The sequence below is a fragment of the Streptomyces smyrnaeus genome (assembly GCF_017676345.1).
Classification (GTDB): Bacteria; Actinomycetota; Actinomycetes; order Streptomycetales; family Streptomycetaceae; genus Streptomyces; species Streptomyces smyrnaeus.
The window spans coordinates 114583-171347 of record NZ_JAFFZM010000017.1; the positions used below are offsets into that span (position 1 = coordinate 114583).

Consider the following 56765-nt stretch of genomic DNA (forward strand, 5'->3'; position numbering starts at 1 on the left):
GCACCCGGGCCTTCTGCGCGGCGGCCACCGGGCCGCCGCTCGCGACGCGTGTGTGGCGGCTGCGGAGGAGGAGCGTAATGGCGGTTCGACCGGGTGCGCCGTGCTGGGTCAGCCTGACGACCCACGACCGGCAGGCCACCGAGGAGTTCTACGGCGGGGCGCTGGGCTGGTCCTTCCAGGAGGGCGCCCTCGCCCCGGAGTTCCGCGTGGCCACGGCGGCGGGCCGGCCGGTGGCCGGGCTGAACGAGGCCGCGGCGGCGCGCGGGCTGCCCGTGCGCTGGACGGTGTTCTTCCTGGTGGAGGACGTGGACAAGGCCTCGGAACTGATGGCCGAGTGCGGCGGCACGGTGGCCGTCGGCCCGCTGGAGACCGGGAGCGGCCGGACGGTCGTGGGCTCCGATCCGTGCGGTGCGGCGTTCGGCCTGTGGCAGGGCGAGGCCCCCGCGGAGTGGAGCGCCGGTGCCGAGGACGCGCCGGTGGAGCTGTCGTTGCACACCTGCGAGCCGGACGCCGTGGCGGCCTTCTACAGCGCCGTGCTGGGCTGGCCGCCGGACGGCGCCCGGTGGCCGTACGCCGATCTGCGCGGCGGCGCGCGGCCTGGGGACGCCGATCCGGAGACCTGCCCGAGGTGGGAGATCGCCTTCCGGACGCCGAACCCCGACGAGACGGTGGCAGCCGCCGTCCGGCGGGGCGGCAGGGCCCTCTCCGCTCCCGGGGGCGCACAGGCCCGCCGGACCACCCTCGCCGACCCGCACGGGGCGCTGTTCACCGTCGTCGCCGCGTAGGGCTGTCCACCGGCTACAGCAGGCCGATGAGGTAGCCCACGAAGAAGACGAGGACGGCGGCGACGACGATCCCGATGAGTACGACCGGTACCGTGCTCCAGCCCTTGGTCGGGTTGTGGGTCTCGCGTGGGCCGGTCTCGGACAGGCCGCCCTCGGCGGGCGGGGTCTCGCCGGGCGGAACCTGGCCGCCCTCCTCCAGGCCGGTGGTCCGCTTCGGTTCAGGGTCAGGGTTGGCGTACGTCATACCTTCCGGGTGGACCTCGACGCACCCTCGTACACCTGGCAAGGCCCCGGATAGACTGTTCGGAGCTTCGATCGATTGTTGATATCTCGAACAGGAGGGGCCATGGGACGGCTCGTGCCCGCTGTGACCCGGGCGCTCGACATTCTGGAGCTGTTCCTGGAAGGGGACGGCACACTCTCGGCACCCGACATCGTGCGCAGGCTGCGCCTGCCCCGCACCACGGTGCACGAACTGGTCGGCACCCTGACCGCCCGCTCCTACCTGGTACCCGTCCCGGGCAAGGCGGGCCACTACCGGCTGGGGGTGCGCGCCTACCAGCTCGGCAGCCGGTACGCCGAACAGCTCGACCTCGCGGCCGAGGGGCAGCAGGTGGCCCGCTCGGTGGCCGAGACCTGCGAGGAGACGGTACATGTGGCGATCCTGGAGGACACCGACGTCATCTACGTCGCGAAGGTGGACTCCACCCAGGCGGTGCGCATGGTCTCGGCCGCCGGCCGGCGGCTGCCCGCCCACTGCACTGCGGTCGGCAAGATGCTGCTCGCCTCGCTGCCCGCCGAGGAACTCGCCGCCCGGATGCCGGACGACGCCGAGTTGCGCGCCATGACGTCCAACAGCATCACCGACCCCGCGACACTGCGCGAGGAACTGGCCCGGATCGCCGAGCGCGGGTTCGCCGTCGAGGAGAGCGAGTCCAACCCCGATGTCAGCTGTGTGGCCGCGCCCGTACGCGATCGCTCGGGCCGGGTGGTGGCGGCGCTGTCCATCTCCGTACCGTTGATCCGGTGGAGCGAGGAGCGCCGCGCCGAGCTGGCGGAGTTGGCGCGGCGCGGTGCGGTACGACTGTCCGAGAGACTGGGCCACAGGGGGCTGCGATGAGGGTGGAGACGGCACTGCGCGCGTCCGCCGAGCTGGGTGAGGGACCGACCTGGGACACCGCGGCCGGACGGCTGCTCTGGGTGGACATCCTCGCCTCCCGGGTCCATACCTTCGACCCGGCGACCGGCGACCGCACCGTGATGGCCACCGAACAGCATGTGGGCGCCGCCAAGCCGCGCGCGGGTGGCGGAGTCGTCGTCAATCTGCGCGACGGTGTCGGGCTGTACGAGGCGGACGGCCGCTTCTCCTGGCTGCGGCGCGATCCGGCGCCCGGCCGCCGCGGCAACGACGCGGCAGTCGCTCCCGACGGCGCGCTGTGGGCGGGCACGATGTACTACGACGAGACGCCCGGCGGCGGCTCGCTGGTGCGGCTCGCCCCGGACGGCACCGCCACTACCGCCCTCGACGAGGTCACCGTCTCCAACGGCACCGGCTGGAGCCCGGACGGGACGCTGATGTACTACGTCGACACTCCTACGCGGCGTATCGATGTCTTCGACGTCCGCGACGGCGGCGCCGTCGTCGCCGACCGGCGCCCGCTGGTCTCGGTCGAGGAGGGCGCCGGATTCCCGGACGGGCTGACCGTGGACGCGGACGGCTGCGTGTGGGTGGCCCTGTGGGACGGCGCCGCGGTGCGGCGCTACACCCCGGAGGGGGTGCTGGACCGGGTGGTCCCCGTTCCCGTCCGGCGGCCCACGGCGTGTGCGTTCGGCGGCGCGGGGCTCGGTGATCTGTACATCACCACGGCCCGCGTGGGCCTTGCGGCCCCCACCCCCCAGGACGGCTCCCTCCTGGTCCTGCCAGCAGCGGGCACGGGGCTGGCACAACCCCCCTTCGCGGGCTGACACCGACGCCCCGACGGGGGCCCGCGCCCCGAAGGGGCGCGGGGAACTGCGCGCCCAGCCACAAACGACCGGCAGACCGCAACGCACAACCAGGGGCAGCCCCTCCCCGGCGAAAGCCGAATATGAAGGGGCTGCCCCTCATGCGGGACAACTGCCGGTCAACGACCGGCCTTGCGCTTGTTCCAGACGTCGAAGCCGACGGCGGCGAGCAGCACCAGACCCTTGATGACCTGCTGGTAGTCGGTGCCGATGCCGACCAGGGACATACCGTTGTTGAGGACACCCAGCACGAGACCGCCGATGACGGCGCCCATCACGGTGCCGACGCCGCCGCTCATGGAGGCGCCACCGATGAAGGAGGCGGCGATGGCCTCCAACTCGAAGTTGAGGCCCGCCTGCGGGGTGCCCGCGTTCAGCCGCGCCGCGTAGACACAGCCGGCCAGCGCTGCAAGCACGCCCATGTTGACGAAGACCAGGAAGGTGACGCGCTGGTCCTTGACTCCGGAGAGCTTGGCCGCGGCCTTGTTGCCGCCCAGCGCGTAGACGTGGCGGCCGACGACGGCGTTGCGCATCACATAGCCGAGCCCGATCAGCAGGCCGCACATCACCAGCATGACGACCGGGACGCCGTGGAAGCTGGCGAGGGTCAGGGTGAAGGCGACCACGGCGGCGACCAGGGCCACGCACTTGGCGATCCACAGCCCGGTGGGCAGCACCTCCAGCTCGTAGGCCAACTGCCGTTTGCGGTCCCGGCGTTCGCGCAGCAGCAGGAAGACGATGGCGACCAGGCCGATCACCAGCGTGGGGTTGTGGTACTGCGTGTAGGGGCCCATCTCGGGGATGAAGCCCTTGGCGAGGTTCTGGAAGCCGGACGGGAAGGGGGACAGCGACTGGCCCTCCAGCACGATCTGCGTCAGACCGCGGAAGAGCAGCATCCCGGCCAGCGTCACGATGAAGGACGGGATGCCGACATAGGCGATGAAGAAGCCCTGCCAGGCCCCGGCGACCGCGCCGATCAGCAGCGAGAGCACCAGCGCCAGCACCCATGGCATGTCGTGTTTGACCATCATCACCGCGGACATCGCACCGACGAAGGCCACCAGTGAGCCGACGGACAGATCGATGTGACCGGCGATGATGACGATCATCATGCCCATGGCCAGGATGAGGATGTAGCCGTTCTGCTGGATCAGATTGGAGACGTTGTTCGGCAGCAGCAGCGTGCCGTCCGTCCATATCTGGAACAGCACGATGATGAAGACGAGCGCGGTGAGCATGCCGTACTGCCGCATATGGCCGCGCATGTTCTCCAGCAGCACGGCTCCCGCCGACCGTACGGCGGCCTGCACCGGGGGCGGTGCGTCCTCGGGTGGCGTGGGCGAGGTGGGCTTGGTCGTGGTGGTCATGGCGGGCCTCAGCTTCTGTTCCGGGTCATGTGGCGCATCAGGACTTCCTGGGTGGCGTCCGCACGGTCGATCTCGGCGGTGAGGCGGCCCTCGGCCATGGTGTAGATGCGGTCGCACATCCCCAGCAGCTCGGGCAGTTCGGAGGAGATGAACAGCACGGCCTTCCCCTGCGCGGCGAGTTTGTCGATGACGGTGTAGATCTCGTACTTGGCGCCCACGTCGATGCCCCGGGTCGGCTCGTCGAGGATCAGCACCTCGGGGTCGGCGTGGATCCACTTGCTGAGCACGACCTTCTGCTGGTTGCCGCCGGAGAGCCGGCCGGTCTGCTCGTGGACCGTGGGGGCCTTGATGTTCATGGACTTGCGGTAGCGCTCGGCGACCGAGCTCTCCCGGTGCTCGTCCACCACGCCGTACCGCGCCAGCTCCGACAGCGAGGCCAGCGAGACGTTGCGGTTGATGGTGTCGAGGAGGTTGAGCCCGTACTGCTTGCGGTCCTCGGTGACATAGGCGATGCCCGCGTCGATCGCCGCCGGCACCGTCCTGGTGCGTACCTCGCGGCCCGCGACCCGCACGGTGCCGGACTCGTAGCGCCCGTAGGAGCGGCCGAAGACGGACATGGCCAACTCGGTACGGCCGGCGCCCATCAGCCCGGCGATGCCCACGATCTCGCCCCGGCGCACCGTCAGCGAGGCGTCGTCGACGACCTTGCGCTGCTGGTCGACGGGGTGCCGGACCGTCCACCCGGACACCTCCAGGGCCGTGCTGTGCTCGCCCTCGAAGGGAGTGCGGTCGGGGAAGCGGTGGTCGAGATCGCGGCCGACCATGCCGCGGATGATGCGGTCCTCGGACAGCTCGGGAGTGTCGCCCGGGTGCTCCCGTACGGTCAGCGTCTCGATGGTGCGCCCGTCGCGCAGGATGGTGACGGTGTCGGCGATGCGCCGGATCTCGCCCAGCTTGTGGGAGATGACGATGCTGGCGATGCCCTGCTCGCGCAGCTCCAGGATCAGGTCCAGGAGGGTGGCGCTGTCCTCGTCGTTGAGCGCCGCGGTGGGCTCGTCCAGGATCAGCAGCTTCACCTCCTTGGACAGCGCCTTGGCGATCTCCACCAGCTGCTGCTTGCCGACGCCGATGTCGGCCACCGGGGTCTGCGGGTTCTCCCGCAGACCCACCCGGCGCAGCAGCTGGGCCGCCCGCCGCATGGTGGCGTTCCAGTCCACCAGGCCGCGCGCGCTGCCGCGCTGTTCGTTGCCGAGGAAGATGTTCTCGGCGATGGACAGGAACGGCACCAGTGCCAGCTCCTGGTGGATGATGACGATGCCGCGCTGCTCGCTGGCGCGGATGTCCTTGAAGGCCACCGGCTCGCCCTGGAAGAGGATCTCCCCCTCGTAGCTGCCGTGCGGGTGGACGCCGCTGAGCACCTTCATCAGCGTCGACTTCCCGGCGCCGTTCTCCCCGCAGATGGCGTGGACCTCACCGGGGCGCACGGTCAGGTTGACGTCGCTGAGCGCCTTGACACCGGGGAAGGTCTTGGTGATGCCCCGCATTTCGAGGACGGGGCGCTCCCGCTCCGCGCCGTCGGAGCCGGCGGCGCCGCTCGCGCTGTCGACTGCCGGGCTCACTTGAGCTGCCCCTTGGTGAAGTAGCCCTCATCGATGAGGAGCTGGGTGTTCGTCTTGTCGACGGAGACGGGCTTGAGCAGGTAGGCGGGGACGACCTTCTTGCCGTTGTCGTAGTCGGTGGTGTTGTTGACCTCCACCTTCTTGCCGGTCAGTACGGCGTCGCCCATCTGCACGGCCTGCTTGGCGAGTTTACGGGTGTCCTTGAAGACGGTCTGGGTCTGCTGTCCGGCGACGATGGACTTGACCGAGGCCAGCTCGGCGTCCTGCCCGGTGACGATGGGCAGCGGGTGGCGCTTGCTGCCGTAGCCGGCGCTCTTGAGCGCGGAGATGATGCCGATGGAGATGCCGTCGTAGGGCGAGAGCACCGCGTCCACGTCGGTGCTGCCGTAGTTCTTGCTGATCAGGTCGTCCATGCGCTTTTGCGCCGTGCCGCCGTCCCAGCGCAGCGTGGTGGCCTGGTTCATCTTCGTCTGCTTGCTGCGCACGACGAGCTGGCCGGACTTCATGAAGGGCCGAAGCTTCTTCATGGCGCCGTTCCAGAAGTACTTGGTGTTGTTGTCGTCGGGCGAGCCCGCGAACAGCTCGATGTTGTAGTGCTTGTCCGCGCTCTTGTCCGGCTTCTTCAGCTTGAGCCGGTCGAGGATGTACTGGCCCTGCAGTTCGCCGACGCGCTCGTTGTCGAAGGACGCGTAGTAGTCGACGTTCTTGGTGCCGAGGATGAGCCGGTCGTAGGAGATGACCGGGATGTTGGCGTCGGCGGCCCGCTTGAGGACATTGGTGAGGGCTGAGCCGTCGATGGCGGCGATGACCAGCAGCCGGTGCCCCTTGGTGATCATGTTCTCGATCTGGGCGACCTGGTTCTCCACCTTGTCGTCCCCGTACTGCAGGTCGGTCTTGTACCCGGCCTTGCGGAACTGCTTGGCCATGTTCTTGCCGTCGGCTATCCACCGCTCGGACGACTTGGTGGGCATGGCCAGGCCGATGGTGCCGCCCTTGCCCTTGTCGGGCTGGTAGCGGCTGCCGCCGCGGGCCTCCTGACCGCAGGAGGTCAGTGCGGCGGTGAGCGCGGCGGCCAGCACCGCCGACGCGGCGATACGGCATCTGCGGGTGCGCATGTCAGTTCCCTCCAGGCTCGGTGTGCTCGAAGCGGTGCAGCGTGCCCGGCAGTCGGGAGCCGAGCGGGGACATCCCGCCCTCGGCGCCGTGCCGGGCCAGCAGATCCAGCGCGAGCCGCCCGCGGCGCACCCGCTCCCGCGCCGTGTCCAGCACGGTGTCGCGCATGTGCCGTCCGGACGGGTAGAGGCCGGGGGCCTTGGCCAGCCCGAATTTGAGATAGAGCGGGGCGCCGCGCCGGATCAGCTCGGCCAGCTCGTACATCCGCACATAGCCGCCGAGGTCGTCGGGCGCCTCGATGTACATGTCCATGGGGGCCGCGCTGACCCGTCGGATCTCGGTGAGGTGGTCGAGCGTCAGATCGCTGGGCACATTCAGCGAGTCGGCGCCGAGCCGCTCGTAGACGGCGTACGAGGCGGGGTTGACCGGGCCGATCAGCGCGGACACCTTGAGCGTGGTGTCGGCGGGCAGGATGCCGGTGGCGCGCGCCCGGTGCAGCGTCCACAGCACGCCCTCGTCGGCGACGAGCAGGCAGCGCACGCCCAGTTCGGTGGCGCGCACCGCGTCCTCCACACAGCCGGCGAGCGCGCTGTGGCCGCGCGCCCGCAGCCCGCCGCCGCCGGAGTCGGTGCGGGTGGCGGCGCCGGTGTCCCAGGTGCCGCGCGGACCGGTGAACAGGCACAGCTCGATGTCCCGTTCGGCACACGCCTCGACCATCTCGGTGATCTCGGCGTCGGTGAGCATCCAGATGCCGCTGCCCTGGCTGATGCGGTGCAGCGGTACATCGAGCCGTGCGGACTCCTTGAGGACGACGGCCAGCGCCTCGGGCCCCTCGCAGGAGGGCACCTCGGTGCGCCAGCGGCCGCCGTCGGGGAAGGTGTGCGGGGAGGCGTCGGCGGGCTCGGGCCGGGGTACGGCCAGCTCCAGCGCGCTGAGCGCGGGTTCGCCGGGGAGGCGGGGGGTGGTGCTGGTGGTCACAGGGCTCCTTCGGTACGGGACAGAGGCCACGCGGGGGGCGGGGTTCAGGGGTGCAGCAGGACCTTGCCGACGGCGGGATCACCATCCGCGACGAGCGCGAGGGCCTTCTCGAACTCGGCCAGCGGCAGCCGGTGGGTGACCAGCGGCAGCGGGTCCAGCAGCCCGGCGGCGAAGGTGCGCACCGCGTGTGCCCAGGCGGCGGGCGGGGCCCCGAAGACGGTGTCCACCCGCAGCTGGCCGAAGACCAGCGCGGCGGGGTCGAGCTCGGTGGCTCCGGCCGGCGGAATGCCGGTCAGTACCAGCCGTCCGCCGCGCCGCAGCAGTCCGGCGGCCTGCCGGGCGGCTCCGGGCGCGCCCGCCGCCTCGACGACGGTGTCGTAGCCGCCGAGTCCCTCGGTCTCCCGGTGGTGGCGGTAGGCGGTGGCGCCGAACCCGGCGGCGAGCGACGCGCGCTCCGGGCGGGCGCCGACCAACAGCAGCTCGGCGGGTGAGCCCAGCGCCAGCAGCTGGACGGCGAGCATCCCCAGCGTTCCGTCGCCGACGACGGCCACCCGGTCACCGGGGCGTACCCGGGCCCGGAGCGCGGCTGCCGCGACACAGGCCGCGGGCTCCAGCAGCGCGGCGGCCGTCAGGTCCGCCTCGTCGGGCAGCGGGTGCAGCAGGCGGGCCGGGAGGGTGAGGGTGGGGGCCATGGCACCCGGCTCGGTGAAACCGGTCTCGGCGTATCCGGCGGTGCACAGCGTGGTGTCACCGGTGTGGCAGCGTTCGCACACCTGGCAGTTGCGGAACCCCTCCCCCACCACCTTGCGCCCCACCACGGCCTCCGGCACCCCGTCGCCGGCCTCGACGACCGTGCCCGACCACTCGTGGCCGGGCGTGACGGGGTAACGGGCGTACGGTGCCGGGCGGTTGCCCTGGTACAGCTCCCGGTCGCTGCCGCAGATCCCGGCCGCGTGGATGCGCACCAGTGCCTCTCCGGGGCCGGGCGGGCGCGGGGTGTGCGGAGCGAGGCGGGCGGCGCCGGGCCCGTCCAGTACGACGGCAGGGCCGGCCGATTCCGTGCCGTCCGGGGCCGCGTTCACCGGTTGCCGCCGTCGGGGTTGCGGGTCTCCCAGCCCTCGGCCCACAGGTCGAAGTGGGCGCGCTGCTGCGGGAACTCGGCCGCCGCGTCGGTGTCCAGCTCGACGCCCAGGCCCGGTGCGTCGGAGAGGGTGAAGCAGCCGGTCTCGGGGTCGACCTGGGGCGCACCCTTGACGACCTTCTTGATCTCGGCGTCGGCGAAGTCGTTGAAGTGCTCCAGCACCTTGAAGTTGGGCGTCGCGAAGCCCACCTGGAGGCTGGCGGCGGTCAGTACGGGGCCGCCGACGTTGTGCGGGGCCACGAGCATGTAGTGGGTCTCGGCGGTGGCCGCGAGCTTGCGGGTCTCGGCGATGCCGCCGAGGTGGCCGAGGTCGGGCTGGAGGATGTCGGCCGCCTGGCTCTCGAACAGCTCCCGGAACTCGATCCGGTCGTGGATGCGCTCCCCCGTCGCCACCGGGATGTCCACCTTGTCGGCGACCTTGGCGAGGGCCTTGAGGTTCTCCGGCGGCACCGGCTCCTCCAGCCATGCGGGCCGGAACGGCGCCATCTCGTGGGCGAGCCGCACGGCGGTGGCGGGCGCGAAGCGGCCGTGCATCTCCAGCATCAGTTCCGCCTCGGGGCCGATGGCGTCCCGCACCGCCTCGATGAGGGAGACCGCGTAGCGGGTGTCCTCGTGGGAGAGCTCCAGGTGCCCGGTGCCGAACGGGTCGATCTTCAGCGCGCGGTAGCCGCGGGCCATGACGTCCTTGGCGGCCTGGTGGTAGGCCTCGGGGGTGCGCTCGGTGGTGTACCAGCCGTTGGCGTACGCCTTGACGGTGTCGGTGACGTTGCCGCCCAGCAGCTGCCAGACGGGTACGCCCAGCGCCTTGCCCTTGATGTCCCAGCAGGCCATCTCCACACAGGCGATGCCGGACATCACGATCTCGCCCGCGCGCCCGTAGTCCCCGTACTTCATCCGCCGTACGAGGTCCTCCGTACGGAACGGGTCGGAACCGGTGATGTGGTTGGCCTCCGCCTCCCGCAGATAGCCGAGCAGCGCGTCGGTGTGGCCCAGCATCCGGGTCTCGCCGACACCGGTGAGTCCTTCGTCGGTGTGGACCTGGACATAGGTGAGGTTCCGCCAAGGCGTCCCGACCACGTGGGTGCTGATACCGGTGATGCGCACGAGAGCCGCTCCTGTGAAGTCGTTCGCTACGTTCGATATTTCGTCACGCGTTCGAAATAGCGATGTGACACTAAGGAGGGGCGAGAGGGGTGTCAATGGTCGCGACGCGCTTTTCTGTGCGAGTCGTTGGTGGGCACTGATCGACCTTGTTGCCCCGTGTCAGGGGAACCTTATTGCCCGGCGTCAGCGGCGGGGAGTGATCCTGCTGTGAATCCGGTAGCGGTGCGGCTCCAGATCGTCGTCCGGCGGCCGCAGCCGGACGGTCACCGGCCCCGCGAAGCTGAAGTGCCGCTCGGCGGCGTGCCGTCGCACCTCGGACGCGAGCCGCGCACCGACCGCGCCGGCCTCGCCCGCCAGCCGCGCATAGCTGTCGGCCGGCAGTTCCAGCTCGAAGGCGTTGGGCACCACGGTGCGATCCCGGCCCACGATCACCGCCTTGGCGTCGCACTCGCGGCGCAGCACCTCGAGCACCTCGACCGGCTCACCGGGCCCACGGGCAAACAGGCGCCACAGGGAGCCGGAGAAGCGCTCCATCCTGCCTTCGACGTCATGGAAGAACTTCATCGCTCCCCGCTTCCCGCCCCACGCGGTAAGCATGTCCCCCCGAACGGGTGGCGCTTGCCGGGAGCGGGTGCGGGGGCCATCCACCGGTGCCCGGTCAGGAGGCGGGCGGCGCCCAGCCGTTGGGGCAGGAGCGGGCCCGGGAGCCGTAGACGTAGTCGACGAAGTTGCGCAGTTCCTCCCGCCACAGCCGCATCTCGTGCCCGCCGGGCCCGGTGCAGTAGCGGTGGGCGACCCCGCGACTGCGGAGCGGACGGTGGAGATCCTCGTTCCAGCCGTGGATGTCGGCCTCGCCCGTCCCCGCGTACAGGGCGAGCCGGCCGTCGTAGGCCGTGTACGACGCCTCGCTCCCGGCGACCTGTACCGGATTGAAGGCGGCCCAGCCCGAGGAGGGGCCGAAGACCGTGCTCATCCGGTAGGACGTGCTGCCGGTGACCCGGTACTTCCCGTCGAGCAGTCCGGTCCAGGAGAAGGCCGCACCGTAGAACCACAGGGAGTCGCCGACGGTCTGCTGGGCGGCGGCGGGCCGGATGTCCGTACCGCCGGAGAAGGCGCCGACGGCGGAGAAGAGATCCGGATGCGCCGCCGCGTACTTCAGCGCGCCCAGCCCGCCCATCGAGGCACCGGCCACCGCCCGCCCCGAACGGTCGGTCCGCGTCGCGAAGTTGGCGTCCACCCACGGCAGCAGCCGGCGGATGTGGAAGGTCTCCCACCGGGGGGCGAAGTTGCCGTCCGTATGCCCCTGCCAGTCGCTGTACCAGCCCGCCTTACCGCCCTCCGGCATGACGACGATGCCGTTGAACGCGGTCCCCCGCAGGGTTTCGACGATGTCGCCGCCGTCCGGCTTCGACCACTGCTCGACATCGGCCGCCCCACCGTGCAGCAGATACAGCACCGGGTACTGCTGGCGCGGGTCGTAGTCGGCGGGCAGCAGGATGCGGGCCTTCACCGGCTTGCGCACCGGGTCGATGGAGGGAGCGCCCGGGCCGGCCGGGCGGAAGATCGCGTCGGTGAGGAAGGTCGCCTCACCCAGCCGCCCGCCGAAGCCGGGCACCTCGCGCCAGGATCGGAGCGCCAGCCCGTGCGAGTCGGGAGCCGGGAGCGCGGGCAGCACGCTCGCCCTGGCCGCCGCCTCACCGGTTGCCTGCGCGGGGGCGGCACCGGCCGCGAGCGGAGCGAGCGCGAGCAGCCCGGCCAGCAGGCATACGCGTACGGACCGGCGTGAGGCCCTGCGTACGGAACCGGGTGCGGGTCCGGGTACGGGTACGGATCTGGGTGCTGGTCCGGCTGGTCCGGGTACGGATCTGGATGCGGAGCTCTTCTCGGGTGGCCGCATGGCCCCTCCCCTGTTCGCCAGTGCTCGACAGATGTGCCGCTGACGAGGGGAACGTAGGTCTCCGTGCGCCCAAGGGGCATCCAGCAGCCGGTTGGTCCCGCACGGCGCCGACCGGCACCAGCGAGGTAGCGGGCCGACCGCCCTCCAACCAGCACGGTATTGCGTGCCACCGGCCCTGGGGCTCGGAGGGGCGCGGACAGGCCCGGAGGAGCCCGGAACGGCCCGGAGAGGCGCGGAGGGGTGCGGAGGCACAGCCCCCGCCCACCTCCTCCGTCAGCTGCGGTGGGACTCGGTGTGCAGCCCGAGTGCCTGTGCCAGCTCCTGCACGTTGGTGAAGCGCTGGTCGGCGGGGAGCCCCTCGGCCATCTCCAGGAGCCGGTCAGGGGCGTGCTCGGCGCGCAGCGCGTCCAGCACCTCCTCGCGCCCGGTCGGGTACAGATGCCGGCCCAGGTACTGCGCGATCTCGGAGCGCAGCTCGACGTCGCGCGAGGTCATCCCGTCCGGGGTGCCTCCGGTGCGCAGGGCCTGCGGGTCCCGGTAGGGCTCGGGCTGGTCCTCGCCCGAGGGCTCCATCTCCCGCGCCTCCTCGCGGTTGGAGCGCAGATCGCCGCGCAGCCGCTTCTTGGCCTCGTCGTCCTGGATCGGTCCGTTCTTGTCGTTCTCCTGCATGGTGTGCTCCTTACGTGCTGAGCAGACAGAAGGAGGCGCCCTTGGGGTCACGGAGCGTCGCCGTCCGCCCCAGGGGGCCCTCCCGGGGCGGGGTGGCGACCGTGCCGCCCTCCCGTTCCACGGCGCTCACCGCCGCGTCAAGATCGGGTACCCGGAAGTACGGCTCCCATCGCGGCCGGATGCCCGGATCGGGCGGCGACTCCAGCGCGCCACCGCGCAACCCGGCCACCGGGTGGCCGTCCACCCGGACGACGATCTCGTCGTACTGCTCCTCATAGGTGACCCCATGGCTCGGATCCTCCATCCAGTCGAAGATCTCGCCGTAGAAGACCGCGGCGGCGAAGGCGTCGGAGGTGTGCAGCTGGAGCCAGGCGGGGGCGGGACCCGAGCCGACCCACCAGGAGGCGGGCCCGTCGCCCTGCCACAGCCCGAACGGCGCGCCCCACCGGTCGGCCGCGATGACGGAACGGCCGCCACCCGTCCGCAGGGGGCCCACCGCCACGGTGGCACCCCGCTCGGAGATCCGCTCCGCGACCACGTCGGCGTCCTCGACATGGAAGTACACCGTCCAGCGCTCGGCCTCGGGGCCCGCGCCCGCGGTCAGCTGGTTGATCCCGGCCACCGGCTGGCCGTCCACCGTGGCGATCCGCGCGTCGGGGCCCGCGTCCGAGGAGACGAACGTCCAGCTCAGCACCGGTCCGTAGAAGTCTTCGGCGGCCCGTTGATCGGGGGCCATCAGACTCACCCAGCAGGGCACTCCGCCGACCGAAGCCATGTGTCCGCCTTCCCGCCGCGTGGCGACATCGTGCGTGCTCCACTCAGGGTACATAGCGGCGCGTACCTGGCATAACGGACAGCGGCCTGACGGACACCGGGCCGGACCGGTCCGAACGGCTCAGACACCGCCGGGGGCGCTCGCGGACCGGCCCACACGGTGGGGGAGCAGCAGCCGGGCGGCGCCGGCCTGGACGGCGTACCGGCCGGCCAGGCGGGCGGTCAGCAGATACGGCGCGTCGGCGGTCGGCACCTGGTGGAGGTGGGTCGCTTCCGACAGCAGCAGATCGGCGTCGCGGGCCAGCCGCGGGATGTCGGGGCTCGGCCCCATGTCACCGGTGTAGGCGAGCACGGCCTCCGGCGTGCTCAACCGGAGGCCGGCGTTGGGCACGAAGTGCGGCAGCAGCCAGGTGTCGGTCACGAACGGGCCGATCTCGAACCGGTCGCCCCGGCCACCCCCGACGAACAGCTGTTTTCCCGGGCGACGGCCGACGCGGCCGGGGCCCCGACGCGTGAGCGCCCGCCCTCAGCGCCGCAGCCGGAAGGTGGCGATCTCCCACGGCCGCAGCGGCACCGTGACGGCCCCGCCTGACACCGCCGACGGCTCACCCTGCTCGACCGGCCGGCCCAGCAGATCGCACCGTACGGCGGCGCGCAGCCCGGGCAGCGCGAGCCGGACGGCCGCCGGGTGCGGGGACTGGGCGACGACCCGTACCTCCAGCTGCCCTTCCCGCTGCCGTACCGAGCTGAGGACGACGCCCTCGCCCGCGACGGACAGTCCCTCGGCCGCGTCGGGCAGCGGGGTGGCGGCGGGGGCGGTACCGTGCAGAGCGGCGAGCGGATGGCGGAAGGACTCGGCAGCCGAGTGCACCCCGCTGCGGTGCCACTCACCCGGATACGGCAGCAGCCCGAAGGTCACCGTGCGCAGCCCCCGGCACTGGGCCTGCGGAGTGGCGAACTCGCCGCCGGCGGGCTCGTCGCGCCACACATGCCGGTTGCGGGACATCCGCCCGGTGGGCCGCAGCAGCGTCAGGGCCAACTCGGTGCCGCCACCGACCAGTTCGTACTCGGTGGCGTGCTCCAGCAGCACGGCGGCGCCACCGGCCGCGACGAAGGCGGAGGCGGGAAACGTCGGCAGCGGCTCCTCGCCGAAGCCGCCCTCGGCGGTCAGGCCCCGCTCGACGACGGCGAACTGACCCTCGCCGTAGGAGGCTTCGGCCCGGCGGGGCAGCGGGATGTGCAGCCGGACCCGGTGGTCGTCGCTGCGGTTGTCGAACCGGACCGCCAGCCGCACGAACCGCTCCCCGGCCCGCAGTTCGACGCGCGTGGTCACCGTCGTCGGCTCGCTGCCGACCAAGCGGCCGTCACCGGCGAAGTCGCCGGCCACCAGCCAGGCGTAGCGCCGTTCGACCTCGTACGCGCCGGTCAGCGGCCCCTCGGCGACCCGGCGGACGGTGACCTCCTGCGGCCGGTCCACCAGGACGTCATGAGCGGGCGGGGCGTAGTTGTAGGTGTCGCCCAGGTCGCCGCCGTCCACCACCCGGCCGGCGCCGGCCAGTTCCACCCCCTCCGCGGTCCGTACGGCGAAGGTGCCGTCCTCGGCGAGCTCCACGGTGAGCAGGCCGTTGGCCAGTACGCCGTCCGCGGCGGTGACCGGGTGCGCGGGGCCGGGCGTCGCGGGGGCATCCGAGGGCCGGAAGCCGGGCACGGCGCGCACGGCGGTGCGGCCCAGCGCCGGTACGGAGACCAGCGCGGCGACCCGCTGCCGCGGCTCCGCCTCGATGACCACCCGCCAGTCGCCTTCGGTGTCCCCGGCGGCCTGCCCTTCGCCGCCGTGCCCGTCACCGTGCCCGCCGCCCTCCTCGGCCCCGGACCGGGCCGCGGCCAGCGCGGCCTCGACCTCGGCGATGTCGAAGGGCAGCTCGCTCTTGCGGGCGACGGTGAAGTGCAGCAGCCGCCGGGCGGGATCGACACGCCAGCCGGTGATCTCCTGGCCGTACAGCTCGCTGCCGTGGACGCGGGCCAGTACGACGGGCAGTCGGCGGGCGGGGACGGTGTCGTCGGCCAGCAGCCGGGGGGCGGTGGCGACGGGCTGCGCCGGGAAGACGCTGCCGTCGGCCGCGACGAGGTGGACCGGGCCTTCCCCGGCGACATCCAGCTCCACCAGCTCGGTGCGCGGCGCGGGCGTCGGATTGAGCAGCAGATGCGCGTCGTGCGGAACGTGCGAGGCGAGCTGTCCGCCGACCATGTCGCGTACGGCCAGGCCCAGTTGCTCGGCCTCGGCGATGCGCGCCGCGACCTGCTGCGCCGTCTCGTCGCAGCCGCATCCGGTGACCGAGTCGTGGCAGGAGACCTCGATGAGGCGCTGCCAGGCCAGCTCCAGGAAGCGCTGCGCCGAGCCGTCGAACCAGAGCGCGGCCAGCGGCTCCGCGTACCGTTCCACGGCGCGTTCGGCGCGGGCCATGGCCTGCTTGAGCGGGGCGCGTGCCGACAAGACGCCGGGCAGGATGTTGGCCCGCGCATGGCTGCGCAGTTCACCGTGGACCGTGCGCAGGCCCGCGACATCGGTGGGCTGGGCGGCGAAGTACTCGGCCATGGTCGCCAGCCGCAGCCGCACCCCGCCCCGCGCGGCGTGCCGGCTGTTGTGGCGCTCCAGCAGATCGGCGAGGTCGGCGGCGGGCGCGGTGTGGTCCGAGCCGTACATCGCCAGCATCGGGGAGCCGTCCGGGCGCCACGGGCGGAGTTTCGCCGCGACGGCGCGGGCCCGTTCGGCGACCTTCTCGGGGTCGTCGAACAGTCCGGCGGCGCTGCCGTACCCGCCCGCGGCCAGATACTCGGTGCGGATGGCGGTGCCGTCGGGTGCCGTCCAGGCGAAGGCGTGGCTGTCCACGGCGGCCGGCACCCCACGCCACACGCAGGCGTGTTCGAGTCCGGCGCCGCGCAGGATCTGCGGCAGCTGCGCGCAGTGCCCGAACATGTCGGGCAGATAGCCGACGGGCAGCGCACCGCCCATCTCCTGGCTGCGGCGCAGCCCGGTCTCGAGGTTGCGGACGATGTTCTCGCCCGAGCACAGGAACTCGTCCAGCAGGATCTGCCAGGGTCCCACGGCGAGCCGGCCGGCCTTCACCAGCGCGGTCAGCCGCTCACGCTGCTCGGGGCGCACCTCCAGATAGTCGTCCACCGCGACGGCCTGCCCGTCGAGGGTGAAGCGTTGGCGCGGATCGTCGTCCATCCGCTCCAGCACCTCGTCCAGCAGCCCGATGAGCTGCAGACGGAACTGCTGGAAGGGCAGATACCACTCCCGGTCCCAGTGGGTGTGCGGCACGATGACGAGTTCGTCCGTGTGCGGCTGGGTGACGTCCATGTCGCTCATCCGGATGCTGCCTCTCCGTCACAGGGGTGCTGGTGGCGGGCCGCGCACACCGCGCCGGCGCGCCGCTCGGTGTGCGGGCCCTCGCCGGCGCCGCGCGCGGCCCCGGCCTGCGGGGTCAGCCGCACAGGGCGACCACCTCGCAGGTGTGGGTCTCGAGTCGGTGCAGGCCCTGCCCCGCCGGGAGGCTGACGGCGTTGCCCCGTACGACCGTGCGGGTGCCGTCCGGCCGCACCAGGACGGTGCCGTCGGCGTCCAGGGCGAGGAGTTCGTCTCCGTGGCGCAGCAGCACGGCGGCGTCCGGTCCGGCCGAGACGGCGGTGCGGCCCGCGGCCAGACCGCCCAGCACGTCGCCGTCCTCGCACAGCACCCAGGTGGTGGGGGTGCCGAGGGGGCGACCCTGTTCGGGCCGGTGGAAGTCGCTGCCGCCCAGCGGGACGACGTCGTCCCGCCAGGCCCGCGCCCAGGCGAGGGGCGCCCCGTGCCGCCGGTCCGCCCAGGAGTGGTGCCACAGCTCGGCGTGCCTGGGCCGCCGTCCGGCGAAGGGGAGTTCCCAGGCGCAGTCGTCGGCCAGCGGGTGGTTGACGGACAGCAGACCGCCCGCGGCCTCGGCCCGGGTCAGCCAGTCCGCGGCCGGGCGGCGGAAGTCGATCCACCCGGTGTCACCGAAGACGTTGGCGTGGCCGAGATCGGTGGTGACCTCCTGGCCGGGCAGCAGGCCGATGCCCTGGCGGCGGCCGGCCGCCGCCAGCGCGGGGTGGTGGCTGACGGTGTTGTGGTCGGTGACGGCGAGGAAGTCCAGGCCCTCGGCTGCCGCGGCGCGGGCCAGTTCGTCGACGGTGAGGGTTCCGTCGCTGTGCTCGGTGTGGGCGTGCAGGTCACCGGCCAGCCATCGCGCGCCGCCGTGGGAGGGCACCGTGCGCCGGGCGCGCCGGTCCGCCGGGGCGAGCGGTGGCGGGGTGGCGGCCGACGGCGCGGCGGGCGGCTGCGTGGCGCACCGCGCCCGTACCTGGTACGGCAGCCCTTCCGGCGGTATGCGGTGCAGCCGCAGGAGGACCTGCCAGGTGCCGGGGACGAGCGGGCCCGGAAGGTAGCCGGGGGTGGCCCGCTCCTCCGCCACGGTGACGGTGTCGCGGGCGCCGCCCGACCAGCCGCGGAACTCCCCCTCGGGTCCCAGGAGCCCCAGATCCAGCACACCGGCGCGCCGCGGGTAGCTGAGCGTGAGGGTGAGCGCGGCCGTGCCGGCGGGTACGTCCACGGGGAGCGCACGCAGTATGCCGTCGGCGCGGTGCTCCATCGTCCAGGTGCCGCGGTGCGTGTGTTCGCGCGCCGTCACGAGGGCACCGGCTCCGCGTCGTCTGCCGGACCGTCTCCCACGCCGTTGCCCGGACCTTCCGCCGGGCCGCTCACCGTGGCGTCCGTGGTGCCGTGCTCCGCGACGAGGTCTCCGTCCCGGTACAGCAGCGCCCGGTCGTTGCGCGGTACGGCCCATCCGCGGTTGCCGGGCTCCGGCTCGTGGTCCTCGGAGACGACGACCTGTACGCTCACCCCGCCGTCGCACTCCAGGGTGACCAACTGGGCGCTGCCCAGGTTCTCGACGACGGAGACGGTGCCCGCCACGGCGCCTTCGGCCGGGACGTCGGACCACCTCAGATACTCGGGGCGGATACCGTAGACGACCTTCTCCCCCGCCTCGGTCAGGGACGCGGCGGCGTCGGGCAGCGGCAGCTCACCGCCGGCCACCCGTACCGCACCGGGTGCCGTCACCTCGCCGTCCACCAGATTCATCGGCGTCGACCCGATGAACGAGGCGACGAAGGTGCTGGCCGGGCGGCGGAAGACCTCGGTCGGGGTGCCGACCTGCCGCAGTTCGCCGCTCTCCATGACGGCCAGCCGGTCGGCCATGGCCAGCGCCTCGGCCTGGTCGTGGGTGACGAAGACGGTGGTGACGCCCAGTTCCCGCTGCAGCTTCTTGAGGAAGGTGCGGGCCTCCAGCCGCATCCGCGCGTCCAGATTGGACAGCGGCTCGTCGAACAGGAAGACCCGTGGACGGCAGGCCATGGCGCGGGCCAGCGCGGCGCGCTGCTGCTGCCCGCCGGACAGTTGGCCCGGCCTGCGCTCGACCAGCGGGCCGAGGCCGAGTTCCTCGGCGGTCCGGCGGGCCTTGGCCGCGCGCTCCGCCCTGCCCACCTTCTTGACCTTCAGGGGGTAGGCGATGTTCTCCTCGACGGTCATGTGCGGGAAGAGGGCGTAGTCCTGGAAGACCATGGCGATGTCGCGCTCGCCGGGCTGCAGGGCTGTGACGTCGCGGTCGCCGATGTGGACGGTGCCGCCGCTGGCGGCCTCCAGGCCCGCGATGGTGCGCAGCAGGGTGGACTTGCCGCAGCCGGAGGGGCCCAGGAGGGCGAAGAACTCGCCGTCGCGGACGGTCAGGTCCAGGTCGTGCAGGGCCCGTACGCCGCCGGGGTAGACCTTGGCGAGCCGGTTGAGGGTGATGTCTGCCATCAGGCCTTGATCCCTCCGTGGAAGCGGAAGCCGTAGCGGCGGCTGACGAAGAGGAACATCAGCACGACCGGCAGGGAGTACAGCAGGGAGAAGGTGGAGATGAGCGCCAGGTCGGGCTGGCCGCCTTCGGTGTAGAAGGTGTACATGACCACTGCCGCGGGCGACTTGTCGGGCGAGCGCAGCAGCAGGAACGGAATGAGGAAGTTGCCCCACACCTGGGCGATCGTCCAGACGCCGACGGTGGCCAGGCCGGGCCGTACGACGGGGACGACGACGTCCCACATGACCCGCAGCGGGGAGGCGCCGAAGACGCGTGCCGACTCCTCGTAGGAGCGCGGCGTGGTGTCCATGAAGTCCTTGAGGATGAAGATGGCCGCCGGCAGGAGCCCGCCGGTGAGGACGAGGATGACGCCGAGGTAGGAGTCGACCAGGTTCAGTTCGGCCGCCAGCAGGAAGATCGGCACCATCGCGGCCGTGCCGGTGACGATGGAGGACAGCAGCAGCAGCGCGTACAGCAGCCCGTCCCGGCCCCGGATGCGGACCCGGCTGAGGGCGTAGGCGGCGAGCGCGGAGAGGCCGACGACGAGCACCGCGCTGCCCACCGCCAGGATCAGCGAACTGGCCAGCGAGTCGACGGCGTTGGGGTTGTTCCACAGCCGCTTGAAATTGGCGAGGGTGAAGTCGGGCAGCGAGGCGGTGACGCCCGGGTGCGCGTCGAAGGGCGCGGCGGCCAGCCACAGCATGGGCAGCGCGAAGAACGCCAGGGCGAGCGCGACCAGGACGTAGGCGCCGATGCCGCGCAGCAGCGCCGGCACGGGGTTGGTTCCGGTTCTCACGCCGCCTCCTTCTGACCGCTGCCGCGTGCCTTCCGCCGTGCCGTGCGGGACTTCTTCCCCGCCGTCCCGGACTTGTTCCTCTGCCCCAGCAGCCGTAGGTAGATCACCGCGACGACGAGGTTGATCAGCAGCATCAGGAAGGAGATGGCGGCGCCGTAGCCCAACTCCCCGCTTCCCAGCGCCGTCTTGTAGATGTGGACGGGCAGCGTCTCGGTCGCTCCGTCGGGTCCGCCCGCGGTGATGAGGAACGGCGTGAAGTCGTTGAACGTCCACAGGCTGATCAGCAGCAGATTGGTCAGGATGTGGCCGCGGATACGCGGGAAGACCACGTCCCGCAGCTGCTGCAGGCCGCCGGCCCCGGCCAGCCGCGCGGTCTCCAGATGGGAGGCGGGCACATTTCCCAGGGCCGCGCTGTAGAGCATCATCGAGAAGGCGCTGCCGCGCCAGATGTTGTAGACGACGATCGACAGCATCGGGTGGTCCAGCAGCCAGGCCGCGCCCGGCGTACGGAGCAGCTCGTTGAGGGTGCCGCCGTCCCGGTCGAGGAAGGCGATCCACAAGAAGGCGACGACCGAGCTGGGCAGGATCCACGCGAGCATGACCAGCACTTCGAGTGTGGTCCTGAGCCGGCCGGTGCGCTCCCGCATCCACCAGGCGAGCGCGAAGCCGAGTCCGGCCTGGCCGATGACGGCGGAGCCGAGCACGAAGACCAGGGTGAGGCGCAGGGAGCGCCAGAAGCCGTCGTCACCGAGGGCCTTGGTGAGGTTGTCGAAGCCGACGAAGGCGGGGTCGATGGCGGGGATGCCGGTCAGCCGGTAGTCGGTGGCACCCAGGTAGAGCGTCCAGACGGCGGGCAGCACGAGGAAGAGGGCGACCAGGAGCAGTGCGGGGGCGAGGAAGGCGGCGGCTCTTCGTCGGCCCAGCCCCGCCGCGTCGCGCTCCGGTTCCTCGCGTGCCTGCCGCCTCTTGCCTTTCTCGGCCGTCTCCTGTCCCTGGGGTCCCGCCGGGGAGGGGTCAGCCGATGATGTGGTCGCTGCCACCGAGCACCTCCTCCAACTCCTTGCGGTAGGCCTGTGCGGCGCTTTCGGGGCTCTTGCCCGCCACCACCCGGGCCGTCGCCTCCTGGAGTGCGAGGGAGACGGCGGTGTAGGCGGCCAGCGGCGGCCGGAAGGTGGTGACGGGCAGCGCCTTGTCGGCGCAGAAGCGGAGCATGGGGTCCTTGTCGAGGACCGCGTCGTTGACGTCGTCCCGCTCGGTGATCATCGCCGCGTCGCCGAGCCGGGCCTTCAGCGCGGGGGCCGAGTGCAGCGCGGTGAGCAGTTCGAAGGCCTGCCGGGGATGGCGGGTGTGTGGGTTGAGCACATGAACGGCACCCCCGGAGAGGCTGACGTGGTCCCGGCCGCCGGTCGCCTCATGGCGGGCGCGGGCCGGAATGAGCGCATATCCGACATCGTTGTCACGCCGCTTCATGGGGGCGATGCCGGTCTCGGGCGAGATCACGTCCCGCCAGAAGTAGTCCCCCTCGGCGAGGATGCCGAGGCTGCCCTCCGCGAACCGCTCGAACGACTTGTCCCGGCCCTTGGCCTCCTGCTGCAGCTTCGGGTCCCCCAGGCCGCTTCGGTAGACGTCGCGGTAGAAGCCGAGCACGGCGCGGAGCTCTGGGGTGTCGCCGTACCAGCGGTCCCCCTTGGCCAGCCGGCCGCCCGCGCCGAAGAGCAGCGGCAGCACGCCCTGCATGGTGGTCGCCTCGCCCATGGCGGTGCCCGCGTTGATCTGCAGCGGGATGACGCCCTGGAGGCGCTTGAGCTTGCGGGCGGCGTCCAGGATGTCCTGCCAGCTGCCCGGCTGCCAGTCGACGGGGAGCTGGGCCCTGCGGAAGAGCGGCTTGTGGAAGTAGAGAACGCGTGCGTCGGTGCCCGCCGGGATGCCGTAGAGCTTGCCCTCGAAGCGGGCGAGCGCGCGTACCTTGGCGCTGATCTGCCGCCAGCCCGCCCAGTCGGCGACGTCCGGCCCGGCGACCTCGCGCAGCGGCTTGATGTACTCGGCCTGCGCGAACTCCCCGACCCAGATCCCGTCCAGCGACATGATGTCGGGGCCCGCGTGGGCCTTGAGATCCAGTGCGAGCTTGGTCTTGTACTGCTCGTCGTCGACGCCGCTGGGCAGGAAGTCCACCCGGACGTCCACGCCCTGCTCACGCTGGCGCGCGACGAAGCGGGGAATGACCCACCGCTCGATCCACTCCGCCTCGTCGGCGTTCTTGCCGCCTGAGATGGCGTTGGTGGCGACGGTGAGCGCTATCTCGCCGCCCCCGCCCCCGCGCGGATCGAGCGGGCTCCCGCAGCCTGCGAGCGCCGCCGAGCCCGCCCCCAGGACGGCGGCGGTCAGCGCGGTTCTCCGCGCGATGACTCCCATCCGGGCCCCTCCTTGCGCCAGAGATCGTGCCGGAAGGTTGGCACGGCGCCCGGAGGACGAAAAGAGCTGTTGTCCTTACATTCACATCACGGCCACAACCCGATGCGCTCCGTGCCCACCCCCCTCCCCGGCGTCGCCCCCCGGCGTCGGCCCGTTCAGCGTGGGCGGCGCCGGGTGGTGCGGGCCGTGATGCGGTAGGCCGCGTACAGAAAGGCGATCAGCGCGACGACGATGCCGATGATCAGCAGATAGAACAGCCCCTCGACGACGGAGCCGAAGATCCCCAGCAGGATCGCCACCAGGACCAGGAACAGGAAAAGCGCCATCACGGCCTCCCCGTCTCAGCGGCGCGCGAGGCGGCGCTCGCCACCCGCGCCCGGGGTGTACTCGATCTCGTAGTGGGCGAAGACGGACGGCTCGTCCCCGGCCGGCAGTACATCGTCGGTCCCGATGGACGGGGCGTCCTTCACCAGGTTCTTGGGGTACCGGACCTTCAGATATCCCGGCCCCACGGTGGCTCCCGCCAGCGGGACGAAGACGAGCCGGCGGCGACGGCCCGGCATGCCGACGGTCACGGTGGCGAAGGAGGGCTGGTCGGTCCCGGTGTCGACATACACCGACTCCAGCGAGCCGATCTTGCTGCCGCCCTCGTCCACCACGTCGTGTCCGCGCCACTCCCGGATGTCGTCCGGCTCGAACATCTCTTCCTCCACGTCGGGGGCCTTCTTCCATGGTGGCACCGCAACCCCCTCCCGCCTCGGCAGCGCGCCGCGCGGCACCCGACGTGGGCCCGCTCCACAGGGGGCCGGGGGCCTGGCGAGCGCGACCACCGCGCATGCGCGCCCGCACACGCGCCGCCGCACACAACGGCGCCGCCCGCGGTTGGCCGCACCGCTCCGGGGGAAATGAGTGCTCCGAGAGCGCGAGAGGGGGTACGCATGGCGTGGCGCCGCACCACCCTGCCGGGCACCGTGCTGCTCGCCCTGCTCGCCATGCTGGTCGCCGCGTGCGGCGCGCTGACCCCGGGGAGCGCGGCGGACCCGGACCGGCCCAGGGCGGTGCCGTCCGCCACGGCCGTCCCCGACCGGAAGGTCACCCTCCGGCTCACCTTCGCCGACGCCCCCGCGATGGTGGACGCCCTCATCGCCGCGTTCCACAAGAAGTACCCCGACATCACCATCGAGCCGCGGTACACGCAGTTCGCCGACTATGTGAAGAGCATCAAGCTCACCATGGCCTCGGACACCGCGCCCGACCTCGCGCAGTTCGCTGTCGGTATGGACGACATCGCCGCGCGCGGCGACATCCTGGACCTGGCGCCCTACCGGGACGCGTACGGCTGGCGGAAGAAGTTCCCCGCCACCGCCCTCGACCAGCTCACCGGCTCCGGCCCGCAGGCCGCCTCGGGGCGCCGGCTGTACGGAGTGCCGGCCGGACTGTCGATGACGGGCATCTACTACAACAAGGAGCTGGCCCGGAAGGCTGGCATCACCCGGCCGCCGCGCACCCGGGCCGAGTTCGACCGGCAGTTGGCCGCCGTCAAGAAGGCCGGGATGACGCCGCTGGGTGTCGGCGCGCTCGACTCCGGCGGGCTCCATCTGTGGGCGGCGCTGGTCAACAACGCGATGCCGCCGAAGCGCTACCGGGACTGGGTCAAGGGCGCCCCGGGAGCCACCATCGAGACGCGGCGGACGCTGGCGGCCACCCGGAAGTTGGTGGAGTGGAGCCGCAAGGGGTACTTCGACGAGTCGGCCAACGGCACCACGCAGACCGACAGCACGGCCCGCTTCACCCGGGGCGAGAGCGTCTTCCTCATCAACGGCAACTGGGCGGCCGGGCAGCTGTCCGAGGCGATGGGGAAGAAGGCGGGCTTCTTCCTGCTGCCGGGCGAGCGCCCCGGCGCCCGTGCCGTCTCCTCCGGGTTCAGCGTCTCGTACGCGATCTCCTCCCGTACGAGACATCCGCAGGCCGCCGGGGCGTTCCTCGACTTCCTCGGCTCCCGGCAGGCCGCGAAGATCGTCAGCGACAACGGCTTCCTGCCGCCCGACGAAAGCGCCGTGCCGGTGCCCGAGGGGGTACTGGGCGAGGTGGCGCGGGCACACCGCCGGGTGACAGCGGACGACGGCATGAACCACTTCCCGGACTTCGCTGCGCCCGACATGCTCGATCCGCTCCGCGCCGGGGTGCAGAAGCTGATCGCGGGGCGCACCACGCCCGAGGCGTACCTCGACTCGCTCCAGGACGTGTGGGAGGACCGCTACGGGGGCGCGCCGTGAAGCGTCCGGCCTCCCGCACGGCCCGCCGCCGCTCACGCTCATGGCGCGACTACCGGGGCTATCTGTACGTGCTCCCCGCGTTCGCCGTCTATCTGGCCTTCGCGGTGCTGCCCGCGCTGCACACCGCCTATCTGTCGCTGTTCGAGTGGGACGGGGTGACGCTGGGCAGTTGGGTGGGGCTGGCCAACTACCGGGAGGTCTTCACCGATCCGGCGCTGCGCGGCTCGGTGGTCAACGCGCTGGTCCTCGTCGTCTTCTTCTCCTTCCTGCCGATCCTGGCGGGGCTGGTGATGACGGGGCTGCTCGCCCTGCCCCGGTCCCGGTCGGGGGCGGGGCAGGGCCGCCGTCGCGGGATGAGCGGCTACCGGCTGCTGTTCATGCTGCCGCAGGTGGTGCCGCTGGTCGCGGTGGGTGTGACCTGGCGCTGGCTGTACGGGGAGGACGGGCTGATCAACGAGACGCTGGGCGGTGTCGGGCTCGGCGGCTGGGCGCGGGCGTGGCTGGGGGACTTCGACTGGGCGCTGGTCGCCGTCGGCCTGGTGGGCACATGGGTGCTCAGCGGGCTGTGCATGATGCTGTTCCTGAGCGGGGTGCAGAAGATCGACCCGCAGTTGTACGAGGCGGCGCGGCTGGACGGTGCGGGACCGGTGCGGGAGTTCGTCTCGGTCACCCTCCCCCAGCTGCGCGGCGAGTTGGCGGTCGCGCTGACGGTGACCACGGTGGCCGCGCTGGCCAGCTTCGACATCGTCTACGTCACCACCGGCGGCGGGCCGGGCGAGGAGACGACCGTCCCGGGGCTGCTGGTCTACCGGCTGGCGTTCTCCGCCGGGAAGGTGGGGCTGGCCTCGGCGCTCGGTGTGCTGCTGAGCCTGCTGATCCTGGTGATCGTCTATGTCGTCAACCGACTGTCGAGGCCGGAGAGGTCCGAGCCGTGAGCCGGCCGGCCCGCAGGGGAAGGGCGCAGCCATGAGCACGGCGTCGCGGGCGGAGCGCTGGTCGGGGCAGGCGCTGTTGGCCGTACTGGCGATCGCGGTCGTCGTCCCGTTCCTCAGCGTCTTCCTCGCCTCCATGCAGCCCTCGGGCGAGCCGGTGGTGGGCATGGCGTGGCCCGAGCGGTGGAGCCTGGACAACTACCGGCAGGCGTGGACGGTCGCGGGCTTCTCCGACTTGATGCGCTCCAGCCTGCTGATCGCTGTCGGAGTGGTGCCGGCGACGCTGCTGCTGGCCGGGGCGGCGGGGTACGCGCTGGGCACGATGCGGCTGCCGGGCGGGGACGGGGTGGCGGCGCTGTTCGTCGCGGGGCTGACGATCCCGGTCGAACTGATCGTGGTGCCGCTCTACTTCGATCTGCGCGGGATCGGACTGACGGACTCGTACCTGGGCGTCATCCTGGTGGAGATCGCGCTGTTCATGCCGTTCGGCGTGTTCTGGATGCGCACCCACTTCCGCACCACGCCGGCCTCGCTGGTGGAGGCGGCGCGGATCGACGGCGCCTCGTCGTGGACGATCCTGGTCAGGGTGCTGCTGCCACTGGCACGGCCGTCGCTGACCACCCTCGGGGTGCTGGTGTTCATGTGGTCGTGGAATCAGTTCCTGTTGGTACTGGTGCTGATGCAGGACGCGGCCAAGCGGACAGCACCGGCGGGGCTCGGATTCTTCGTGGGACAGAACAACACAGATGTGCCGATGTTGGCCGCCGGAACCATCCTCGTCATGCTGCCGATCACAATCGTGTACCTGCTGTTCCAGCGGAGCTTTGTTTCAGGCTTGTTGCAGGGAGCTTTCAAGGACTGACATCCTGCTCAGAGGGTCTGGAGTTCGGATATCGGTCATACGAGCGACCTTGTTCAGCGATCATTTCTGGCCGTTGCGGCTGAAAATACAAGGGCGTGAGCCAAACTCCCGGCATCTCCCTGGTGAGTTCACCTCCCGTTCACCTTCCCCGTTCGCGTTCGTCACACCCTGTGGGTGACGATGGAATCGGCCCAGCTCGGAGCCATGAACGAGAGGAGGACGATGCGACGCTGCGTAACCCCCATCCGGGCGTGCGTCTCCGCCTTCGTCCTTCTCCTGGCCGTGCTGCTGGCCGTCGACAGCGCCGGTATTCCTCCGGCACCGAGCGGCGCACCCGCGACCGCCACCACCGCCGAGAACCTCTCGCCACGGGTGGTCGGCGAGATCGAACACGGCAACGACAGCTGCCATCCGCGCCGCACCGTGCGCCACCAGATCAACCCGCCGGCCCCCGGCGAGCGCCCGCTGCACGCCGACTGCCGCCAGGCCTGCCCCCCTACCGCCGAACGCTGCGCCCCGCTGCCCCGGAACGGCAGCGCCGGCATGCCGTGGCGCAGATCCGTCGGCATTCCCGTACTCCACCAGGTGCTGAGGCACTGATACCGGCGACGGCAGCCGCGTATCGGCGCGCCTGTCCGTGACCAGCCGGAACCGGCCCACGCTGACCGTGTATCCGACTTCTCGCCGACTTCCGTACGCAGACTGCGTACGCATCTGAACGCAAGGTAATCCTCATGCGCTCTCTCATACCTCACGCACGCGCCTTTTCCGCGCGGATAAGCGACCGCACCGACGAACGCGAAAGCTACGGCAGGCTGGCCCAGGGCCAGTCGCCCGAAGCGCTCTTCATCACCTGCTCCGACTCGCGGGTCCAGCCCGCCGTCTTCACCGGTGCCCGCCCCGGGCAGCTGTTCGAACTGCGCACCGCGGGCAACGCGGTGCCGCCCTACGACGCACCGGGCCGGCCCAGCGGCGAGTCCGCCACCATCGAGTACGCGGTCCGGGTGCTGGAAGTACCCGAGATCGTGGTGTGCGGGCACTCGCACTGCGGCGCGGTCGGCGCCCGGGTGCGGAACGAGGACCTGGCGGCCGTGCCCGCCGTACACAGCTGGCTGACCACCCAGCTGCCGCCCCCCACCGAACTGGCACCCGACGACGACGCACGGGAGCAGCCCGATGTGGCCGCCGCCGTGCAGCGCCACGTACGGGCACAGCTCGCCCGGCTGCGGGAATACCCGTGCGTCGCGGAACGGGAAGCCGCCGGCGAACTGACGCTGCGCGGCTGGTTCTACACCATCGACACCGGCCATGTCCTGCAACTGGACACGCGTTACGACGCGTTCCTCCCACTGTGAGAGGTGGCGTCATGTCGCACCCGGAGAACACTCCGACCAAGCAGAAGAATCCGCTCCGCGGCGTGCTGAGCAACCCGCTCCGCAGCCGCGGCACCCTGCGGGCCGACTTCACGGCCTCGCTCGTCGTCTTCCTCGTCGCCGTGCCGCTGTGCGTGGGCATCGCGGTGGCCTCCGGCGTACCGGCCGAACTCGGCCTGGTCACCGGCATCGTGGGCGGCCTGGTCACCGGCTTCCTGCCGGGCAGCAGCCTCCAGGTCAGCGGTCCGGCCGCCGGGCTGACCGTACTGGTCTACGAGGCCGTGCAGACCCACGGTCTGAGCGGACTCGGCGTCCTGGTGCTGGCCGCCGGACTGCTGCAGCTGCTGATGGGCGTGCTGCGGCTGGGCCGCTGGTTCCGCGCGATCTCCGTCTCCGTCGTCCAGGGCATGCTCGCCGGTATCGGTCTGGTGCTGATAGCCGGCCAGCTGTACGCGCTCACCGACACCGAGGCGCCCAGCAGCGGTCCGGACAAGCTGCTGGGCCTGGGGGGCCTGGTGGTGGACACGGTGGGCGACAGCACCGCGCTGACCGCCTTCGCGGTCGGCGCCGGAACGATCCTGGTACTGCTGGTGTGGCCGAAGTGGCAGGCCGGAGCGCGGGTACTGCCGGCGCCGCTGGCCGCCGTCCTGCTGGCCACGACCGTGACGGGGGTCTTCGACCTGCCCATCGCACGTATCGAGGTCAAGGGCCTGCTGGACGCCGTCCAGCCGCCCGGGCTCGGCGACTTCGGCGGTCTGGCCTCGATCGGCATGCTCAGTACGGTTCTCGCCTTCACCCTGATCGCCTCGGCCGAGTCGCTGTTCAGCGCGGCCGCCGTCGACCGGCTGCACGACGGACCCCGTACCGACTACAACAAGGAGCTGATGGCCCAGGGCGCCGGGAACACGGTGTGCGGGGTGCTGGGCGCGCTCCCGATGACGGCCGTCATCGTGCGCAGCTCGGCCAATGTGTCGGCCGGCGCCAGGACGAAGGCCTCCCGGGTGCTGCACGGCGTATGGCTGCTGCTGTTCGCCGCCGCGATCCCCGGCGCGCTGGGCATGATCCCGCTCTCCGCGCTGGCGGGCATCCTGGTCCACGCGGGCTGGAAGCTGATCCCGCTGCGCGAGCTGGGCCCGATGTGGCGGCAGCACCGGGCCGAAGCGGTGGTGCTGGCCGTCACCGCGCTCGCGATCGTCCTCACCAACATGTTCGAAGGGGTGCTGCTGGGGCTGCTGATGGCGGTGGTCAAGACCGCCTGGGAGACCTCGCACATCCATGTGGAGACGGAGGACCCGGGCGCCGGACAGCCGCTGCGGGTCACGGTGCTGGGTAACGCCACGTTCCTGCGACTGCCCAAGCTGCAGGACCAGTTGGACGAACTGCCCACCGACCGCCGGGTCGAACTGCGCCTGGAGAAGCTCCGGCACATGGACCACGCCTGCGGGCTCGCCCTCTCCACCTGGGAGGAGCAGCACAACAGGACGGCCGAGCGCACGGGCGCGGCGGCCGGTACCCCGCCGCGCGAGGACGAGGGCGCCACCGCACAATCCCCGGCCGCCGAGCGCCACTCGGAGGGGACTTCTACCATGATCGGATGACACGATTCGACGGGTACGGGGCGCTGGTGACCGGCGCGGGGCAAGGCATCGGAGCGGCCGTCGCACGCCGTCTCGCCGAGGAGGGCGCACGGGTCCTGGTCACGGACCGGGACCCGGAGCGCGCCCGGCACGTGGCCGAGGACATCCGCGCCGACGGCGGTCTGGCGCACTCCCACCCCTGCGATGTGACGGACGCCGCGGCGGTGCGGTCCGCGGTCGACCGCGCCGCCGAGGCGTTCGGCGGCCTCGATGTGCTGGTCAACAACGCCTACGCCTGCCACCGCGACCCGGCCCGTTTCGAGGAGGGGGAAGAAGCCCCCTGGTACGAGGACTTCGAGGTCACCCTGCACGGGGCGGCGCGCTGCGCCCGCGCTGCGCTGCCCCTGCTGGCCGCCGCCGGAGGGCGGGGCGCCATCGTGAGTGTCGGCTCGGTCAACGCCGAGCAGCACTTCGGCAACCACGCCTACAGCGCCGCGAAGGCGGGGCTGGCCTCCCTCACCCGAACGCTGGCCGTCGAGTCGGCGCCGCGCGGAGTGCGGGTCAATCTCGTGGAGCCGGGCACCGTGCGCACCGACATGTGGCGGGACCGGGCCCGGATGCTGGAGCACGTCAGCGCCCACTACCCGCTCGGCCGGGTCGGCGAGCCGGCCGACATCGCCGCCGCCGTGGCCTTCCTGGCCTCCGCCGACGCCGCGTGGATCACCGGTGTCCGGCTCCCGGTGGACGGCGGGCTGCTGGTCTCCAACCTGGCCATGAACCGCACGATGGCGCAGCCGTGAGCGCGTGAGCCGCCGCCCTCCCGGAGGGTCAGCGGGCGATGAGCTCCACCAAGGAGCGGTAGTAGCTGAGCTTGCGCACCGTGCCGAGGTCGAACCCGGCGCGGTCGCCGAGCGCGGCGAGCTGGTCGCGGGTGCGCTCCTGGCCGGAGAAGTAGGTGAGCATCCGCAGGTCCATCTCGGAGCGGACCCGCGCACCCTGCGGGTCGTCGCGCAACCCCTCGATCAGCAGCACCCGGCTGCCGGGGCGGGCGGCACGGGCGCAGTGTTCCAGAATGGCCAGCGCGTGCACGTCGTCCCAGTCGTGCAGTACGACGGAGAGCAGATAGCCACCCGCACCGGCGGCCGCCTCGGGCAGCGGGTCCAGAAAGCTGGACTCCAGGACGGTGCACCGCTCCTCCAGCCCCTGCTCGGCGAGCTTGGCGCGGGCCGCCGCGGCCGGTCCGGGCAGCTCCACCAGGGTGGCGCCGAGTTCGGGATGTGCGGTCAGCAGCGCGCACAGGAGCGTCGCGTCACCACCGCCGACATCGACGAGATGGCCGAGCGAGCCCCAGTCGTAGCCCTCGGCGGCGGCCTTCGTCTCGCCGGGGACCAGCAGCGAGGCGAGCAAGGAGTCGAAGGAGCCGGAAAGCTCCGCGTCGGCGTCCAGGTCGGCCCAGAACGAACGGCCGTAGGCGGTGTCGTAGCCGGGCCGGCCGGTGCGGATGCTCTCCAGCAGGTGGACCAGCGCGAGGTCACCGCGGCCGAAGGCGCTGCCGGTGTCGAGCCAGTCGCGAGGAGCGCCGGGGTGGTCGGCGCGCAGCTGTGCGCCGAGCTCGGTGAGGCCGTAGACGTCCGGCTCGGGCTGGGTGAACACCCGCGCGTTGACCAGGTGGTGGAGCAGCCGCTCCAGCAGGTGTGCGGGGGTGCCGGAGCGCTCGGCGAGCCGGTCGAGGGGGGCGGTGCCCTCCCCGATGTGGTCGGCGAGGCGCAGCGTGGCCGCGACGCGTACGGCCATGGGGGTGACCAGGTCGGCAACCTCCCAGATGTCGCTCGTGCCGCGCGGCGGCTTGTTCTCCTGGGTCACCGTGTGGGTCACCGTCTTCCCGGTCGTGGGTGGGGTGCGAACGCCCGGCGGACGGCTGGGACGGTTCGCCTTCTTCTCGCCCGTCGCTGCTCGCCGCCGGGCACCGTCCGAGCCGTACGGCGGACGGACGGTGCCCGGCGGCGGCTGCCGCACGGCTCAGTGGCAGGCCGGCCCCGAGGCCGTCGTGCTGGCGATGACCTGCGGCGGCTCCTCGATCTCCTCGATCTCGAAGGTCTCGGCTTCCAGCGCCTCCAGCTCGTCTACGAGCATGTGTCAACTCCCTTGTCTGGTACGCGAGTTACGCGGACACCCGCCATTGTGGTGATCAGTTTTCGCCATGGTCAATAGCCGGCCGTGGCCGGTCGTGGTCAATCCGCGGGCAGTTGCCCGACCCGCTCCCGGAGCGCCCGGCGCAGCAGATAGGCGAGGTAGTCCTCGTTACCGACGGTCACCCCGAGCCGGTTGCATCCCATGTGCACGAACCCGGCGAGCAGCGCGGCCCGCGCGGTCCCGGCGTCCACCGGCACCGGTGAGCCCGTCCCGTCCCCCGCGGGGAAGACCAGTGCCCCGCGCCGAGCCTCCTCGTCGATGCGTGCGCGCAGTTCGGCACCGTGCTCGGCCCATCGGCGCAGGAACCCGGTGAGCCGGTCGGGCCGGCCGCCGAGGACTCCCGCGTGCAGGGCTTCCACCTTGTCGCCCACCGGGCCCGCCATCCGTCGGTAGGCGGCGGCGTAGGTGCCGTAGCGCTCCTTGAACAGGGGCTCCCAGTCGGCCATGCGCCGCTCGAAGAAGGACACGGTGCGCTCGGTGTCGCCCAGCACCGTCAGCGCGAGGGTGGCCGTCAGCTGGGCGGCCAGCCCCAGCCGTACGCTGCCGACCTGTGTGTTGGCGGAGGCCAGCAGACTCGCGACGAGGCTGCTGGAGCGGTCGGCGTGCCACTCGGAGAGCGCCACTCCTGCCGGGCCGCCGTACCGCTCCAACTCCGGCTGGTACCCGAGGTAGGTGAGTGAGTCGTTGGGGCGGCGCGGCATCCGCACCGTGTCCGGGCCGTAGCGGGCGTCCCACTGCGCGTCGGAGAACTCCAGCCGGAACCGCTCCCGGTACTGCTCGTCGGTCAGATCGGCGGCGGGATCGTAGACGGAGGGGCGGCGTCGCAGGAAGTCGCCGACGGCCTCCTCGATCGCAGCGGTCAGCGCCGGGATCGCGTCGGTGCCCGTCGGCCGCGCCCGCAGCCGCACATGCGGGCCCTCCAGCCAGTGGCGCAGGAAGAAGCAGCAGTCGGCGAGCCCTTCGGCACGCAGCCGCTCGAACAGCGGGCCGACGCACTCGCCCAGCAGCGGGTCACGGTCCCCGGCGTAGTAGACGTGCGCCGACAGCCACTCGCCGGGGCCCAGCTCGGCCGGTGGGCGGTCGTCGGCGTTCAAGGGTGCGGCGGGTCCGGGCCGGCGCTGCCGTGCCGCAGGCCGCGCCTGGTCGATGCCGGTCGCTTCGGTCACTGTGGGTCCGTCCTTCCGATGTGCGGTGTGCGGCAGGCGGCAGGTGGCGGTGCGTCCAGTTCCACGCACACCTCCGACACGTACGTGGAGCCGCCCGTGCCCAGGGCCGGTTCGGTGACGTCGGGCAGCAGCTCGGTGAAGACGGCCTCCCCCGCACCGCGCAGCCGGTGGTCGAGCAGCGAGAGGGACAGCGGACTGTCGGCGTCCACGGGGTGCGGCTTGCGGTCGGTGTCCGTACGGGCCATCACCCGGTCCGGCAGCCCCGCGGCACGCCACCACCGGCGGCGGGCGAGGAAGCCGTGCGCGGTCTCGGCGGGTGGCTGCGGGCCGGGCAGCTCGGGCCCGGTGAACCGCCAGGCGCGGCGGGCCAGGACCAGCGAGCCGTGCCGCACCCGGGGACGGTGGGCCGGTCCGCCCCCCTCCAGGCAGCCCCACAGGTCCGCGACGAGCGGCATGGCGGCCGGGGAGAGCGCCAGCAGGGTGCGCTGCACACGGGGCAGCGCCATGGGGACCAGGCCGCCGAGCCACAGCGGGACGACGCGCTTGCCCAGCCGGCGGGACACCAGCCGCAGTTCGCCGCTGTCCTCGTCGTCGACCAGCCGCAGGTCGTCGATCGCGAGTCGGCGCTCGGCGGGCCCGTGCGCGGCCTCGGCGGGCCCGATCAGCCGGTAGGGGGCCGCTGCGGGCCGCAGCGCCAGATTGGAGGTGTCGTAGCCGCCGCTCAGCTCCGCGCCGACGGCGTCGGGCGGCAGCAGCCGCGCGTACCGGGCGCGGATGCCGTCCGTCAGCTCCTGTTCGGCCTGTGGCCCGAAGGACCTGGCGAACCGGGCGAGGGGCTGGCCGAGGCCCGAGTAGGCCCAGTTGAGCACGGCGAGCGGCCGACCACCCGGACGGCGGGGCCCGGCCCACTGGAGGTAGCAGGAGAAGCTGCGCGGCAGGCCGGGGCCGTCGGCCGGCAGCTTTGCGGCGGCCCGGTGCAGCGCCGCCGTCTCCAGGACGATCTCCGACGCGTCGGACGGCTGCCGCGGTTCGGCGGGGCTCCCGGCGTCGAGCGCGGCGCGCAGCGCGCGGGCGAACTCCTCGTGGGCGGCGCTCAACGCCGCGACCCTCGGGTCGTCGTAGGGGTTGGCGCGCGGCACATAGGTACCGTCCGCGGCCAGCGTGCCGAGGCGGGTACCGGTGCCCGAGAGCCACTTGCCGCAGTCCCGGTACAGCTCGTGCGCGAAACCGGGCACGTCGTCGCAGACCCCGCCGGGCCCGTAGCGGGAGCGGAAGTGGGCGTGGACCAGCAGCCTGTCCAGCAGCAGCAGGTCGAAGGCGGGCAGCAGCCGGGCGAAGTCGCCGAGCGCGGGCAGCGGTCCCTCCTCCCAGGCCCGACGGGAGGCGGTGGCGGGCACGGCCAGCACCGCGTCCTCGTAGACGGCCGTCCTGGGCACGACCGGCGCCTCCCGGCCCAGCGCCCGCTGCGCCTCGGCCACCTCGGTACGGAGCGCGGCGGTACGGCGGGCGCGCTCGTGCAGCGGCGCGAGGGGGAAGCCGTCGGCGTGCTCCCGTATCCGGTCGAGCCGGTCGGCCAGGGAGGTCCCGCTGCCGGTGGGCGGCAGCGGGCCGAGCGTACGCAGCCGGCCGGCAAGTTCCGCGACCGGGTCGGGGTGGTGGATGTCGAGGGCGAAGGCGGGCGTGGTGAGCAGGCCCAGCTCCACCAGCTTGGCGAGGTAGCCCTCCAACCGCTCTCGGGGGCGGCCGTCCGGGTCGGAGCGGTGCAGCGCCTCGGCGAGCTGGGGCAGTGTCGCACCGGCGTCCCCTGCCGCGTCGAGGATCCGCAGTGCCTCGTCGAGAACGGGCCCCGCGGGGAGTTGGAACGGCTCCTCCTCCAGCACACCCGGTGTGGCGAGGGCGAGGCCGGGATCGACGGGCCGGTACCGGCGGCGCACATAGTGGATACGGCCGCCCGTGCGGCGCCACCCGCCGACCGCGTGGAACGGGAGGGCCGCGCGGGTGGCCGGATCGCCGAGCGCCGCGACGGCGATCTCGTGGAGCGCGGTCACATTGGGGCGGGCACGCAACAGCGGCCGCGGGAGAGCGTCGGCCGCGAGGGCGAGACCCAGCGGCGGACCGGACTCCTGGAAGCGACCGCGCGCCAGGGTGGTGAGGGTGCTGAAAGGGCTCGTCTTGAGCGCCGTCCGGTAGACGTACGACACCAGCGCGCGTTCCGCCTTCCGGTTCCGCTTGCTGCTCGGCGGCTCGTCACCGGCCGCCAGGTACGCCGGGAGGGCGGCGTCCAGGGAGGGGGAGGCCGCCTGGAGTCCGGCGCGCAGCACCGGGTCACCGGCCAGATCGTGCAACTGGCGGCGGGCGGTGCGCAGTTCGTCGGCCCGGATGTGCTCGTCGAGGGCCAGCTGCTGCTCGTAGCGATGCCGCAGCGCGAGCCAGTCGGCGGCGGTCGCGGGCAGCATCGTCTCGGCGGCCCGCAGCGTTGCGCGGGCGGGCGTGCGGGCGTTGTGGATGTCGCGGCGCAGCGCGAGCAGGGCACGGCGGTCGGCGGGCCGCGCGGTGCGGGAGACGGCCTCGGCGAGGGCGTCCTCGGCCGCCGGTGCCAGCGCGGCCAGCCCGTCCTCCAGCTCCAGCGCCGTCCGCGCCCAGGCGGCGGTGCCGGGCGCGCGCAGCGGTGTGAGGGCCTCGGTGGGAAGCCCGGCGACGCGCAGCACGAAGTCGGGGGCGACGGCGAACGGTGCGGATGAGGGTGCGGGGAGCGGGTGGGCAGGGGTGTCGGTCATCGGCGGCCGGTCCGGTCCGTGCGAGGGCTGGAACTGGGGCTGGAACTGGGGCAAAGGTCGTGGCGGGGGCCGGGGTGGTTCGGGACGAGGGGTGCGTCGAAACGGGGGCGGTCGGGGCGCTCGTGGCCGGTCATCAGCGCAAGCAGCGGCCAGGTGTCCGGGCCGACGGCCGGGGCGAGAGCCGTATGGACGGCTTCGTAGTCGAACCCGAGCGCGGCACCGCATCCCGTACCGAGGGCCGCGGCAGCCAGGTAGGTGGCCTGCGCGACGGCGCCCACCTCGGCGTTGAGCAGCCTGTGGCCGCGCGGCCCCGCGGCGGCCAGGACGGCGTGCGGGCGGGCCAGTACGAACAGGACGGCGGCGGCCTGTTCGAGGTTGTAGTTGTCGAGCGTGTAGATCCGCTGGAGGAAGGGGTGCGGGGCCGGTCCGGACAGGGGGATCAGCGCGTGCGCGGCGGAGTCGTACAGGTGGAGTCCCCCCGGTGTCCCGGCCACATGCTGCACGAAGACGGCGAGCCGGGTGAGCGCGTGAGCGGAGTGCGAGGGCGGTTCACCGCCGTCCTCGTCCGGGAAAAGCTGCCGCCCGGCGGCGGCTGCCCGCAGGAGCGCGGCCAACTCGGCTGCCGCCAGCGGGCGGTGCGCGGAGAACCGGCCGAAGCTGCTGCGCCGGGCGGTGAGCGCTTCGGCGACGCCCGCGCCGAGCGGGGCGGGGGCGGGCAGCGGGACGGGAGCGTACCCGGACGCGTCCGGCTGCCCGTCGGCCGGCGGGGCCGGCTCCGCAGCGGCGGCGGCCTCGGCGAGCACTCTCGGACCCGGGGGCGGCCCCGAGTCGTACGCCGCCGCCAGATGAGCCGCCTCGGCGGCGGGGAACCGCAGGACGGTACGGGACCGTTCGGGCAGGGGCGCGGCCACACGGGGCGTGGGAGCCGGTGAGGGGCCGGGCCCGTCGCTCCTGGCCGCGGTGGCGCCCCGCCAGGGCAGCGGCACGACCGCCAGCACGCTCTCGGTGGCCGGATCGAGGCCCAGCAGGCGGTCCAGCGCCGGCTCGTCGTACCACAGGCGGGGGCACAGCCCGATGCCGCAGGCCGCCGCCCAGGTCTGCCAGGTCCGCAGCAGGCAGCCGAGGTCCATGGTGACGCAGTGGTAGCTGAACTCCCCGTACTTGAAGGCGTTCTGCCAGAAGCGGACGGTGACGAGGAGGAACTGGCGGCCAGCGGTCGGCGCGCTGCCCAGCGCCTCGCGTACGCGGGGCGAGACGTCACCGGCGGCCAGGCGGCGCAGGGCGTGCGCGGGCTGGTCGTAGTGGTAGACGCCGGGCAGCGGACCCGCACCCGGACCGCACACCCAGTAGATCTCGCACGGGTACAGGCCACCGCCCGCCGCGCTGCCGCGCGCCCACGCGGCGTGGGCGTACGCCTCCCGGCCGCCCTGGCCCGGATCGGCGGTGATCTGGAGCCGGCGGGAGAGCCAACCGTAGGAGTGGCGGAGCATTCCGGCGAGCAGCGGCACGGTGAAGCCCTCCCCCGGCCCTTGGGGCCGCGCAGGCAGGACGTCTGCCAGTGGTGCCGCAGGGTGCGGCACCTGGTCGGGAAGCGGGAAGCCGGGCACCTGGCGGTAGATCTTGTGGCTCCGCGGCTGGTCCCCCCAGTCCGGCTCGAACGGCTCGGCCTCCATCGGCACCGAGGCCCGCCGCAGCACCGCGTCCAGATAGCGGATCACCGGGAGGGTGCGGTGGTCGGCTCCGCCCGGTCCCGGTCCCGGTCCTGGCCGTCGGCTGTCGGGCACCTCTTCCCCCTCACATGAACGGGTGCGGAGCCGGGTTGAGCTCCGCCGCCGTCAGATCGTCGGCACGCAGCCCGGCGCTGCGCAGCGCGGTGCGGGCCCTGGCCATACCGGGGGCCCGGTGCCGCCGGGCCCCGAAGTCGAGCGGGAGCAGCCCGGGTACCAGCACCCGCACCACACGCGTCCCGACCGCCCGCTGCTCGGGCCCCGTCTGGTCGACGACAACCGTGTCGAAGCCCCGGGCGGCCAGCAGGTCACGGCAGTGCCGCACGGCGGCGGACAGGTCGCCGGCGGGTGGCGCGGCCGGGCCCGAGAAGGCCGCGGCCGGTGGTCGCGACCGCTCGTCCGGCCCGAGGAGGAACGCGGCGTGCCGTTCCATCTCCGGCAGGCCGTACAGCGCGGCGTGCTCGGAGAGCTCACGCACCAGGGAGAAGTCCTGCGCCATGGCGCGCAGCCGGTCCAGGTTCCGCAGCGTGCGCTCGGGGAAGCCCGACAGATAGCTGGCGACCTCGCGTACGGCCGACTCGGCGGCGCGCTCCGGGTCGAGCGCGGCGGCGGAGGACAGGCACAGCGCCCCCGGCCCGCCGTCCTCGCGGGTCGCGACGGCGGTCACGACGGGAACCGGCAGATCGATGCGGTTGTCCAGGAGCCGGAGCCGATAGCCGCCGCGCCGCATCCGGTCGGCGAGGTGCAGTGTCGTGGCGGACCGGCGGTCGTCCACCGCGATCTGCGGCAGCCGGGCCCGCCCGAGCCAGGCGACCAGGAACGCGTCCCGCTCCACGACCTCCAGCAGCCCGTGCAGCACGGCCTCCTCCACGCACGAGCCGCCCGCGCAGCCGTTGGAGGTCTCGGCTGCGAAGAACGGGCCTGGACCGGCCAGCCGGTAGTGCACCAACTGCTCGGGAACCAGCACCGGCCGCTCGTCCCGCAGCGACCAGCCCCACAGCCACGGCAGCACCAGGTCCTCGTCGTAGGGTGCGAAGTGCGGCGGCGCGCCGTCGAAGAACGCCGCCGGGGGAAGTCCGCACTCGCGAGGGTCCACGGACGGGTGGCGCAGCGCCGAACGAGCGGCCCGGATGCGCCCGGGGCCGCCGTCGCGCAGCCCGGCCAGCCGCTCCAGCCCCTCGCACAGTGCGAGAGCTGCGCTGTCCCGGTAGGTGTCGGCGTGCCCGCTCCAGTGGACGTCCATGAGGCGGGGTGTGCCGCGCACCGCGAAGCGGCCGCCGGACGGCGCGGTGTTGGCCGCCTCCCGGTCCGGTCGTACCCCCGTGCCGAGCGCTCCGCAGACGGGGTTGGCGAGCGCTTCGGCGACCCGCTTCGGCATGGCCTCGCCGGCGCTGAGCAGCCGTGACGTGCCGGGGCGCGGGACGAGACCGGGCCGCAGCCGGACGGCGCTCCGCGCCGGGCCCCGGGCCGCCCACTCCCCCGCCCCGCACCGGGGACACGCGGGGTCGGCGAGCAGCCGGACACGCTCCACTCGGAGGGTGTCGAGCGCGAGCCGGTACACGGTGCCGGTGCCGGGCACGGTCGGCTCCTCCCGGGTCGCGGTCTCAAGTGCGGCCCCCGCCAGGTGGGCGAGCATGTCGAGGGCGAAGGGGGTCAGATACGGGTTCGGGGCCGCCGCATGGACGCGGACATCCGGCCGGAGCTCCAGCGCATCGCGCTCGACGGCGGGGCGCAGGGCCTGCCAGCGGGTCGCCAGGCAGTGGAAGCACGGACGGCCCGGCGATGGCCGCGGCGGGCCGAGCGGACCCAGCAGGGCGTATCCGCCGTGCAGTTGGACGGGGACAAGTGTCGTACCGGGTGCGGGACGCGGCGGCCGGGCCGGCTCCGTGTAGGCGTCGCGCGTCCCCAGCATTCGTACCTGGACGGACACCGGCTGCCCCGTGGAGTCCGGCAAACGGGAGGTCAGCGCGCGCTCGACGCGCAGCCGGTCGGCCTCCGGCAGCCTGTCGGTGGCGGTCCTCACTCCGCTGCCTCCCGCGACCGGCGCAGCAGTACGCGTACGGTCTCCACACCGCCCGCGCGCAGATCGGGAGGGGTCGTCACCACGACCAGCGCTGCCCTCCCCCGCCCGTCCGGCGCCCGTGCCGCCGCGCGCTCTCCTGCGCCCGGCTCCTCGGTGGACTCCACCCCCGCATCGCATCCCGCCATCGCGACCAGGGCCTGTGCGTCGACACCGGGCACCAGGGGGTCGCCCAGATCCGCCTGGTGGCCGTGGGCCGCCAGTTGCAGGGTGCCGACCAGATCGCGGAGGGCATGGGTGACGGCCTCGGCGCGGGTGGTGCCGTAGCCGAACGCCTCGGCGGTGTGGGCGCCGGGGCCGTCCTCGGCGAGCGCGACGACGGCGTGCGCGGGTGCGGCGCCGGGGAGTTCGACGAGCGTGACGCGCCGGTCGAGGTGCGCGGCGGCGCGGAGGAGGAATCCGCAGTCCTCTTCGGCAGCCGCGTCCCCGGGCTGCCCCGGAAGCATCCGGGGCGCGGCTTGTGCGCGCAGCGCCGCCACGACGCCCTGGTGGGCGAGCGCGGACAACAAGCCTCTCCTGGCGGCCGCGTCGAGGGTGGCACCCGCTCCGGCACCGGCGCCGCCCGGTTCGAAGCGGCCGTCCCGATCGACCGCCCCGCCGGGGTGCACGGCAGCCGCCGGGACGGCGACCGTCCGGCCGTGCCCATCGAACGCGCCCTGTGCCGGCTCCCACTCCCACGCCGTCAGCCACGGCCCTTCGGCAGCATGCTCGTCGGGCCCGACCGGCTCCACCGTGCCGCCGATGCCGCCCAGGCCGCTCCAGTTGCTCAACTCGGCGCCGGGTACCCGCTCCACCGCCCCGTCCGCGAGGTACTGCGCGGCGCCGCGTGGCAGGCCGTGCGCGTGCAGCAGCCTCTCGTAGACCAGCGCGGCCCGGTACCGGGCCGCGGTTCTGGCGTCCGCCTGGGTGTCGAGAGCGAACGCGGTGACGGAGCGGAGCGGTACGGCGGACGGCCCGGGCGCCGCGACCTCGATACGGGCGGCGCGTACCGGTGACTGCGGCAGCGTGTCGTCGGCGTAGCGCCGGAAGACACCCGCGTACGCGCCGAACAGCGCTGCCTCCCGGGCCGGGCCGGTCCGGTCCCCGACTCCTGGGCCGGCCTGTCCGCTCGTCCCGGCCCGCGCCGTACTCGGTGTCCGGCCGCACGCCGCGCAGTCCGGGTGGGCGAGCAAGGTCTCCCGCGAGGTCGCCAGTGTCGCGCGGTCCTGGAGGACGAGGGCGCCGGTGCACTCCGCCGGCAGTGCGCCCGTGCGGTACCGGAAGACCTCGAAGGCGAGGGTCGTGCCGAGCATACGGTCGAGCTGGCCGGCCGGACCGGCGGCTGACCGCTCCGTGTGCACGGCCCGCAGCAGCGCCGCGGAGTCCATCGGCTCCAGGTTCGCGGCGAGCCGCAGCACGGCGCACTGCCAGCAGCCCGCGGCCTGCCCACCGCCGCCGGTCCCCTCGCCGTCGTCACCGCCATCACCGTCGCCGCGCCCGTGCACCAGCGGCCCGAGCACAGCCGTGCCGTCCAGCACCGTCAGTGGCAGCAGTGCGGGGCCGCCGTCGAGCGCCACGCGGTTGCGGCGGGCGAGCTCGCCGTGCCCCGTACCGCATGCGACGACGAGATCCGCGGCGTCCTCCGCCTCCCTGGGCCCGCCGCTGTCCTCTCCCGCCGCGAGCATCTCCACCTCGACGTCGCATCCCGCGGCGCGCAACGCGTCCCGCTCCAGGAGGAGTTGGCGGGGCGGCTGTCGGTACGGGCCGGTGAGTGAGACGGTCCGCAGTCCGTTGCGCAGCAGGGTCACGGCGCAGCTCTCGGCCGTCGCGCCGTGACCCGCGATCAGCACCCGGGTGGCGCGGAAGCGGGCGAAGGCGGTGGACGCGCCCGGACCGAGCTGGTGGTCGAGATAGGCGAGCTGGTCGGCGAAGCGGTCGCGGACGGCCTCGGGAAGGAGAGGTGAACTCCCCTGTCCGGGCGGGGAGTCGGCGGGCCCTACGTCACGTACCACCCCGCGCGCCAGCAGGGTACGCACCATCGCGGTGACGGTGGCGCGGCGCTCCTCGGGCAGCCCGTCGCACAGTTCGGCCAGCGTGTGGGCGCCGGTCAGATGCGGTGCGAGGCGGCACATCCACCGGTAGGCCGTACGCCCCTTGAGTACGAACCGGCCTTCGGGGTACTGGAGGAGAACACCGTCGTCGGTCGCCATGAACAGCGCGTCCGCCCGCAGTCTGGGGCGTACGTCGTGGGTGGGGTCCACGTGGCGGCCTCCCGCGTACTGCGCGCACATCGGGCACCACCGCCCCCGCGCGCACGTTGATCGTACGGATGGTGAGCAGGGACGGTACCCGGTCTTCCGGTGCGGTGTCAGCGAAGATCGGAAGAAGAACGAGAAGCGGCCCGGTGCGCGACCACGGGAGACCGGGAGCGGTGTCGCTGGACGGCAGTGTGGTGGAGGTGCGGATGAGCGGGGCCGAAGGCGGCAGGCCGTGGCGGCGGTGGGTGCCGCCACTTGTGGTGCTCCTCCTGTGGGGCACGGCGCGGGTCGGCAAGGGCGCGGCGTCCCGGATCCCCGCGGGGCGGGGCGTCCGGTACGACCCGGCCCGGTACGCCGCCCAGGTGCGCGAGCATGCGAAGCAGGCGGGCATCAACCCGCAGCTGCTCATGGCGATCCTGTGCAACGAGGCGTACAAACCGCACGGCCCCGCGCTGGAGCGCTGCTGGCAGCGGCTCAAGCCGGGCTCCTCGTTCGGCATCGCCAATATGCACCGGGCGGCTTTCGACGCCACCAAGCGGGGCCGCGACTTCGCCTCCCGCCGCTGGGAGGAGCTGCCCGACGACCGCGATCTCGCGCTGCGCGCCGCCGCCTGGCATCTGCACGACCTCGCCGCACGGCTCGGTACCGGGGGCGGCGCGGGCAGCGGTCTGTCCCGTGACGAGCTGCTGGCCCTCGGATACAACGCGGGCGCGGGCAACATGCTCGCCTTCGCACGCGGGGTGCGGCCGGGCCGCACGGCCCGCTCCTATCTGCGCAGGCTCCGGGCCAATTGGAGCAGGGCGCACGAGGCCGTCCGCTCCTGAGTGCGCCCGGCGCGCTCCGCGTCGCCGTCAAAGCCCGCCGGTCCCCTGCCCGGCGGCGTACGCTCGGGCCGCACCACGAGACGGCCCGGCGCCCCCGGGGGGAGCGGGGAAGGTGACGGTGACGGCCAGACCGCCGTCGGGCCCGGGGAGGGTGGTGAGGTCGGCGCCGTGTGCCTGGGCGACGGCGGCCACGATGGACAGCCCCAGACCGTGGCCCTCGTCGGCGCCGCGTGGGGCGAGCCGCTGGAAGGGCTGGAGCAGCGCGGGGATGCGGCTGCGCGGTATCGGCTCCCCGCTGTTGGCGATGTGCAGCCAGCCACGGCCGCCGCCGGTTCCGGTGGCGATATGGATCCAGCCGTCGCCGGGGGTGTAACGCCGGGCGTTGTCCACCAGATTGGCCGCCAGCCGCTCCACCAGCGGCGCGTCGCCGTACATCGGTGCCGGTCGGGTGGCGACGGTCATCCGCGCGTCCTCCCGCTCGCGCACCACCGTCTCCACCACGGCCGCCAGATCGGTGGGGCCGCTGCGCGCGGGATCGATTCCGCGTTCGCTGCTCGCCAGCGTCAGCAGCGCCTCGATCAGCCGCTCCTGGCTCTCCCCCGCCCGCAGCACCCGCTGACAGACCTGGCGCAGCGTCGCCACATCGGGGTCCGGCTCGGCGAGGGCGACCTCGACGGTGGCACGCTGGAGGGTCAGCGGGGTGCGCAGCTCGTGCGAGGCGTTGGCCACGAAGCGGCGCTGTGCCGCGAAGGCCGCGTCCAGCCGGGACAGCAGCCCGTCGAAGGTGTCGCCGAGCTCTTTCAGCTCGTCGGCGGGCCCCGCCACGGCGAGCCGCTCGTGCAGGTTGCGCTCGGAGATACGGCGTGCCCGGTCCGCCATCACCCGTACCGGGCGCAGCACCCGGCCCGCCATCACCCAGCCCAGCGCCACCGAAACCCCCGTCATCCCGGCGAGCGCGACCCCGGACTTGGTGAGCAGGACGCGCAGTTCTGCCGAGCGGCGTTCGCTGACGATGTCCTCCAGCCGGCCGCGCAGCCGGTCGCTCCCGCCGGTGGGCCCTTCGGCCCGCCAGGCCGTGATCTTGGTGTTCTTGGTGGCGGGGCTCTGGGCCACCAGCAGATAGGTGGCGGCCAGCAGCGCGGCGCCGGAGACCAGGAACAGCGCGCCGTACAGCAGGGTCAGCCGCAGCCGCGCCGACCAGCGGATGCCGCGGTGCTGCCGCACGGGCTCAGATGCGGTAGCCGGCATGCGGCACCGTCTCGATCAGCGGCGGATCGCCCAGCTTGCGACGGAGCCGGCTGACGGTGACCTTCACCGTGTTGGTGAACGGGTCGGCCGACCGGTCCCAGGCGCGCTCCAGCAGTTCCTCGGCCGAGACGACCGCACCGCGCGCGGCCAGCAGCAGTTCGAGGACGGCCAGTTCCTTGGGCGACAGCTCCAGCCTCCGTCCGCCTCTGCGGGCCAGCCGCTCGGCCGGGGCGAGGGTGAGGTCGCTGTGGACCAGGACCGGTGGTACCGCCGGCTGGGCGCGGCGGGCCAACGCGCGGATGCGGGCGGTGAGTTCGGCGAACGCGAACGGCTTGGCCAGGTAGTCGTCGGCGCCCAGGTCCAGGCCCTCGACCCGGTCCTCCAGGGTGGATGCCGCGGTCAGCATCAGCAGCCTGGCGCGGCAGCCGTGTCGGCTCAGGGCCCGGCACACCTCGTCGCCGTGCAGCCGGGGCAGGTCGCGGTCGAGCACGATGACGTCGTAGTCGTGGACCGTGGCCTGTTCCATGGCCTCCTCCCCGTCGAAGGCGAGGTCGACGGCCATGCCGTCGCGGCGCAGCCCGGTGGCCACGGTCAGCGCCAGCTCCCGGTGGTCTTCCACGATCAGCACCCGCATGGCGCAAGCATGCGGCAGGGGGCATAACAGCGGCGTAACAGCGGCTGTTCCCGCGGTGTAACCGTCCGCCGCGTACAACTCACCGCATGTTCATCACTCGGAAGCGATCCTTGATACGCACCCTCCCCGCTGCGGCGTTGCTGCTGGCGGGCGCGCTGCTCACCGGCTGCGGCGGCGACTCCTCCGACGGCGGGGGCGAGCAGGACCCGGCGCAGGAGGCCGCGGGCGACGACGGGGCCCGGAGCGGCGCCGGAAAGCAGTTCGACAAGGCGCTGGAGTATGCGCAGTGCATGCGCGACAACGGCGTCAAGGACTTCCCCGACCCCAAGCAGGAGGGCGGTGGCGTCCGCATCGGCGGCTCCGGTGTCGACCGTGGTTCCGCCGCCTTCAAGGAGGCGGAACAGGCGTGCCGCGACAAGGCGCCGCAGATGGACGGCGGCAAAGGCAAGCCGCTGGACTCCAAGAAGGTCGCGGCCTGGGCCGCTTGCATGCGCGAGAACGGGCTCGACAACTTCCCCGACCCCGCGGTCAACGGCAGCGTCATGCAGCTCGACATGGCGGGCACCGGCATCGAGCCCGGGAGCAAGGCGTTCCAGGACGCCCAGAAGGCGTGCCGCGACAAGTACCCCGGCGGTGGTATCCAGATGAAGGGCGGCGGCGCGCGATGACCGCCCAGCAGCAGGAACCGGCCGGCGGGCGGGCGAAGGCCGAGGACACGGACAGCAGCGACACGGACGGTGCCCTCGGCGGGGCGGGCCGCGGGCGCCACCCGCTGCGCACCTCGCTGCTCGTACTCGCCGCGGCGACCGCGGTGGGCGCTGCCGGGGTGGCCGCGACGGGCGCGTTCCCGGGGCAGGCGAAGAGCGCCGGGACGCCCCGCGCCACAGGACCGCAGAAGACGGCGCCGGTGGAGCGCACCACGCTCACCCGTACGGAGACGGTGGACGGGACGCTCGGCTTCGGCACCCCCACCACCGTCCAGCAGGCGGCCACCGGCAACCAGCCCGACGACGGCGGCGACAGCGGCGGCGGCTCGGCGCAGCAGCCGGGCCGAAACACGGGGAACTCGAACAGCAGTCAGGAGGCGGGGATCGTCACCTGGCTCCCGGAAGAGGGCGCCACCCTCTCCCGGGGCGACACCGTCTACAGCGTGGACGAGCACAAGGTGCCGCTGCTGTACGGCTCCAAGCCCTTCTACCGGACGCTGCGCCCGGGTGTGGCGGGGGACGACGTGGAGACGTTGGAGAAGAATCTCGCGGAGCTCGGCTACAGCGGTTTCACCGTCGACGAGGAGTTCACCAGCGGCACGGCGCAGGCCGTCCGCGACTGGCAGGACGATCTGCATCGCGAGGCGACCGGTGAGGTCGCTCCCGGCGACGCCGTGGTCGCCTCCGGGGCGCGCCGGGTCGCCGAGCAGCGGACGTCACCGGGCGCGCTGGCCGGCGGCGAGGCACTGACCTGGACGGGCACCGACCGGATCGTGGAGGTCGAGCTGGAGGCGGGGCTGGAGAGCCTGGTCGAGAAGGGCACCAAGGCGACCATCGGACTGCCGGACGGCGGCACGGCGCAGGCGGAGGTGACCGACATCGGTACCCCCTCCGGCGGGCAGGAGACCTCCGGCGGCGGTCAGGGCTCGGAAGACGGCGGGGACGGGGGCGCCGAGGAGGCGACGCTGCCCGTCGAGTTGAAGGTCGGCTCGCAGCAGAAGCTGGGCCGCTACCAGGCGGCCTCGGTGGACGTGATCTTGAAGGCACAGACCCGCGAGGACGTGCTCGCGGTGCCGGTCAACGCGCTGCTGGCCGAGCCCGGCGGCGGCTACGCCGTCGAGACCAGGGGGGCGGACGGGCGGTCGCGCCGCATCCCGGTGCGGCTGGGCATGTTCGCCGACGGCAAGGTGGAGGTGTCCGGGACGGGCATCGAGGAGGGGCTCGACGTGGGGGTGCCCCGATGACGCCGACCCGCACACTCCCGGCGCCGCCGACCCCCGCCCCGCCCCCGCCACCGCCGGCTTCCCGCACGCTGGTGGAGTTGGCCGGCGTCCAGCAGCGGTACGGCGACGTGGTGGCGCTCGGCGGTGCCGATCTGTCCGTGGCACGGGGCGAACTCCTCGCCATCGTCGGCCCGTCGGGCTCGGGCAAGTCGACGCTGCTCAACATCATGGGCACCCTCAGCCGTCCCTCCCGGGGCACGGTACGCATCGACGGGCACGACGTGGCGGCGCTGTCCGACCGCGAGCTGTCCGCGCTGCGCGCCCGCACGATCGGCTTCGTCTTCCAGCAGTTCCACCTCTCCCCCGGGGTGCCCGCCCTGGACAGCGTCGCCGACGGGCTGCTCTACAGCGGTGCGCCGCGCGGGGAGCGGCGGCGGGCCGCCGAGGCGGCACTGCGCGAGGTGGGGCTTGGGCACCGGCTGCTGCACCGGCCGCACGAGCTGTCCGGCGGGGAGAAGCAGCGGGTGGCCATCGCCCGCGCGGTGCTGGGCAACCCGCCGTTGCTGCTGGCGGACGAGCCGACAGGGGCGCTGGACTCGCGTGCGGGCAGCGCCGTGCTGGAGTTGCTGCACGAGCTGCACCGGGCGGGTACGACGGTGGTCGTCATCACCCACGACCGGGACATCGCCGCGTCGCTGCCGCGCGAGGTGCGGCTGCGGGACGGCCGGATCGAGCACGACTCGGCCGCCGGGGCGGGGGTCGGCCGATGAAGGACGGTTCGAGCGGTGCCGCGCCACGCGCCGCGCGGATGAGCCTTGCCGATGTGCTGCGGGTGGGCGGTGCGGGGCTGCGTTCGCGGCCGACGCGGGTGTTCCTCTCGGCGCTGGGCATCGCCATCGGCATCGCCGCCATGGTGGGCGTGGTGGGGATCTCCACCTCCAGCAGGGAGGACCTGAACCGGAAACTGGACGCGCTGGGCACCAATCTGCTCACCGTCACTCCGGGGCAGTCGTTCTCGGGAGAGGAGGCCAGGCTGCCCAAGAGCGCGGTGGAGATGATCGGCCACATGCCGCGGGTGGAGTCGGTCTCCGCGGTGGGCAAGACGGACGCGAAGGTCTTCCGCACCGACCGGATGCCCACGGAGGAGACCGGCGGTATCTCCGTCGCGGCGGCACGTACCGACCTGCCCCGGACGGTGGGTGCCGAGCTGACGGCGGGCCGCTGGCTGAACGCGGCCAACTCGCGCTATCCGGCGGTGGTGCTGGGACCGGAGGCGGCCGACCACCTCGGCATCCACACCGCGGGCGCGGGCACCCGGGTATGGCTGGGTGAGCGGTGGTTCACCGTCGTGGGCATCCTGGCGCCCAACGAGTTGGCCCCCGATCTGGACGCCACCGCGCTGGTGGGCTGGAGCGCGGCGACCCGGTATCTGGGCTTCGACGGCTATCCGACCACCGTGCACACCAGGGCGGAGGAGTCGTCGGTCGGCGCGGTGCAGGAACTGCTGGGGGCGACGGCCAATCCGGAGAGCCCCAACGAGGTGACCGTCTCCCGGCCGTCGGACGCGCTGGCCGCCAAGGAGGCGTCCGACGACACGCTCAGCGGACTGCTGCTGGGGCTGGGTGCCGTGGCGCTGCTGGTCGGTGGGGTCGGTGTCGCCAACACCATGGTGATCTCGGTGCTGGAGCGGCGCTCCGAGATCGGGCTGCGGCGCGCGCTGGGGGCCACCCGGGGCCAGATCCGCAGCCAGTTCCTGTGCGAGTCCCAGCTGTTGTCCGCGCTCGGCGGGGCCGGTGGGGTGCTGCTGGGGATCTGTGTCACCACGGGGTACGCGGCCTATCAGGGCTGGCCGTCCGTGGTGCCGGTCTGGGCGATGGCGGGCGGCGTCGGGGCCACCCTGGTCATCGGCGGACTGGCGGGTTTCTACCCCGCCGTACGGGCCGCGAGGCTGCCTCCGACCGAGGCATTGTCCGCCTCCTGATCGGCCTTGCGCTCCGGCTGCGGAGCCTGCTCGGGACCGGCTCAGCTCCGGGAGCCGGCTCCGCTGCCGGGCCGGTGGGGACGGCCCGACGCCGGTACGGGGTGCGGGTGCGGTCAACGGCGCCGCTTCGGGGCGCGCCCTCGGCCGGGGCGCGCCCCTCTCGGCGTCGGTTCAGCGGTCGCAGGCGAGGGTGCCGTCGGCGGCGCCCTCGATCAGTTTCCGGTGCGCGGCCTCGATCCGCTCCACATCCGGCTTGACGACCTTTCTGTCGTAGGTCAGCAGCCCGTTCAGTTCGCCCTCCACATCGGCGATCTGGGTGTAGACGGCGCCGCTGCTGCCGTCGCAGGCGGCGAAGCGCTCGACGTCCTCCAGTTTGGCCAGGTATTCGTCGGTGAACTTCTCCTTCTCGACGCCCACATAGGTGTGCCGCACGGGCCAGGCATGGCCGGGTACGGCGAGTCCGAGCCCGCCGTATTCGCCGCTCACCAGCGCCCGCTTGCCGTCCGGCGAGGGAAGTTGGGCACCGGGGTAGCCGTGCGCGTCGGACACGTCGCCGTTGCCGCCGTCGACGGCGCCGCAGCAGTTGTGCCCGCTCATGTTGTTCACGAGCCGCGAGGGGTCGAGTTCCTTCGCGTAGTCGGCGATCCGCGCCTGGTCGTACTGGCCCCAGCCCTCGTTGAAGGTGACCCACATGATCACCGAGGGATGGCTGTCGTGCTGCTGGATCAGCTGTTTCAGCTCGTGCTCGTACTGGGTCCGCGCCGCGCTGTCCGGCCTCCGGTCGGAGCGCATGGACGGCATGTCCTGCCACACCAGCAGGCCCAGTCGGTCCGCGTGGTAGAACCAGCGGTCGGGCTCGACCTTGATGTGCTTGCGGACCGAGTTGAAGCCCATTTCCTTGTGGCGGCGCAGATCGGAGGCGAGAGCTTCGTCCGTCGGTGCCGTGTGCAGTCCGTCGGGCCAGAAGCCGTGGTCGAGGGTGGCCATCGAGAAGACGGGTTTGCCGTTGAGCACCATGCGCCGCTTGCCGTCGACGGTCTCGACAGAGATCTCCCGCATACCGAAGTAGCTCTCGACGACGTCCGCCGACCGCCCCTTGCCCACCTTCACCTCAAGGGTGTACAGGTGCGGGTCGTCGGGCGACCACAGATGCGGATCGGGCACCGGGACCCGGAACGGCTCGCTCCCGCTGCCGGTGGCCCGGCCGACCTCGCGCTCACCGTCGTAGGCGACCGCTGTGACGGGCACTTCGTCCCGCACGCCGCGTGCGGTGACCGCGACCTGCTCACCGTCCAGGTCGGGTGTGGTCTTGACGTCGGCGACGTGGTCGGCCGCCACCGGTTCCATCCACACCGTCTGCCAGATCCCCGACGACGGCGTGTACCAGATGCCCTCGGGGTCGAGCCGCTGTTTGCCGACGGGCGGGTTGGGGCCGTCCGGGGAGTCGGTCGGGTCGTGGACACCGACGACCAGTTCCTGGTGCCGTCCGGGGCGCAGCGCGTCGGTGACATCGACGGTGAAGCGGTCGTAGCCGCCCTTGTGCGCGGCGACGCGCTTCCCGTTGACGTAGACGGTGGCCTGCCAGTCGACGGCGTCGAAGTGCAGCTTCAGTCGCTCGCCGGAGCCGTGTGCGCCCACCTTCCAGCTCCTGGGCACGGTGAACGACCGCTTGTACCACATCCGTTCCTCGTGGCGCTCCACTCCGGACAGCTGCGACTCGACGGGGTAGGGGACCAGGATCTTCTCGGCCAGCTTCTTGTGCCGGCCCAGCGGCGGCCGCTCGCCCTTCTCGGCCGCGGCGAACTGCCAGGTACCGTTGAGGTTTCGCCACCGGTCGCGCTTGAGCTGCGGGCGCGGGTACTCGGGCAGCGCGTTGCCGGGGCGGACCTCCTCGGCCCACTCTGTCTTGAGCTGGTACTGCGACCTGTTGTCGCCGGACGTCCAGAAGGCACCGACCGGCCGGTCGTCGGCGCCGGTCAGCCCGCCCTCTCCGTCGTAGCGGACGTCGGCCGTGCCGCCCTGGCCCACGACCGGTTCGGGCAGCGCGACCAGCAGCGCACGCGGGTCGTCGGGGGCGCGGCGTATCTCGCCCAGCGGCCAGGTGGCGCCACCGATGACGGCCTTGAGGTGGTCGCGCAGCCGGGCGGGTGGCGCTGCGAGCTCCTGGGCGAAGCCGAGTTCCAGCGTGCGACCGGACTTGCGCACGTGCACCTCGGTGGGGCCGTCGTAGTCGAAGCCGTCCGGGAGGGTGAAGGCCGACCGGGGAACGGCCGTCTTCGTACCGCCGGGCGGGGTCCAGCGCACATGGAGGTTGGAGCCGCCCCACTCCTCGAAGTACTCGACCTTGAGGTCGTAGGACTTGCCCGCCGCAAGCTCGACGGGCTCGGAGTTCTGCTCCTTGTCCCAGTCGGGGACCCAGTGGTCGATGACGAGCCGGCCGTCGAGCCACATACGGAAGCCGTTGTCCCCGGTGATGTGGAAGGTGTGGCTGCCCGTCCGCTCCGGGGTGAGCCGGCCGGTCCAGCGGACGCTGGCGTGATCGGCGCTGCCGGTACGTTCCTTCAGCCGCGGTTCGAGGTCGTCGAAGTCGAGGCCCGGGTCGAAGGCGGTGGCCTTGAGGGTGCCGAAGTCGTAGGCGCCGGGCGCCGACTGGGTCCAGTACTCGCCCTTGAGGCCGTGCGCCTCGGGCGGCTGGGCGGCGGGTGCCGCGGCCGAGGCCGTGGCGGCGGACCCCGGTGGGGCGCCGAGCACGGCGAGGAGGGCGAGGAGGGCTGAGGCGGCGATGACGGCCGCTGACCAGGGTTGTGCGCGTCTCACGGTACCTCCGGGTGAGGTGTGCCACGTGTGGGTGCGGACTGTGCCCTGTGGAACTTCTCCGTGCGGTCCTTGTGGGTGCCCCGTCGGCTTGTACAACGTTGGAAACGGGGACAGTTGGCATGACAGCACGCATGCCGGACCCTGTCCAGGTACGCGACGACAGCGGCCGAACCGGGCACGGAGCGGGCAGCGAACGGGGGGAGTTGGGCACGGGTGAGGGTGAGTCTCAAGGACGTGGCCGAGCACGCGGGCGTCTCGGTCAAGACCGTCTCGAACGTGGTGAACAAGTACCAGCACGTCACGCCCGCCACCCGGCACAAGGTGCAGCAGGCCATCGACGTGCTCGGCTACCGGCCCAACCCCACAGCCCGCCATCTGCGCAAAGGCCGTACGGGCATCCTCGCCCTCGCCGTGCCCGAACTGGGCAACCCCTACTTCGCCGAACTGGCCGGAGCCGTGGTCGACGCCGCCGCCGAGCACGACTACACGGTGCTGCTCGACCACACCCAGGGCCGCCGCGACCGCGAACTCCTGGTCGCCCAGGGCTTCCGCACCCGGGTCATCGACGGTCTGATCCTCAACCCGCTGGAACTGGAGGCCGAGGACCTGGCGGCGCGCACCGACGAGGTGCCTCTCGTGCTGATCGGCGAGCGACGCTACGACCTGCCCTACGACCACATCGCGATCGACAACGTCGCGGCGGCGCGCACCGCCGTGCGGCACCTGCTGGACATCGGGCGGCGCCGCATCGCCTTCGTGGGCGCCCGCCGCGACCGGCCCAGCAGGCCCGCGCATCTGCGGCTGCTGGGCTGGCAGACGGAGCTGGCGGCGTCCGGGCTCGCCGCGGACGACGCACTGGTGGGACGGGTGGAGGGGTGGGAGCGCGCGGACGGGGCCGCGGCGATGGCGGCGCTGCTGGACTCCGGGCAGCGACCGGACGCGGTCTTCGCCTACAACGACCTCGTGGCCATCGGGGCGATGCGGCTGCTGGCCGAGCGCGGGTTGCGGGTGCCGCAGGACGTCGCGGTGGTGGGGTTCGACGATCTGACGGAGGGCCGGTACGGCATGGTGTCGCTCACGACGGTGGCGCCGGACAAGCGGGCGATAGCCCGGCTGGCCGTGGAGTCGGTGGTGCTCCGCATCGGTGGCGGGGCCGGCGCTCCTGAGGGCCCCCGGCAACTGCGGCCGGGCTTCCGGCTCCTGGAGCGGGAGAGCACGCTGGGCCGCCCCGACGGGTGAGGAACTGTCGGCGGGGGCCCGGACCGCGGGCGGGGGCGCGGGCGGGGGCCTTTCGCCACGTCTTGGGACGAGTGCGGTTTTCCAACGATGGAAAGCCGCAGGAGCCCCCGCCCGCGGAACCTCGTCGCGCAGCGGTCAGACGTCCACCCCGCGGCTGCGCAGCCACGGCACCGGGTCGATGCCCGAGCCGACCTCGGGGGTGACCCGGACCTCGAAGTGCAGGTGCGGGCCGGTGGAGTTGCCGGTGTTGCCGGAGAGGCCGATCTGCTCCCCCGCCCGTACGTGCTCGCCCGGCTTGGTCTGGATGCGCGAGAGATGCGCGTACTGCGTGTAGTAGCCGTTGGGGTGCCTGATGACGATGTGGTTGCCGAAGGGGCCGCCGCAGTTCGTCTTGACGACGGTGCCCGCGCCGACGGCCCGGACCGGGGTGCCGACCTCCACCGCGAAGTCCTGGCCGGTATGGCTGTTCGACCAGCGCTTGCCCGAGGAGGCGAAGCCCGCCGACAGCGTATAGCCCTTGACCGGCGCCACCCACTTCCCGCTGCCGGCCGCCCGGCGCTCGCCCGGCGGGCTGTAGGCGCAGCCCCCGGAGCCCGGCTCGGCCCGCAGCGCCGCGCGCGAGATCGGCCCTGCGGCCCGTGCCGCGCGTTCCTCCCGTGCCTCCCGCAGCCGCTCCCTGGCCTGCGCCAGCCGCCGTTCGACGAGGCGCTTGGCGCGCCGCTGCCGCTCGGTTTCGGCCTTCAGTTCGCCCAGCTGGGTCCGCCGGCGCTCCCGGTCCCGCACGAGGTCGCGCTGGGTGGTCTTCGTGGTGTGCAGCAGCCGCCGGAAGGCGAGGTCGCCCTGGCGCTGCGAGCGGAGCCTGTCGAGCAGGGTGTCCGGGGTGCTGGTCATCAGCAGCCGGGTGGCCGGGGCCCAGCCGCCCTCCTGGTACTGCCGACGGGCCACCGCGCCGAGCTGCCGGTGCAGCCGCCGCAGCCGCTCCTCCCCTCTGCTGACGGCCCGTGCGGCCCGGGCGACCGCCGCCCGTTGCACTGCTGCCTTGCGGTGGGCGGCCTCGTAGCGAGCCGAGGCAGCTGCGGCCTCCCGGTAGAGCGAGGCGATCCGGGCGGGCAGCGGCTGCGCGGCCTCGGCCGCGCCCCGGGCGGGTGCGGTGCCCGCGGCCTGCGGCGCGCCGGCGGCGAGCACCGCCGCACACACCAGCGCTGCCAGCGGCACAGCTGCCCGTCTCTTTCGTACGACCTGAGTCATGGCACGATCGTGCGGCCGTGCGCGGCGTCAGAGGCGTCGCACGGGCGCGGCACGCGGGCGGCTTGGGCCGTTCGTCGCAGCGCCCTGTCCCCAGGACGGGTGCTTTTTCGGGCGGCGCGAGAGGGCCTCAGCCGTGCGGGGAGGTGGCCGCCTCCCGCTCCGGGCGCCCGGAACGGTCGGGGACCCCGGCCTCGCCGCCGTCCTTCCCGGGCCGGGGGCGCAGCAGCACCCAGGCCAGCACGGCGGCGACCGCGAGCAGTGCCGCACCGGCCAGCCCGGTGATCTGGACACCGCGCGAGAAGGCGGACCTGGCCTCGGCGACCAGTGCCTGGCCGGGGCCGCCGCCCAGTCGCGCGGCGGCGGCCAGGGCGTTGCCGAGCGTCTCGCGGGCGGCGTCCAGCACCCGCGCCGGCACCCCGTCCACCGGGTCGAGGCCCATCCGGTACGCGGAGGAGAGCACGCTGCCCAGCACGGCGACGCCGAGCGCGCCGCCCAGCTCGATACCGGTCTCGGAGACGGCCGAGGCGGCGCCCGCCCGCTCGGGCGGAACGGTGGCGAGCACCATGCTGTTGGTCAGCGTCATCACCGTCCCCACGCCCAGGCTCACCAGGCAGAAGGCGAGGACGACGACGGCCACCCCGTGCCCCAGCGGCAGCGCCGTCAGCGCCGCGAAGCCGAGCGCCGCGGTCGCCAGCCCGGCGGTGATCAGCTGCCGTACGCCGGTGCGCCGGGCCGCGGCGGCGGCGAAGAATCCGGAGGCGACCGAGAGGGCGGCGCCGGGCAGCAGCATCACTCCGCCGCGCAGCGGCGAGAGGCCCTCGGACAGCTGCAGGAACTGCGGGATGAAGAAGAGCGATCCGGCCATCACGAAGATCACGAGCACATTGGTGACGATCGCGGCGGAGAAGTGCCGGATACGGAAGAGGGAGATGTCGATGAGCGGGTCGGCGAGGGTGCGCTGGCGCCGTACGAACACGGCGCCGAAGGCCAGCCCCACGGCGAGGAACGGCACGGCCCGCAGCTGGTCGCCGTGTGCGAACGTCTTGACGGCGTAGACGGCGGGCAGCACCGTCAGCAGGGTGAGGGCCGCGCTGAGCAGGTCGAAGCGGCCCGGCCTGGGGTCCTTGGTCTCGGGCACCAGCAGCGGCAGCCCGGCCAGGGCGAGCAGCACCAGCGGAAGGTTGATCAGGAAGACCGAGCCCCACCAGAAGTGCTCCAGCAGCAGCCCGCCGACGACGGGGCCGAGAGCCGAACCGGCGCTGAAGGCGGAGCCCCAGGCGGCGACGGCGACCATCCGCTGGCGCTCGTCGCGGAACATGTTGCGCAGCAGCGAGAGGGTGGAGGGCATCAGCGTCGCGCCCGCCACGCCGAGCAGGACGCGGGCCGCGATGAGCGCGCCCGCGCTGGGGGCGTAGGCGGCGAGCGCGGAGGCGACGCCGAATCCGGCGCAGCCGATCATCAGCAGCTTGCGCCTGCCTATTCGGTCGCCGAGGGTGCCCATGGTCACCAGCAGCCCGGCGAGCACGAAGGAGTAGATGTCCACGAGCCACAGCAGTTGGGTGCTGGAGGGGGCGAGGTCCTCGCTGAGCGCGGGGACGGCGAAGCCCAGGACCGTGAGGTCTATCGCGATCAGCAGCACGGGCAGGGTGAGGATCAGCAGGCCGGCCCACTCCCGGGGGCCGGCCTTCACGGTCATGTCCTGCGCCATGGCTCGGTTTCTCCGTTCTTGCGTTCGTGCGGCGTCGCTCGTACGTGGTGCGGCGGGACGGTCCGGCCCCGGCGTCCGCGGTGCCGGGCATTTTGTGTACGGACGTACATAAATCTGTGTACTAGGGTACACAAAAACCGCCGGAACGGAGAAAGACGGGCAGTGCCGATGGGAGCCAAGCGAGGGCCGGCCGACCCCGGGCGCCGGGAGCGGATCATGGCGGCCACCGAGCGGATCCTGCTGGAGCACGGCATCGCGGGGCTCAGCCACCGCGCGGTCGCCCGCGAGGCGGACGTCCCGCTCGGCTCCACGACCTACTACTTCGCCACCCTGGACGAGCTGCTCGACGCGGCCACCCGCAGGCTCAGCGAGCGCTACGCACGCCGGCTGCGCACCTGGGGGGCGGAACTGGGCCAGATCACCCGTGCCGGACTGGTGGAGGCGCTGGCCGACCTGGTGGAGACGCTGCTGCGCGACGACCGCGCCGCGCTGGTTCTCTCCTTCGAACTGTCGGCCGCCGCCATGCGCAGACCCGAACTGCGCGACTCGGCGCTGCTGTACGCCGAGACCGAGCGCCAGGTGCTGGGCGCACACACCGACGAGCGCACGGCCCGGGCACTCTCCCGCGTCCTCGACGGCTTGCTGCTGCACTCCCTCGCCGCGGCCACCCCACCCACCCGCTCGGACATCACCGGGCCGCTCGCGGCGCTGCTCACCCCCGACGACTGAGCGCACGGCGGCCCCGCGCTCACCCTTGAGAGGGTCGAGCGCGGGGCCGCTGTGCGCTCAGGATCTGCTTCTGGCTGCCGTGGCCGTCCGCCTTGTCCGGCCGCCACCTCCGCCGCCTTCTCCCGGATCGGGCAGCCATCGGCGTCGGCGCGCACCCGGGGTCAGCCGGGGCCGCCGCTGCCGAAGGATCCGCTCTTGCCCGGCTCCCACTTCTTGCGCGTCGGCGGCTCGCCGGGGTGGTGCTCGCGGTCGCCCTGATCGTGCACACCGCTGTGCGGCAGCCGACGGACCCCGTCGCGGGGCATCTCGTCCGGCTCGCGGTTCTCCGTGACCTCCTGGACCGGGCCACCGTCGGGCAGGTGCGGCTGCTCGTCGGGCTCGGGCGGTTCGGGCTCGCGGTTCTTGATCCGGATGCCGAGCCAGACGGCGCCGATCAGCGCGGCCACGATCAACAGCCCGATGAGCCCGGGAACCAGACCCACCAGATGGTCACGGGCGGCGACGTCCATGGCCGTCCCGATGACGTCCGCGTTCATGTGCTCAGCCCCCTTCGGCTCGCGGTGTCACCCTCGGGGTTTCCGTGGGGGACCGAAGGAAACCTGGCCGGACCCGGGAAGCGAACATCTGAGCGAT

49 protein-coding genes are annotated in these 56765 nt (G+C 72.9%); 17 read left to right on the plus strand and 32 right to left on the minus strand.

Features of this window, described 5'->3' with window-relative positions; all coding sequences use genetic code 11:
• Positions 1–77 precede the first annotated feature (77 nt).
• Positions 78–785, plus strand: a complete 708-nt coding sequence (locus tag JW613_RS25840; protein ID WP_209213313.1) for a VOC family protein — start codon at positions 78–80, stop codon at positions 783–785.
• Between the two features lie 13 nt (positions 786–798).
• Here JW613_RS25840 and JW613_RS25845 read toward each other — a convergent pair whose 3' ends face one another.
• A complete protein-coding gene (locus JW613_RS25845) occupies positions 799–1029 on the minus strand; it encodes a DUF6480 family protein (RefSeq protein ID WP_209213314.1) in 231 nt (76 codons plus the stop codon).
• 102 nt (positions 1030–1131) lie between these two features.
• Here JW613_RS25845 and JW613_RS25850 point away from each other — a divergent pair, with 102 nt between their 5' ends.
• Positions 1132–1905, plus strand: coding sequence for an IclR family transcriptional regulator (locus JW613_RS25850; RefSeq protein WP_209213315.1), 774 nt, complete (start codon positions 1132–1134; stop codon positions 1903–1905).
• Positions 1902–2750: an SMP-30/gluconolactonase/LRE family protein gene (locus JW613_RS25855; protein WP_209213316.1), complete on the plus strand. Its 849-nt coding sequence runs from the start codon at positions 1902–1904 to the stop codon at positions 2748–2750. The genes JW613_RS25850 and JW613_RS25855 overlap by 4 nt, the downstream gene beginning before the upstream one ends.
• Before the next feature lie 158 nt (positions 2751–2908).
• Here JW613_RS25855 and mmsB read toward each other — a convergent pair whose 3' ends face one another.
• The 19 genes from mmsB to JW613_RS25950 all read right to left on the minus strand — a co-directional run bounded on the left by mmsB (position 2909) and on the right by JW613_RS25950 (position 23275).
• Entirely contained in the window at positions 2909–4156 is a 1248-nt protein-coding gene (mmsB, locus tag JW613_RS25860) for a multiple monosaccharide ABC transporter permease (RefSeq protein WP_180289575.1), read from the minus strand.
• An 8-nt stretch (positions 4157–4164) separates the two neighbouring features.
• On the minus strand, positions 4165–5700 hold the full coding sequence (mmsA, locus tag JW613_RS25865) for a multiple monosaccharide ABC transporter ATP-binding protein (RefSeq protein WP_209213394.1): 1536 nt from the start codon (positions 5698–5700) through the stop codon (positions 4165–4167).
• A 71-nt stretch (positions 5701–5771) separates the two neighbouring features.
• Positions 5772–6890 carry a multiple monosaccharide ABC transporter substrate-binding protein gene (gene chvE / locus JW613_RS25870; protein ID WP_209213317.1) on the minus strand — a complete coding sequence of 373 codons (1119 nt, stop codon included), beginning with the start codon at positions 6888–6890 and terminating at the stop codon, positions 5772–5774.
• Between the two features lies 1 nt (position 6891).
• Entirely contained in the window at positions 6892–7866 is a 975-nt protein-coding gene (locus JW613_RS25875; protein ID WP_185016410.1) for a hypothetical protein, read from the minus strand.
• 44 nt (positions 7867–7910) lie between these two features.
• The gene (locus JW613_RS25880) at positions 7911–8948 is read right to left on the minus strand and encodes a zinc-dependent alcohol dehydrogenase (RefSeq protein WP_209213318.1); all 1038 of its coding nucleotides are present in this window, start codon (positions 8946–8948) and stop codon (positions 7911–7913) included.
• On the minus strand, positions 8945–10111 hold the full coding sequence (locus tag JW613_RS25885; protein WP_099879083.1) for a mandelate racemase/muconate lactonizing enzyme family protein: 1167 nt from the start codon (positions 10109–10111) through the stop codon (positions 8945–8947). The genes JW613_RS25880 and JW613_RS25885 overlap by 4 nt, the downstream gene beginning before the upstream one ends.
• A gap of 183 nt (positions 10112–10294) precedes the next feature.
• Complete coding sequence (locus tag JW613_RS25890) at positions 10295–10675, minus strand: DUF3662 domain-containing protein (RefSeq protein WP_209213319.1); 381 nt, start codon at positions 10673–10675, stop codon at positions 10295–10297.
• 94 nt (positions 10676–10769) lie between these two features.
• Complete coding sequence (locus tag JW613_RS25895; protein WP_209213320.1) at positions 10770–12008, minus strand: alpha/beta hydrolase; 1239 nt, start codon at positions 12006–12008, stop codon at positions 10770–10772.
• A 273-nt stretch (positions 12009–12281) separates the two neighbouring features.
• On the minus strand, positions 12282–12677 hold the full coding sequence (locus tag JW613_RS25900; protein ID WP_209213321.1) for a DUF2795 domain-containing protein: 396 nt from the start codon (positions 12675–12677) through the stop codon (positions 12282–12284).
• Between the two features lie 10 nt (positions 12678–12687).
• Entirely contained in the window at positions 12688–13452 is a 765-nt protein-coding gene (locus JW613_RS25905; RefSeq protein ID WP_209213322.1) for a VOC family protein, read from the minus strand.
• 120 nt (positions 13453–13572) lie between these two features.
• A complete protein-coding gene (locus JW613_RS25910) occupies positions 13573–13872 on the minus strand; it encodes an MBL fold metallo-hydrolase (RefSeq protein WP_209213323.1) in 300 nt (99 codons plus the stop codon).
• 105 nt (positions 13873–13977) lie between these two features.
• Positions 13978–16824 carry a glycoside hydrolase family 38 N-terminal domain-containing protein gene (locus JW613_RS25915; RefSeq protein ID WP_245226281.1) on the minus strand — a complete coding sequence of 949 codons (2847 nt, stop codon included), beginning with the start codon at positions 16822–16824 and terminating at the stop codon, positions 13978–13980.
• Positions 16825–16939: 115 nt separating this feature from the next.
• Positions 16940–18157, minus strand: a complete 1218-nt coding sequence (locus JW613_RS25920) for a CehA/McbA family metallohydrolase (protein WP_307866035.1) — start codon at positions 18155–18157, stop codon at positions 16940–16942.
• Positions 18154–19326 carry an ABC transporter ATP-binding protein gene (locus JW613_RS25925; protein WP_209213324.1) on the minus strand — a complete coding sequence of 391 codons (1173 nt, stop codon included), beginning with the start codon at positions 19324–19326 and terminating at the stop codon, positions 18154–18156. The genes JW613_RS25920 and JW613_RS25925 overlap by 4 nt, the downstream gene beginning before the upstream one ends.
• Positions 19326–20162: a carbohydrate ABC transporter permease gene (locus JW613_RS25930; protein WP_209213325.1), complete on the minus strand. Its 837-nt coding sequence runs from the start codon at positions 20160–20162 to the stop codon at positions 19326–19328. Before JW613_RS25930 ends, JW613_RS25925 begins: the two co-directional genes overlap by 1 nt.
• Positions 20159–21202, minus strand: coding sequence for a carbohydrate ABC transporter permease (locus tag JW613_RS25935; protein ID WP_209213326.1), 1044 nt, complete (start codon positions 21200–21202; stop codon positions 20159–20161). Before JW613_RS25935 ends, JW613_RS25930 begins: the two co-directional genes overlap by 4 nt.
• Positions 21177–22574, minus strand: a complete 1398-nt coding sequence (locus JW613_RS25940; protein WP_209213327.1) for an extracellular solute-binding protein — start codon at positions 22572–22574, stop codon at positions 21177–21179. Before JW613_RS25940 ends, JW613_RS25935 begins: the two co-directional genes overlap by 26 nt.
• Positions 22575–22729: 155 nt before the next feature.
• Positions 22730–22900: a hypothetical protein gene (locus JW613_RS25945; protein ID WP_209213328.1), complete on the minus strand. Its 171-nt coding sequence runs from the start codon at positions 22898–22900 to the stop codon at positions 22730–22732.
• Between the two features lie 15 nt (positions 22901–22915).
• Positions 22916–23275 carry a PRC-barrel domain-containing protein gene (locus JW613_RS25950; protein WP_209213397.1) on the minus strand — a complete coding sequence of 120 codons (360 nt, stop codon included), beginning with the start codon at positions 23273–23275 and terminating at the stop codon, positions 22916–22918.
• Positions 23276–23512: 237 nt separating this feature from the next.
• Between JW613_RS25950 and JW613_RS25955 the strand changes: the two genes are divergently transcribed.
• The 7 genes from JW613_RS25955 (at position 23513) to JW613_RS25985 (ending at position 30394) form a co-directional block, all read left to right on the plus strand.
• Positions 23513–24850 (plus strand): ABC transporter substrate-binding protein, encoded by a 1338-nt coding sequence (locus JW613_RS25955; RefSeq protein WP_209213329.1) that lies wholly within the window; start codon positions 23513–23515, stop codon positions 24848–24850.
• Positions 24847–25785, plus strand: a complete 939-nt coding sequence (locus JW613_RS25960; RefSeq protein WP_209213330.1) for a carbohydrate ABC transporter permease — start codon at positions 24847–24849, stop codon at positions 25783–25785. The genes JW613_RS25955 and JW613_RS25960 overlap by 4 nt, the downstream gene beginning before the upstream one ends.
• A gap of 31 nt (positions 25786–25816) precedes the next feature.
• Positions 25817–26644 carry a carbohydrate ABC transporter permease gene (locus JW613_RS25965; RefSeq protein WP_209213331.1) on the plus strand — a complete coding sequence of 276 codons (828 nt, stop codon included), beginning with the start codon at positions 25817–25819 and terminating at the stop codon, positions 26642–26644.
• Between the two features lie 222 nt (positions 26645–26866).
• Entirely contained in the window at positions 26867–27244 is a 378-nt protein-coding gene (locus tag JW613_RS25970) for a hypothetical protein (protein ID WP_209213332.1), read from the plus strand.
• A 134-nt stretch (positions 27245–27378) separates the two neighbouring features.
• Positions 27379–27999, plus strand: coding sequence for a carbonic anhydrase (locus JW613_RS25975; protein ID WP_209213333.1), 621 nt, complete (start codon positions 27379–27381; stop codon positions 27997–27999).
• Between the two features lie 11 nt (positions 28000–28010).
• Positions 28011–29615: a SulP family inorganic anion transporter gene (locus JW613_RS25980; RefSeq protein ID WP_209213334.1), complete on the plus strand. Its 1605-nt coding sequence runs from the start codon at positions 28011–28013 to the stop codon at positions 29613–29615.
• On the plus strand, positions 29612–30394 hold the full coding sequence (locus JW613_RS25985; RefSeq protein ID WP_209213335.1) for an SDR family NAD(P)-dependent oxidoreductase: 783 nt from the start codon (positions 29612–29614) through the stop codon (positions 30392–30394). Before JW613_RS25980 ends, JW613_RS25985 begins: the two co-directional genes overlap by 4 nt.
• 28 nt (positions 30395–30422) lie before the next feature.
• On the opposite strand, the gene JW613_RS25990 is transcribed toward JW613_RS25985, so the two are convergent.
• From JW613_RS25990 to JW613_RS35995, 6 genes are all read right to left on the minus strand, one after another.
• The gene (locus JW613_RS25990) at positions 30423–31469 is read right to left on the minus strand and encodes a methyltransferase (RefSeq protein ID WP_209213336.1); all 1047 of its coding nucleotides are present in this window, start codon (positions 31467–31469) and stop codon (positions 30423–30425) included.
• A 356-nt stretch (positions 31470–31825) separates the two neighbouring features.
• A complete protein-coding gene (locus tag JW613_RS25995; protein ID WP_209213337.1) occupies positions 31826–32953 on the minus strand; it encodes a lantibiotic dehydratase C-terminal domain-containing protein in 1128 nt (375 codons plus the stop codon).
• The gene (locus JW613_RS26000) at positions 32950–35730 is read right to left on the minus strand and encodes a lantibiotic dehydratase (RefSeq protein ID WP_209213338.1); all 2781 of its coding nucleotides are present in this window, start codon (positions 35728–35730) and stop codon (positions 32950–32952) included. The genes JW613_RS25995 and JW613_RS26000 overlap by 4 nt, the downstream gene beginning before the upstream one ends.
• Entirely contained in the window at positions 35727–37514 is a 1788-nt protein-coding gene (locus tag JW613_RS26005) for a SagB family peptide dehydrogenase (protein ID WP_209213339.1), read from the minus strand. The genes JW613_RS26000 and JW613_RS26005 overlap by 4 nt, the downstream gene beginning before the upstream one ends.
• A gap of 10 nt (positions 37515–37524) precedes the next feature.
• Positions 37525–39480, minus strand: coding sequence for a TOMM precursor leader peptide-binding protein (locus JW613_RS26010; RefSeq protein WP_209213340.1), 1956 nt, complete (start codon positions 39478–39480; stop codon positions 37525–37527).
• Positions 39477–41777 (minus strand): TOMM precursor leader peptide-binding protein, encoded by a 2301-nt coding sequence (locus JW613_RS35995; protein ID WP_209213341.1) that lies wholly within the window; start codon positions 41775–41777, stop codon positions 39477–39479. The genes JW613_RS26010 and JW613_RS35995 overlap by 4 nt, the downstream gene beginning before the upstream one ends.
• A 143-nt stretch (positions 41778–41920) precedes the next feature.
• On the opposite strand from JW613_RS35995, the gene JW613_RS26020 reads away from it, so the two are divergent.
• Positions 41921–42598 carry a lytic transglycosylase domain-containing protein gene (locus JW613_RS26020; RefSeq protein WP_307866036.1) on the plus strand — a complete coding sequence of 226 codons (678 nt, stop codon included), beginning with the start codon at positions 41921–41923 and terminating at the stop codon, positions 42596–42598.
• 27 nt (positions 42599–42625) lie between these two features.
• On the opposite strand, the gene JW613_RS26025 is transcribed toward JW613_RS26020, so the two are convergent.
• Both JW613_RS26025 and JW613_RS26030 read right to left on the minus strand, forming a co-directional pair.
• Entirely contained in the window at positions 42626–43822 is a 1197-nt protein-coding gene (locus tag JW613_RS26025; RefSeq protein WP_307866037.1) for a sensor histidine kinase, read from the minus strand.
• 4 nt (positions 43823–43826) lie between these two features.
• The gene (locus JW613_RS26030; RefSeq protein ID WP_209213343.1) at positions 43827–44480 is read right to left on the minus strand and encodes a response regulator transcription factor; all 654 of its coding nucleotides are present in this window, start codon (positions 44478–44480) and stop codon (positions 43827–43829) included.
• 86 nt (positions 44481–44566) lie between these two features.
• Between JW613_RS26030 and JW613_RS26035 the strand changes: the two genes are divergently transcribed.
• From JW613_RS26035 to JW613_RS26050, 4 genes are read left to right on the plus strand one after another with little or no spacing between them, the layout of a single operon-like run.
• Entirely contained in the window at positions 44567–45148 is a 582-nt protein-coding gene (locus JW613_RS26035; protein WP_209213344.1) for a hypothetical protein, read from the plus strand.
• Positions 45145–46431, plus strand: coding sequence for a peptidoglycan-binding domain-containing protein (locus tag JW613_RS26040; RefSeq protein ID WP_209213345.1), 1287 nt, complete (start codon positions 45145–45147; stop codon positions 46429–46431). Before JW613_RS26035 ends, JW613_RS26040 begins: the two co-directional genes overlap by 4 nt.
• Positions 46428–47180 carry an ABC transporter ATP-binding protein gene (locus JW613_RS26045; RefSeq protein WP_209213346.1) on the plus strand — a complete coding sequence of 251 codons (753 nt, stop codon included), beginning with the start codon at positions 46428–46430 and terminating at the stop codon, positions 47178–47180. The genes JW613_RS26040 and JW613_RS26045 overlap by 4 nt, the downstream gene beginning before the upstream one ends.
• Positions 47177–48391 (plus strand): ABC transporter permease, encoded by a 1215-nt coding sequence (locus tag JW613_RS26050; protein ID WP_209213347.1) that lies wholly within the window; start codon positions 47177–47179, stop codon positions 48389–48391. The genes JW613_RS26045 and JW613_RS26050 overlap by 4 nt, the downstream gene beginning before the upstream one ends.
• A 171-nt stretch (positions 48392–48562) precedes the next feature.
• On the opposite strand, the gene JW613_RS26055 is transcribed toward JW613_RS26050, so the two are convergent.
• Positions 48563–51208 (minus strand): PA14 domain-containing protein, encoded by a 2646-nt coding sequence (locus tag JW613_RS26055; RefSeq protein WP_209213348.1) that lies wholly within the window; start codon positions 51206–51208, stop codon positions 48563–48565.
• Between the two features lie 213 nt (positions 51209–51421).
• On the opposite strand from JW613_RS26055, the gene JW613_RS26060 reads away from it, so the two are divergent.
• Positions 51422–52447: a LacI family DNA-binding transcriptional regulator gene (locus JW613_RS26060; RefSeq protein ID WP_209213349.1), complete on the plus strand. Its 1026-nt coding sequence runs from the start codon at positions 51422–51424 to the stop codon at positions 52445–52447.
• A 135-nt stretch (positions 52448–52582) separates the two neighbouring features.
• Here the strand turns inward: JW613_RS26060 and JW613_RS26065 are convergent, their stop codons facing one another.
• Positions 52583–53695, minus strand: coding sequence for a M23 family metallopeptidase (locus tag JW613_RS26065; protein WP_245226282.1), 1113 nt, complete (start codon positions 53693–53695; stop codon positions 52583–52585).
• Between the two features lie 127 nt (positions 53696–53822).
• Entirely contained in the window at positions 53823–55403 is a 1581-nt protein-coding gene (locus JW613_RS26070; protein WP_209213350.1) for an MFS transporter, read from the minus strand.
• Between the two features lie 168 nt (positions 55404–55571).
• On the opposite strand from JW613_RS26070, the gene JW613_RS26075 reads away from it, so the two are divergent.
• Positions 55572–56132: a TetR/AcrR family transcriptional regulator gene (locus tag JW613_RS26075; RefSeq protein WP_209213351.1), complete on the plus strand. Its 561-nt coding sequence runs from the start codon at positions 55572–55574 to the stop codon at positions 56130–56132.
• A gap of 161 nt (positions 56133–56293) precedes the next feature.
• Here the strand turns inward: JW613_RS26075 and JW613_RS26080 are convergent, their stop codons facing one another.
• Positions 56294–56668 (minus strand): DUF6479 family protein, encoded by a 375-nt coding sequence (locus JW613_RS26080; protein WP_209213352.1) that lies wholly within the window; start codon positions 56666–56668, stop codon positions 56294–56296.
• Between the last annotated feature and the right edge of the window lie 97 nt (positions 56669–56765).

Excerpts from the sequence above, each read along its gene's own strand:
- JW613_RS26045 (WP_209213346.1), top strand. The coding sequence starts at position 46,428 with ATGACGCCGACCCGCACACTCCCGGCGCCGCCGACCCCCGCCCCGCCC.
- JW613_RS25905 (WP_209213322.1), bottom strand. The coding sequence starts at position 13,452 with ATGGCTTCGGTCGGCGGAGTGCCCTGCTGGGTGAGTCTGATGGCCCCC.
- JW613_RS25980 (WP_209213334.1), top strand. The coding sequence starts at position 28,011 with ATGTCGCACCCGGAGAACACTCCGACCAAGCAGAAGAATCCGCTCCGC.
- JW613_RS25840 (WP_209213313.1), top strand. The coding sequence starts at position 78 with ATGGCGGTTCGACCGGGTGCGCCGTGCTGGGTCAGCCTGACGACCCAC.
- JW613_RS25855 (WP_209213316.1), top strand. The coding sequence starts at position 1,902 with ATGAGGGTGGAGACGGCACTGCGCGCGTCCGCCGAGCTGGGTGAGGGA.
- JW613_RS25985 (WP_209213335.1), top strand. The coding sequence starts at position 29,612 with ATGACACGATTCGACGGGTACGGGGCGCTGGTGACCGGCGCGGGGCAA.
- JW613_RS26080 (WP_209213352.1), bottom strand. The coding sequence starts at position 56,668 with ATGAACGCGGACGTCATCGGGACGGCCATGGACGTCGCCGCCCGTGAC.
- JW613_RS25975 (WP_209213333.1), top strand. The coding sequence starts at position 27,379 with ATGCGCTCTCTCATACCTCACGCACGCGCCTTTTCCGCGCGGATAAGC.
- JW613_RS25955 (WP_209213329.1), top strand. The coding sequence starts at position 23,513 with ATGGCGTGGCGCCGCACCACCCTGCCGGGCACCGTGCTGCTCGCCCTG.
- JW613_RS25845 (WP_209213314.1), bottom strand. The coding sequence starts at position 1,029 with ATGACGTACGCCAACCCTGACCCTGAACCGAAGCGGACCACCGGCCTG.
- mmsA (WP_209213394.1), bottom strand. The coding sequence starts at position 5,700 with ATGCGGGGCATCACCAAGACCTTCCCCGGTGTCAAGGCGCTCAGCGAC.
- JW613_RS26065 (WP_245226282.1), bottom strand. The coding sequence starts at position 53,695 with ATGACTCAGGTCGTACGAAAGAGACGGGCAGCTGTGCCGCTGGCAGCG.
- JW613_RS25965 (WP_209213331.1), top strand. The coding sequence starts at position 25,817 with ATGAGCACGGCGTCGCGGGCGGAGCGCTGGTCGGGGCAGGCGCTGTTG.
- JW613_RS26040 (WP_209213345.1), top strand. The coding sequence starts at position 45,145 with ATGACCGCCCAGCAGCAGGAACCGGCCGGCGGGCGGGCGAAGGCCGAG.
- JW613_RS26000 (WP_209213338.1), bottom strand. The coding sequence starts at position 35,730 with ATGACCGACACCCCTGCCCACCCGCTCCCCGCACCCTCATCCGCACCG.
- JW613_RS25900 (WP_209213321.1), bottom strand. The coding sequence starts at position 12,677 with ATGCAGGAGAACGACAAGAACGGACCGATCCAGGACGACGAGGCCAAG.
- JW613_RS25915 (WP_245226281.1), bottom strand. The coding sequence starts at position 16,824 with ATGAGCGACATGGACGTCACCCAGCCGCACACGGACGAACTCGTCATC.
- JW613_RS26035 (WP_209213344.1), top strand. The coding sequence starts at position 44,567 with ATGTTCATCACTCGGAAGCGATCCTTGATACGCACCCTCCCCGCTGCG.
- mmsB (WP_180289575.1), bottom strand. The coding sequence starts at position 4,156 with ATGACCACCACGACCAAGCCCACCTCGCCCACGCCACCCGAGGACGCA.
- JW613_RS25890 (WP_209213319.1), bottom strand. The coding sequence starts at position 10,675 with ATGAAGTTCTTCCATGACGTCGAAGGCAGGATGGAGCGCTTCTCCGGC.
- JW613_RS25950 (WP_209213397.1), bottom strand. The coding sequence starts at position 23,275 with ATGTTCGAGCCGGACGACATCCGGGAGTGGCGCGGACACGACGTGGTG.
- chvE (WP_209213317.1), bottom strand. The coding sequence starts at position 6,890 with ATGCGCACCCGCAGATGCCGTATCGCCGCGTCGGCGGTGCTGGCCGCC.
- JW613_RS25925 (WP_209213324.1), bottom strand. The coding sequence starts at position 19,326 with ATGGCAGACATCACCCTCAACCGGCTCGCCAAGGTCTACCCCGGCGGC.
- JW613_RS25850 (WP_209213315.1), top strand. The coding sequence starts at position 1,132 with ATGGGACGGCTCGTGCCCGCTGTGACCCGGGCGCTCGACATTCTGGAG.
- JW613_RS25970 (WP_209213332.1), top strand. The coding sequence starts at position 26,867 with ATGCGACGCTGCGTAACCCCCATCCGGGCGTGCGTCTCCGCCTTCGTC.
- JW613_RS26050 (WP_209213347.1), top strand. The coding sequence starts at position 47,177 with ATGAAGGACGGTTCGAGCGGTGCCGCGCCACGCGCCGCGCGGATGAGC.
- JW613_RS26030 (WP_209213343.1), bottom strand. The coding sequence starts at position 44,480 with ATGCGGGTGCTGATCGTGGAAGACCACCGGGAGCTGGCGCTGACCGTG.
- JW613_RS25895 (WP_209213320.1), bottom strand. The coding sequence starts at position 12,008 with ATGCGGCCACCCGAGAAGAGCTCCGCATCCAGATCCGTACCCGGACCA.
- JW613_RS26075 (WP_209213351.1), top strand. The coding sequence starts at position 55,572 with ATGGGAGCCAAGCGAGGGCCGGCCGACCCCGGGCGCCGGGAGCGGATC.
- JW613_RS25945 (WP_209213328.1), bottom strand. The coding sequence starts at position 22,900 with ATGGCGCTTTTCCTGTTCCTGGTCCTGGTGGCGATCCTGCTGGGGATC.
- JW613_RS25940 (WP_209213327.1), bottom strand. The coding sequence starts at position 22,574 with ATGGGAGTCATCGCGCGGAGAACCGCGCTGACCGCCGCCGTCCTGGGG.
- JW613_RS26070 (WP_209213350.1), bottom strand. The coding sequence starts at position 55,403 with ATGGCGCAGGACATGACCGTGAAGGCCGGCCCCCGGGAGTGGGCCGGC.